Origin of the sequence: Pseudoalteromonas sp. NBT06-2 (assembly GCF_002276045.1) — a bacterium.
GTDB lineage: Bacteria > Pseudomonadota > Gammaproteobacteria > Enterobacterales > Alteromonadaceae > Pseudoalteromonas.
The window spans coordinates 1-43976 of the sequence record NZ_NQMR01000024.1; the positions used below are offsets into that span (position 1 = coordinate 1).

Genomic DNA, 43976 nt, shown 5'->3' on the forward strand with positions numbered 1-43976 from the left:
TCTTTTCTAAAAAGATAAGGCAACAGTATTTTACTGGTGATAGCCACTTTACCTGCCATAAGAAAGACGGTACTCAAAGCAATCAATTAGGTTTTATCCTTATCATTTTGTTTGAGTTACCGATTATGCATTTACTATTTCACTTTATCTTGTCACCTTTTGCTGCCAATCTTACAACAGGTTTAACACTTCTAGGTTTAGCGTTTTTTCTTGCAGAGTATAAAGCCATTTCGATTAGGCCAGTTTCCATTACACCAAATTCTCTCATTATCAGGTATGGGGTATTGAACCCTTTAGAAATTTCCTTAGCTAACATCGAAAGCATTCAATTAAGCTCAGGCTTCATTCGTAGATCGAGTAATGTTAAAAGGTTTAATTTGGCAGGTAATCCAAATGTAGAGATTCAGCTCAACTCGGGTAAGTTTATTTATTTAGGTGTAGATTCACCTAGCGATTTTATTTTAACATTAGAAAAGTACCGATTAAAATTGCTATAATCGGGCTGCCGGAGGTATCCAGCCCCCACATCACCAGCATGCACTCTTTTTTATAAACAGGGCAATAAGCAATTCACCTTCCGTAATGAATATGTATCCAAATATCTCGTAATACTATTAAACTTTATTCAGTCAAATATTCATTTCCTAAAGCAATATTAATTTCTTAGGTTTTTGAACTTCGACAAGGGCCTTCCCCTAAAACGCCTATTTTTGGTACTGGTGATACCACATGTAATAGCTGGCTATTAGGCTGAAAGCAACGATGTTATTGAAATATTTAGCTCATTTGAAGTAAGCGCTTACTTACTCGCGTTGGTATAATATATGCGCTGAAATAACAGGCAGATATTATTCTGATTTTACCTCAAGATCTAACTAGGTAAGCGTCTAAACAAATGATATGTTTTAAGGAAATTCAGTGGAAGTATCACTTCGTCAAGTAACAAAAGAAAATTATGAAAAAGTCTGTGAACTCGATGTCACAAAAGAACAAGAAGATTATGTCGCTTGTAATATGTGGTCATTAGTTGAAGCTAAGTACAATGAAGGCTATGAAACCAGAGCTATTTATGTGAAAGAAGAGCCAGTAGGTTTTTTTATGTGGGTACAAGAATCTAAAGTTAAAATTTCAATTTGGCGGTTTATGGTTGATAAACAGCATCAACAAAAATCAATAGGCCATGTTGCACTTAACCTTGCCTTGGTTGAAATAAAAAAATTCCGGGCTTACAAGAGATTGAAATTTGTTATAATCCTAAAAACCCTGTAGCTAAAGAGTTTTATTCTAGCTTTGGCTTTTCTGAAGTCGGTATGGATGAAGACGATGAAGATATGCTGGCGGTTATTAAGCTTTAAAACATAGTAGGGTAACCGAACAGCTATAACCTCCTGAACTACACTAGAGCACTCTTGTTAATCAGCAGATAATGGAGTAAACCAATAATTATCATTCCCCTATAATCGGAAGATTCGCTGTTAGTGAATATAACACTAACGGCTACAATTCGCACAGAAGATACCTTGCAAATAAAAAGTTTAATAATATGAAATAAACATATATTAATGTACCTAATCTCATTTATTATTTATTAAATAAACTCTTGAATGTGAGGAAATACATAGCTTATTCCAAATAGTTAAAATCCATTCGTTTCACTACCACAACTCAACAGTTTCTTAATGTCAGTTATATAATAGAGCGTATTGTACCTTTATAAATATTTGTATATTATCTCCTCACTCATCTGTAAAAAAACATGACACAGTGAGTTAAACTATAAAATCAAGGAAATTAGATGAACCAAGAAGAATCTCACAGCGCAACAGCTGCCGAGGGTGTACAAACACCGAAAAAAACCAGCATCTTAAATTTTGAATTCCGTGGCGATGGCATGGAATATTTTAAAATTTGGATTGTCAACATATTACTGACCATAGTGACTTTAGGTATTTATTCTGCTTGGGCTAAAGTGAGAAATAACCGCTACTTTTATTCTAACCTCTATTTAGATGACGCTAACTTTCGTTATTTAGCAGATCCGATCACCATATTAAAAGGTAGGATCATCGCAATATTAGCTTTTATTGCTTACTATGTTGCTACGATCTTTGCCCCCGTAATTGCAGTGATTATCGCCATAGCCCTATTATTTGCTATTCCTTATTTTATCAATCAGTCAGTGGCATTCACTAACAGAATGTCGGCGTATAAAAACATTCAGTTTCGTTTCAAAGGCGCTTATGGGGAAGCCTTCATGGTTATTTATATCTGGCCATTGTTAGGTATATTAACACTGGGCATTTTGTACCCTTTAGCTATCTTAAAAGCCAATGAGTACTTTGTACGAAATAGCTCATACGGTACTACAAAGTTTGACTTTAAAGCCACTTACAAAGACTACGGTATGATATTTTTAACGATGATCGGTATTGCATTAGTTGTTGGGGTTCCTGTCGGATTAGTTGCCTATTTCTTACCTGCTTTTGCGATGATTTCTCCACTTCTTTTATTTGTAATGTATTTTGGCTTATTTGTTTACTTTATGGTGTCTATGACAAATGTGTTTTATACCAGTCTAAGCCTAGTGGAACATAAATTTGATGCCAAACTCACTAGAACAGGGCAAACAAAAGTTATTTTAATTAATTTGTTTTTTACTTTAATCACTCTTGGTTTATATTTACCTGCTGCAAAAGTAAGAATGACTAAATATATCTGTTCATGTATTACAATGCATGCTCAAGGTAGTTTAGAAACCTTCACAGCAGCTGAAAAAGAAAATATCAGCGCATTAGGTGAAGAGTTTGGTCAAGTATTCGATTTTGCTTAAGTAAGGAACACCATGTTAATAGACGGTATCTATTTAGATGGTAAAACCTCTAAACGCCATAATGCGCGTTTAGAGGTGGTTAATGACCATAAACTCACACGTATTCATTTAACAGAGCAACAGCAATCACTGTCTTTTGAATTTAACCAATGCAATATTGAATCTCGCTTAGGTAATACACCTAGAGAAATTGCCTTTACCGATGCACAGTTGTTTATAACTAATAACAATGACGATATTGATACTTTTTCGCAATGGCAAAATAATGAAAACAAAAAATCGTTTTTATATCACCTAGAAAATAATATACCGCTGATATCGGTATTTACCATTGCCGCTATTCTTTTATTATATAGTACTATTGTTTATGGTATTCCGTCAGCTGCAAAAGTGATAGACCATAATGCACCTAGCTTCACCTCTGATAAGCTTTTTTCTAGCCTAGATATATTAGATGAAACAGTATTTGAACCATCTGAATTATCAACAAAAAAACAGCAAAGGATTAGAAAGTTAGTAGCGCCTTATTTAGCAAATCATCATGATTTACAGCCAAAACTTGAATTTAGATCTGGCATGCAAGCGAATGCACTCGCATTACCTAACGGCGTAATCGTTTTTACTGATGATTTTGTTGAATTGGCACAATCAGATAATCAATTACTGGCAGTTTTGTTTCACGAGTTAGGTCACTTGAAACATAAACACATGACACAAAGATTATTACAAGATGCTATGATCACGCTTTTGGTGGTATTTATCACTGGAGATGTTGAAACCTTTGATTTAATCACTGGCTTGCCCACTTTAATATTGGATATGGCTCATTCAAGAGGATTTGAACTTGAAGCTGATAACTATGCACTACAACAATTAAATCAACATAATATTCCACTACAAAGCTTTGTATTAATTATGCAAAACTTAGGAAGTTATTATCATGAAAAAAATGATGAAAAAAGTAATAAGTTAGCTGACTTTATTTCGACTCACCCAACGACTGAACAAAGAATTAAAATGGCTGAAAAATTTAACCAGCAACCTTAGTTTTAATATTTACTACATTTCAATAAATAAAACGACTAGCGCTAAACTCTGGTCGTTTTTTATTGACGAGTATTTATAAATCTCTCTCGAAGAAAATCCACTTTACGCTTTGAATCCGTAAGATATTGATTGCCGAGAAGAGTTGAAACCAAGAAAAAGTTGATGAACAGCGAGAACAACTGAAAATTGAGGTTTAATAGGCCTTGGGCGTTAACTTTAGCCCTTAGAGGGGGTAATCAAATAAGCCTCGGACTCTACCGGCGATAATTTAACTTGTGCACCATCAAAATAAACTGACTGACTTTGCTCGGTAATACGACCTTCAATACTACTATCAACCAATAGCGCGAAATACATACAATAATTGCATAACATAAGTTTGTGGTTTAAAGTGAACACATGAAATATCTTCTCTGTTTTATTTTTATTACGCTCTTTTCTTTTGGATTAAAATCAGAAGAAGTTTTAGTCGTTACTGAAAACTGGCCACCTTATAATTATTTAAATAAAGATGGAAAGCTAATAGGCAATTCAACAACTGTTATAAATCAAATTTTATCTGACGCCGATATTGCATATAAAATACGTGTTTACCCGTGGGCCAGAAGCTTTCGAATCGCATCTCAAAATAAAAACACCTTAATTTATTCCATTTATAAAACAGATAAAAGGGCAAATAAATTTCACTGGTTCTGCCCCATAATAAAACCAACTCCCATGCATTTTTATCAAATGACTAATAATTCATCTGTCCAATTTAAAAACATAGAACAAGCGAAACAATATACGATAGGTATAATTCGAGGGGATTGGAGTCATTCATATTTACTAGATTTAGGTTTTAAAGAAGGCGAACAGCTAGATTTAGCACCTGAAATGTCAGTTAATACAAGTAAATTAATCGCTGGGCGTATAAACCTACTTGTTAATTCAGAGCTAGGTATGAGACTAGAGCTAAAAAAACATAACCTCCCTTTTAGCTCAGTAACTAAATTATTCACTATTGATTTAACAGGAAGAAATGAAATTTGCATGGCTATTAATAAAAACTCATCAAAACAGTTAGTTCAAAGAATAAACGTGGCTTTTGAACATTTTAAAAAAAGCTCAAAACCACGTTAGCTGTTTAACTATCCTTTGCAAAATCTGCTAATTCTTTTCCTGTCATGCGGTAGCTGATCCATTCAGGTTGATCTTTTGCACCAATAGACGCATAAAAATCACGAGACGGTGTATTCCAGTCTAAACAACTCCATTCAAAGCGGGCACAGTCTTTTTCAATTGCGATTTTAGCTAAAGCTTTTAAAAGCTTTATACCTGCTCCTTTACCTCTATATTCAGGCGATACATATAAATCTTCTAAATATAATCCTGGTTTTGCAAGCCAAGTAGAATAGTTATAAAAGTAAATTGCCGATCCAATCGCCACACCATCTAACTCACAAATAAGCGCATGTACATTACTATTATCTGAGAAAATGCTACTTTTAATAGTCTCTTCAGTTGCTAATACTTCATGTTCAGCTTTTTCATAAATCGCCAATTCTTTAATAAATTTAAACAAAGTGCCTACATCTTTTTCTGTTGCGACTCTTATTGTTAATTCACTCATTACTTTCTCAATTAGTTAAGCTTTCAGTACTGATAGCTTATATTTTCGAGCTAGATGACACAAATGCATAGTTATCAGTAACCCATGATAAATATTCATAAAGATATGTTCATATACTGCAATAATTTACTAGCGCACAGGATAAACACAGCACTACAATGGAAAAAAGGCATACTGAAACGCAGTTTTAAAGTGATTAACTAAGTAGAATTAAAATATGTTTGAAGAAAAAATTGATTATTGGCATAACCCTATTCTGCCAGATATGGAACTTAGTCATGCCCGTTTTCAGCATTTTGAGTTCGAGCAGCATGTTCATTTAGATTACCACATAGGCGTAGTCACCCAAGGCGGTCAGAAATATAATCATAAAGGCGAGAAATACCTTTTAAATAAAGGTTTTATCTCAACTTTAAACCCAGATGAAAGCCATAATGGGCAAAGTATTAATGATGAAGCTTATCAAGCTTTTGTAATGTCTGTCCCTGTAGATTACGCCAAACAAATAGCTAATGAACTAAATATTAAAGAACACTTTTTTGCTAAGCCTCTAAATCATGATCCTGATATTTATAATCACTTTTTAAAACTGCATAGCATGTTAACTCAGCCGCAAACACTCCATAACCAATTACAAATAGAAACCACACTTATGGCATTTTGCACTGAACTATTTATGCGTTACGGCACTTCAAACGTAAACAATAAAAGCCTTAACCTCTCACAAGAAAGCTTATTTAATATAAAAGAGCGCTTTCACGATGAGATGGGAAATTCATTTCAATTAGAGCAATTAGCTGATTCCATTGGTTTAAGTAAGTTTCAGTTTTTAAGGCAATTTAAAGCCGCAACAGGTATGACACCTCACGCATATTTAAAACGCGTTAGATTGGAGTATGCTAAAAAAGCCTTAGCAAAAGGCTGTAATATGGTTGATATTGCCCACAAAGTAGGTTTTTTTGATCAAAGCCATTTTAATAAAGCTTTTAAAAATGCCTTTTTAATTACGCCATCTCATTTTCAAAAACAGATTAAATAATTATCAACTCAGCAGATTGCAATAATTTACAATCTTTATCATTGAGTAAAGTGCAAACTTATATCAAATAACTCTTTTAGGCTAAATCATGGAACTACAACTTCTTATTTCACTCGCAGTGATCCACAGCGTTGCACTTGCAAGCCCTGGTCCTGATTTTGCGCTTGTAGTAAAAATGGCAAGTCAAGAACGTTGCAGTACAGCCATTGCATCAGCGGTAGGGATATCGATTGCGATATTAGCGCATACATTATTAAGCTTAACCGGAGTCAGTTTACTTATCCAAAGCTCTCAGATCCTGTTTATTATGGTAAAACTCATTGGTGCTAGCTATTTAGGATGGATGGGGATCGGTGCTATTAAAGCAGCTATAACGCATTGGCGAGATAAACAAATCTCTATTTTTGAAACAGAACAAAAAAACAAACTATCAGTCAAAAAAGGGTTTTTATTGGGGTTTTATACCAATATGTTAAACCCCAAAGCTATGGTGTTTTTTATTACATTATTTTCGACTTTGATCACGCCTAATGTTGCCCTTGAAACAAAAATAGCAGCAAGCTGCCTTTTACTCGTTTTATCTTTAATTTGGTTTATTTTTATCGCTTTTGTTTTGTCTAAACCAATTATACAAAAAGCCATGCAAAAGGCGACACCAAGTATCAACTTAGTTACGGGTGTATTATTTTTAAGCGTATCAACAATGATAATTTTTGGCCTTATAAATTAATTTATCAAAATCACGCCTTTAAGTTTACAATTAAACCTGAAAAATTAATTAGGGCATAAAAATGGATTTACATCAGCTAGATTTAAACTTATTGGTTATGTTTGATGCCTTATATCGTCATCAATCGGTCTCTCAAGCAGCCAATGAAATTTGCATAAGTCAGTCAGCTTTTAGTCATGGTTTATCTCGGCTGAGAAAACGCTTAAATGATGAACTCTTTATCCGAACAAATAATGTAATGGTTCCAACTTCTCGCGCACAAGAAATGGCTCTGCACTTAACAAAGGCCTTGCCATTAATTTCATCAGCCATTAATGAAAGACAAGTTTTCAATCCAAAAACCGATACATCAGAATTTAAATTCTCAGCAACCGATTATACTGAATTTAGCCTTTTACCGCGATTAATAGGGAGGGTGAATCATCAAGCACCTAATATAAAACTTAATGCTATTGGCACTAAAGAACATCACCCTTTAGCTTTATTAGAGAATCATCAAGTAGATTTTGCTTTAGGTTATAGCCACCTTATTGAGAGCTCTTCAACCATAGAGTCTTTTACTTGGTTACAAGAAAGCTATTGCACAATAGCAAGAACCAATCATCCTGCATTAACAAACGGTCTTGATTTAGATACTTTTTTATCTTTATCTCATGTAAGAGTATCGCCTTGGGGAGAAAAATCAGGTGTCGTTGATGATGTACTCGCAAAACAAAAACTCAGCCGTAGTGTTGCACTTCAACTACCCAGTGTTTTAGTGGCACCTCATACGGTTTTACATTCAGATTTATTATTAACAATTCCAAGAACGATTGCTGAACAACTATCTAGCCAAATAAACATTCAAATATTTGAAATACCGATTGATATCCCTAACTACCATTTAAATATATATTGGCACAAAATTAACTCAGCTAAACCAAGCTTTAAATGGGTTAAACAACAAATTTTGAGCCTATAAACTTAGCTTTACGTATGAATGATGATTTTAAATTCACGATAAAGTCAAGGTGATTTAACTTGGCCTAAAAGTACAACATATCCTAATTATAATGATGTAAAAAAATTTGATTCATTTTTGATTAGCCACTAATTGTTATAATATGACTATTTCTACATTTCATTTATGTTTTGGAGCACCAGTGTTTAAAAAATTAGCTTTGTTATCATGTTTATTAACCCCTTTAATGAGTCAGGCACAAAAAGTCAGTCCTATTTCTCAAAGTACAGCTGATTATGCGGTAAAGACCTATCAACACGATATGGTACAAAGCTTAAGAAAATTGATTAAACACAATACGGTTGCTAAAGAGGGTACGCCATCTACAAAAAATCCAACACATATCGCATTTAAAAAAGAACTAAAAAAACAAGCTTTAGCCTTAGGATTAGATTTTGAAGATCATGGTTATGTTGCCATAGTTGGGCTAGGTAAAAGTACTGAACGTGTTGGTATTATTACTCACGGTGACGTGCAACCTGTTAATCCTGCTAAATGGGTAAAATCGCCATTTGAGTTAGACTCAACATCACAACCCGGAAAATTAATAGGTCGCGGTACAGAAGACGACAAAGGCCCTATCGCAACAGCTATGTATGCTATGAAGGCAATTAAAGACAACAACATAAAACTAAATAAACGTTTAGAACTTTATGTCTATATGGCTGAAGAAAGTGATTGGGAGCCATTAAAAGAATTTATAAAACAGAATAGTTTACCTCAAACCAATATTACTATTGATGCATCATACCCTGCTGTAATAGCAGAAAAAGGTTGGGGCATGTTAAAAATGACCTTTCCTAAAAATGACATTAACAGCACTAGGCCTTATTTAAGTGCTTTTACTGGCGGTTTGTTTGGTAGTCAAATTCCTGAAGATGCTCAAGTTGTAATAGAAAATGCAACCCCATTTATTGTTAAACACATTCAACAAATTGCAGCTAAACACCCTAAAATAAAATACAGCTATCAATGGCAGAACAAGCAATTAACCATCACCGCTTTAGGTAAATCTGCACATTCATCCCAACCAGATGAAGGCTTAAATGCCATTACACATCTAGCTGAACTTTTATCATTTAAACATTGGCCGAATAGTACAAGCGGCGCTTTAGTTAATTTTATCAATGACAATTTAGGTACTGATCTATACGGTGAAAAATTTGGTGAAATTAGCTATGAAGATACTTTTATGGGAAAAATGACTGTATCTCCTACGGTTTTAAAACAGCTAGATGACGGTATACAACTTAATATCAATATTCGTAGACCAAAAGGAAAAATGACTGGTGTACTTGAGCTAGAAATACAACAAGTATTAGCGCAATGGCAAGCTAAAAATAAAGTGACGTTATTAAATTTTGAAAGTGAAATAGAAGAACCCTTTGTACAAGAGAATGCACCACATATAGATACTTTATTAAATGTATTTTCACATTATACTGGCATTAAAAATCCAAAACCAATATCTATTGGCGGCGGCACTAACTCAAGATTATTTCCTAATGCAGTCAGTTTCGGCCCCTCAATGCCAAACGCTGAATACACTGGTCATTCTGAGCATGAATTTATAACCATGGAACAATTCATACTAAACCTAAGAATGTATACTGCAGTGATGATTGAGTTGGCAAAATAAAATATAACAAAAAAGAAAATAATCTTATCGCAAGAGAATTATCTTTAGGAAGGCTAGATACTGCAACTAACATAAATACCTTAGAGCAAGTTAAAAAAGGTTATTTATCACAACCCGTATTCAGATACTCTAATGTTGCAGTGTCACTTAAACGTAAAAACATCATACTTAAAAACATATCCCAACTCAGTAAGGTTTCCGTAGCCTCATTTCAAGATACTAAAGAGTTTTTTGGCGATAACTATAAAAACAGTTACTAAAAACCCTAATTATTATTAACACTTACATATGAATGCTTTATTAATGCAACTTGCGAAAAACAGAGTGGATGTAGTTATTATGGATAAAAATATTATTTAAAGCACTGTTAAAGATCAAAGGAAACGGTGAATACTAAGCTATTTATGACGCTTACTTATCAAAAAATCAACCTCTCTTTCATTTACAAACATTTGCAATTAAAATCCACACTTACCCAATACAAAAACACAGAGGCATTCTTATTTAGTTTCAAACACGATATAGTTAATTTACTTAACTTTTCTAAATCGTTTAGGTCAAACTTCAAAAGGAATATCATGGATATATCAAAAAGAACCAGACTAGCAGCGGCACTATCGCTGGCTTTTATGACTACAGCATGTGTTTCAACAAATGATACTGCAAATACAACAACTAAGTCAGAAAACTCAGTAGCTAAAGACATTGTTAATTTATCTTATAATGAATTCAAACTTAACAATGGCTTACGTGTTGTTGTGCATGAAGACCGTAAAGCACCAATTGTGACTTTAGGTGTTTGGTATCATGTTGGTTCTAAGAATGAACCACAAGGCCGCACAGGTTTTGCTCATTTGTTTGAACATTTGATGTTTAATGGCTCAGAAAATGCTAACGAAGATTATTTTAAACCTTTGCAAGAAATTGGTGCTACAGGCTTAAATGGTACAACTTGGTTTGACCGTACAAACTACTACCAAACAGTGCCTACTTCAGGATTAGATATTGCCCTTTGGATGGAATCAGACCGTATGGGTCATCTAGAAGGTGCGATTTCTCAAGATAAATTAGATGAGCAGCGTAAAGTTGTACAAAACGAAAAACGTCAGAGTGATAGCGCCCCTTATGGCATGTCTGAATATCGTATTCTAGAAGGTTTATTCCCTGCTGGCCACCCTTACAGACATTCAACTATTGGTTCAATGGCTGATTTAGATGCCGCTTCTCTTGATGATGTTAAGTCTTGGTTTGCTAAATATTATGGTGCCGCAAATACAGTTGTTGTTTTAGCGGGTGATATTGACGTTGAAACTGCAAAAACAAAAGTAGAAAAATACTTTGGTGATATCGCATCGGGTGATCCATTACACCATATGACATCTATGATCCCTGAACGCACAGTTAATATCTCAGAAGTCATGTACGATAATGTATCGCAAACCCGCATTACATGGAATTGGGCAGTACCTGGACGCACAACAAAACAAGCAACAGAGCTATCGCTAGCAGCTGCAATTTTAGGCCAAGGAAAAAGTTCACGCCTTTATAAAGAATTAATCCATAAAAACCAGTCAGCCACCGATGTTCACGCCTCTTTAGACAGACATGAACTGGCAAGTACTTTCTCTATTTCAGTTACCTTAAAGTCTGGCGGTAATGCTGAAGAAATGGAAAAAATGGTCAATAATATTTTAAATGAATATTTAAAAAAAGGCCCTACAGAAGCTGAACTGGCTCGAATTAAGACCGTTATCAATGGTGGCGTAATTCGCTCATTAGAATCGATTAGCGGTAAAGCGAGTACATTAGCACAAGGTGCACTGTATGCCGGCAACCCTAACTTTGTTAATACTAGACTAAAATGGATTGAAAACTCAAAACCAGCTGATATTCAAGCAACCACTAAAGAATGGCTTTCAGATGGACACTACAAACTAACAGTAAAACCATTTGGTAAACATACAGTCGCTAAAACGGGTGCTGATCGTAGCAAACGCCCTGAAATGACAAGTGCTAAAAAGCTTTCTTTACCCGATGTGCAAACAGCTAAGCTTTCTAACGGTATAGAAGTATTTTTATCAGAGCGACACAGCGTGCCAGTAGTTGAAATGAGCATAATTTTTGATGGTGGTGATGCTGCTAACGTAAAAAATAAAACGGGTTTAGCTTCTTTCACTTTAGGTATGATGAACGAAGGTACTAAGTCGCTTTCTTCATTAGAGCTAGCTGAAAAACAAGAACTATTAGGTGCAAAAATCGGCGCGAGTTCTTCTCGAGATATATTCAGAGTCAATGCTTCAGTACTTAAGTCTAACTTAGCTGCATCTGCTGACTTATGGGCCGATGTTGTGATAAACCCAGCATTTAATACTGAGGATTTAAAACGCGATCAACTCTTAACAATAGAAGATATCAAAAAAAGTCAAAACAATCCGCAATCAATCGCTTTTAATGTTTTACTACCAGCACTCTACGGCAGTGAGCATTCATACGGCTTCCCTAGCTCGGGCACTGAAGCGTCAGTAATGTCATTTACTACCAATGATATGGAACAATTCCATAGCGCGTGGATCAGACCTGACAACGCAAAAATATTCGTAGCTGGTGATACGACTTTAGCAGAAATAACTGAGCAACTTGAAGCCTCTTTTGGTACTTGGCAAGCACCACAAGCGGATAAAGGAAGTAAATCATTTAAGCCAGTAGCCTTAGCTAAAAAACCGAAAGTAATCTTAATCGATCGTCCTAACTCACCACAAAGCATGATAGTTTCAGGTCACTTAATACCCTCATCAGGTGAAGCTAATCATTTAGAACTAGAAACAATGAATGGTTTATTAGGTGGTACTTTCACAGCGCGTATGAATATGAATTTACGTGAAGATAAAGGCTGGACATACGGCGCTTATACTGGTATCTCTACTGCTCGCGGACAACGTATTTGGTATAATTACGCACCAGTACAAAGTGATAAAACAGCTGATGCGATAAATGAAATAATTGGTGAAATCACACGTTATAGAAGTACGAAACCAGCAACACAGGCCGAACTTGATTTATTTGTTAAAAGCAAAACATTAACATTACCCGGTAAATTTGAGCAAGCTAAAACAGTGTTAGGCCATATGGTTAGTAATAACAACCTACGACGTCCACAAAAGTCTGCTGAATCACTGCAACGTAAATACGACAACATGACGCCAAAAATGATGGCTGATCTGGCTAAATCAGCATTTGATCCAAATGCCATGGTTTGGGTTATAGTAGGTGATTTAAATAAAATTGAAGCCGATGTTAAAAAATTAAACTTAGGCGACGTAGAAATTTGGGATACTGAAGGTAATAAACTTCGTTAACCAAAAAACATAAAAAAAGGGGTCAGAGTACATTAATTTAATGTACTCTGACCCCTTTTTATTATGCGTTAGTTAAACTAATAAAAAATGCCATTTCTAACGCTTTTTCTTTTAGGCTTTTAAAACGACCTGATGCACCACCATGACCGGCATCCATATCTGTTTTGAATATTAAAACATTATCATCTGTTTTATATTCTCGCATTTTTGCTACCCATTTCATTGGCTCCCAGTATTGTACTTGTGAGTCGTGTAAGCCTGTAGTAACTAGAATATTGGGGTAAGCTTGTGGTTTGATATTATCCATAGGCGAATAGGCTAAAATCGTATCGTAATCCTCTTTTTCATTTGGATTACCCCATTCATCATATTCATTTGTTGTTAGTGGAATACTTTCATCTAACATAGTGGTTAATACATCTAAAAATGGCACATGGCAGCCAATGCCTTTATAAAGTTCAGGAGCTTGATTTACAACTGCTCCCATTAATAAACCGCCAGCACTACCGCCCGATGCAAAGACTTTATTTTCAGCGCCATAACCTTGTTCTACTAATGTTTTTGTAACATCAATAAAGTCATTAAAGGTATTTTGTTTAAACTGTTTTTTACCATTATCGTACCAATCACGACCTAACATTTCTGAACCTCGAATATGCGCTATAACATATACAAAACCGCGATCTAATAAGCTTAATGCACTACTTGAAAAGTTTGGATCGATTGTGAAGCCATACGCACCGTACCCGTATTGAAATAATGGATTTGTACCATCTTTTTTGAATTTTTCTTTATGATAAACGATAGATACAGGTACTTGAGCACCATCTCTCGACTCAATAAATAATCGCTCTGAACCATATTTATCGGCGTTAAAGTCACCTAATACTTTTTGTTGTTTAAGTAATTTCCGTTCACCAGTATTTAAATCAAATTCAAATAATGAACCTGGCGTAGTTAAGCTTGAATAATACAATCTTGCTGTTTCACTACCTGGTTCTGGATTATCGCCCACAGCAGCATAATAACAAGGATCGTTAAATTCTAAAGGGTATTTAGTACCATCTTTTTTATAAACGACAAAACGAATTTGGCCAAGCTCTCGCTCAGTCACTACCATAAAGTTATTGAATAACTCTACACCTTCAAATAATACGTTTTCTCTATGAGCTATACATTCCTGCCATTGATTTTTATCATAAATGGTATCTTTATTCGCAGTCATTAACCTGAAGTTTTTAGCCTGCCAATTGGTTGTGATATAAAAAGTATCATTTAATTTATTGATATCAAACTCATGCTTTTCTTCACGCTCAATGACTTGAGTAAAATCGCCATCAGGCGTATTTGCATCTAATATCCAAGTATCACTACTTTCGGTCGATTCAAGATCAATAAAAATTAAACTCTCATCACGACTTTTACCTAGACCCATATAATAACTACGGTCATCTTCTTGATAAACTAAAATATCATCGGTTTGCGCAGTACCTAATTTATGGCGATAAACTTCAAAACCTAATAAAGTTTTGAGGTCTTTTTTAACGTAATAAATGGTTTTATTATCATTAGCCCAAACAGTTTGGCCTTCGGTATTTTCTAATACATCAGTTAAATATTCGCCCGAGTTAATATCTTTAAAACGTATGGTATAAATACGACGCCCATCTGTATCTTCACTATATGCTAAAATTTCATCATTTTCGCTTATAGATATATCACCTAGCTCATAAAACTCATAATCACTGGCAAGCTGATTGACATCTAACAATAAAAGCTGGTTATCCCCCTCAAAACTTGTTGTTCTGTAATAGCATGCAAATTCATCATCACCACTTACCGTACTGTGATACCAAAAATCACCATCACGTACTGGCACTGTGCTGTCATCTTTTACAATGCGGCCTTTAAGTTCTTCAAAAATCTTATCTTCTAATGGTTTTTGGCCAGCTAAAACATAATCACAATAATCATTTTCAGCTTTTAAATGTGCAAGAACGTCTTCATTTTGACGCTCATCATCACGCATCCAATAATAGTTATCATCTCTTTGGTGATTATGGTGAGTCATTAAATATGGTGATTTTTTTGCGATCGGCGCTTTAGAAGTTTCAGATATTTTTTCAGACACTAAAAGCTAGTCCATTAATAAAATAAGTATGGCTTGAGTTTACCCCATTAAATATGTGACTGCACTACTAAGCGACAAGCACGAAAGACTAACTATTTAACCTTATTGAATAATCAGGTTAAAAAAATTTAATCATTTACGCGCATTTTTATTGAAAATTAGCGGCAAATTATGATATTAATCTACTTATTATATTAATTATACAATATACAAATTGGTAATCTTATGAAAGTTGCTTTCTCTACTTTAATTGTTTGTGCAGGTATAACAGCTAATGTTATGGCTGAACAAAAGCCTAATTGGCAAAACCATCAAGTTTTTGCCATAAATAAACAAGCACCCCATGCAACACTATTCCCATACTTATCAGAGCAAGCAGCATTAATAGATCAGCCAAACCAAAACAATAACTACATCTTATTAAATGGATTATGGCAGTTTAATTGGCAAAAAGGTCCTAAACAAGCACCAAAAGGGTTTGAGAAAAAAGGCTTTGATGATTCTAAATGGTCACAAATCCCCGTACCAGGAAACTGGGAGATCGAAGGATTTGGCTACCCAATTTATCTTGATGAACGTTTTCCATTTACTACAACTTGGCCTGACGCCCCTGAAGATTACAACCCTGTTGGTTCTTACCGAAAACCTTTTAAATTACCTCAAAGCTGGAAAAACAAACAAGTATTTTTACATGTAGGTGCTGCTAAATCCTCATTAGATGTATGGCTAAATGGTAAAAAAGTAGGTTATAGCCAAGGTTCAAAAACCCCCGCTGAATTTGATTTAACCGAATATGTAAAAGAAGATAATTTATTAGCCTTTCAAATTCGCCGTTGGACTGATGCAAGTTATCTAGAAAGCCAAGATATGCTAAGAATTTCAGGTATAGAAAGAGATGTTTATTTATATGCCACACCAAAACAACATGTTTTTGATTTTCATGCCAAGCCCAGCTTAAACAAAGATTTCACTCAAGGTCAATTCGAACTAGATTTAACAATCACAAACTATGCAGATAAACAAGCTAAAAACTTAACAGCAAGTTACCAATTATTAGACCCATCTCAAAATATGAAAGTGGTTTTAAATGACTCAAAAACTCTCAATTTAAATAAATCTGACCAAAATGAATTATCGCTAAACGGTAAGCTAAACAAACCAAGGTTATGGACTGCAGAAACGCCAAATTTATATACCTTATTGATTAGTTTAAAAAATGAAAATGGACAAATCATTGAAACCCTGACAGATCAAATTGGCTTTCGTCATATTGAGATTAAAGCAGGTCAATTAACGGTTAATGGCAAAGCAATTTATATTCGTGGCGTAGATCGTCATGAAACCTCTTCGCAATATGGCCATATCGTAACAAAAGAATTAATGGAGCAAGATATTCGCTTAATGAAGCAATTCAACATTAATGCGGTACGCTCTAGTCACTACCCTAACGACCCTTATTGGTATGAATTAACCGATAAATATGGCATGTATGTCATTGATGAAGCCAATATAGAATCGCACCCTTTAGCAATAGATAAAGATACGCAAATTGGTAATGAAATGAGTTGGCTACCAGCTCATTTGGATAGAACACAACGTATGTTTGAGCGTGATAAAAACCACCCATCTATCATTATTTGGTCTTTAGGCAACGAAGCCGGTGAAGGTAAAATATTTGAAGCCACTTATCAATGGTTAAAAGATAACGATGGTACCCGCCCAGTTCAGTATGAGCCTGCTGGTGAAGAACATTACACTGATATTTTTGCGCCCATGTACCCAAGCATAGAAAGGTTAGAAAAGTACGCTAAGAATAATAACGACCGCCCTGGGATCATGATTGAATATGCCCATGCTATGGGGAACTCTGTTGGTAATCTGCAAGATTACTGGGATGTAATTGAAAAATACGACGTACTGCAAGGTGGTTTTATTTGGGACTGGGTTGACCAGTCTTTAGAATATACCAATGCACAAGGTGTTAAATATTGGGCATATGGTAAAGATTTCCATCCTGATTTACCAAGCGATGGTAACTTTTTAAATAACGGTTTAGTAAATCCTGATCGTGAGCCTCATCCACATTTATTTGAAGTTAAAAAAGTATACCAACCAGTTGCCTTCAAGGCGGTAGATATAAAAAATGGACTGATTGATATTCACAATAAGTTTATTTTCACTAACTTAAATGAATACGATTTACACTGGCAATTAGAGGCTGATGGTGAGGTTGTTGCAACTGATCATCAAACTATGCCAAATATAAAACCTGAAACAACACAGCAAGTGAAATTAAACCTACCTAAGTTGCCCAATGTCAGTTATAAAGAATATTTTGTCACTGTTAAAGCAGTTGTAAATAAAACAAAACAGTTATTAAACAAAGGCCATGAAATAGCGTTCGAACAATTTAAAATCCCCGTAAAATATGCAAAAGCACCACAGAGTAAAAATCATATCGCATCTGTTCCAAGTGCTGAAAATTTAAAAATATCCAATAAAAATGGCTTCATGACAATTAGCAATAACTTAATATCAGCTTCTTTTGATCAAAAAACAGGTTGGTTATCTCAATACCAGTATTTAAATAATCAATTATTAACACAACCTTTAGTTGCTAACTTTTGGCGCCCACCCACAGATAACGACTTAGGTAATCAAATGCAACAATGGGCAAGCATTTGGCAAAGCGCTGGCGCACAACTTAAGCTCAGTAATATTAATAGCAAAGTGCTTAACCCAGGTATTGAAGTAAGCACTCAATACAGCAATAATGCCTTTAAAGGCAACTATCAAGTAACTTACAACATTGCGCACTCAGGTGACATTCACGTAAAAACTGAGTTAGATTTAGCTGATGGTCAAACCCTGCCTAATTTACCACGTTTTGGTATGCAGTTAGTCATGCCAGGTGATTACAAAAATATGAGTTGGTTTGGTCGTGGCCCACACGAGAGTTATGCCGATCGTAAAAATTCAGCCAAAATATCAATATACAAAGGCAAAGTGAAAGATCAAATCCATCACTATGCACGACCACAAGAAAACGGCAATAAAACAGATGTACGTTGGTTAACTTTAAAGAACAATAATGGAGCAGGACTATTAGCTATTGGTGATAAGCCTTTATCAGTAAGTGCATGGCCATATCTACAAGCTGATATTGATTTTATCGCAGGTAAAGATGGTGAAGCATCAGCTTCAGGGTTGGTGCCAGTAACATCTAAGCATGGTGCTGAAGTACCTATAAGAAATTTAGTGACAGTCAATATAGATCATAAACAAATGGGTGTGGGCGGTGATACATCATGGGGTCGCTTGGTTCATGCTCCTTATACAATAAAAGCGCAAGATCACAGTTATGGATTTACATTAGTGCCTTTTATAAAACCACAGAGCATTACTGAACTCGCGGCTGAAAAACACTAATGAACACAATACTTAAAACATTAACACCCGCTTTAAGCTTATTTATTTTATCAAGTGTAAGCAATTCCGTTAACGCAACAAGTACTGCATACTCAGATGTAATCAACCGTTTTGGCTCACCAGATAAAATGAAAGATTATGATAAATTTGGCAATCAAAAATTCAACCCATTACTTGATATGGGTAGCTGGCATGGTTTTTTATTACCTGATGAGAATAATTTATTAGGGTCTTTTACCGGCCCTATGATCATTGCTGAAGAATATAGTTTATTTTTAGCAAAATCATTAGAACAGCTCAGTGTAACAAATAAAACTACAGGGAATAAATACGATTTTTCTAAGGCTAAAAAGCAGCTTAATTCTCTGCCTGGAAGTTTAAAACAAATCTATATTTGGTCAGATTTAACACTTGAGTTATCACTTTCGTTTGCTACTGATCGCAGTGCAATTGTTAGCACTAAAATCTCAAATTTAAGTCATCAAGATTTGGAATTAGATTTAAGCTGGCAAGGTCAATTACTTAATAAATACAATGATACTAAAACCGTAAAACAAGCGCTGCTAAACTGGCAGCGCAACATCAGCACCAATGAGCAAGGCATTAATATTAGTTTCAGTGAAGTACAAAACACTTGGAACATTATGATGTCCAATCAAGCACAATATAGCATTAAACGTTCTATTAATACGCAAACTACAATCGATAAAACAAACTTAAGTTATCTCAGTAAAAGCCAAGTTGAAATCCTACCTAATAAAAGCCAAACACTATATACGGTGCAATCTTATGTCCATAGTCAAGATGAGTACATAGCAGAGCAAAGCAAAGTAGATAAAATACTGACCGAGCCGCAAAACTATATTTCGCAATCAAAACTAAGGTGGCAAAAATATCTATCTCAAGGGTTAAGTAATCCGAATAGTTTAATTGATAATAGACTAGCCGTTAAATCCATAGAGACCTTAAATGGCAATTGGCGCAGCGCTGCGGGTCAAATTAAACATGATATTGTTTCCCCTTCAGTTACTGCTCGTTGGTTTAATGGTGCTTGGGCTTGGGATACTTGGAAACACGCTTATGCGATGGCTAATTTTAATCCTGAAATTGCAAAAAGTAATATTCGTGCGATGTTTGATTATCAAATACAACCTAATGACACTCTGAGGCCACAAGACGCAGGCATGGTGATAGATGCCATTTTTTATAATAAAGATCAAGCTCGTGGTGGTAAAGGAGGAAACTGGAACGAACGCAATACCAAACCGCCTTTAGCTAGTTGGGCTGTATGGAAAATTTACCAAAAAACTAATGATATCAAGTTTATAGAAGAAATGTATCCTAAGCTCATCGCCTATCATGATTGGTGGTATAAAAACCGTGATCATAATCAAAATGGCTTAATTGAGTATGGCGCAACCAAGCATAGAGCGCATAACAACGCACAAGGCCACATTACCTTTAAAGTACAATATAACAAACAACCTAAAGATATAGATTTATCATTATGTGCTAAACAAAAAAAGAACTGGTATGCCTGTGCAGGCATGGCATTATATGAGAAAATTTTAGATACTGGCCTATATTTAGATTTAGACATTGGCGCACAACATGGCGCAGGTTGGGAGTCGGGTATGGATAACGCTGCACGTTTTGGTTTTATTAATGCAAAACAAATCAATAAGTACGCTAAAAAACATTATCAAGGAAACTTAAAACAAGCAAGAGCCGACTGGCAGGTACGTTTTTTTGAAAATAAAAATCAGCAAAGTGAATTAATTGGCTTTTCTATTAATCAGGAATCTGTTGAGCTAAATACCTATTTAGCGCAAGAAAAAAAATTGCTAGCCAAAATGGCAAACTTACTCAATCATAAAAAAGCTGAAAATGAATACAAACATCAAGCCAATGCATTAATAAAGCGCATAAATAGCTGTTTTTTTGATGATAAAACCGGATTTTATTACGATATGAAAATCAGGCATGATAAAAGCAGTAACACGCAATGTGATGGCGAGTTATTAGTTGCCAGAGGTCGAGGTCCTGAAGGCTGGAGCCCTTTATGGGCAGGTATTGCAGATAAAAATAAAGCATCACAAGTTGCTAAAGTAATGGCACAACCTACTGAGTTTAATAGCACAATTCCATTAGGAACAGCAGCATTAAGTAACCCTGCTTATCATGCTGATATTTATTGGCGCGGCAGAGTATGGCTTGATCAATACTACTTTGGCGTGATTGCTTTAGCTAATTATGGTTATACAGAGCAAGCTGAGTTGATGATCACTAAGTTACTAACAAGCGCTGAAGGCCTTGCTAGTGACGGCCCAATTAGAGAAAACTACAACCCAGAAACAGGTGTTGTACAAGGTGCAACTAACTTCAGTTGGAGTGCTGCTCATCTATATATGTTGTATCAATTTAAATCCCAAGCTCATCAGCTTCAATCTAAAAAATTCAACTTATATTCACCGGAAAATATATTTTAACTTCAAAGCCACTTTCAGGGCTCGAGAAGCACTTTATTTCCCCTTTTAATACTTGAGTTACTAAGTTATAAACGATATTCATGCCTAATCCACTACCACCTTGATTTCGTTTACTGGTAACAAAAGGATCAAATATATGTTTTAACATATAAAGCTCCATACCTTTGCCATTATCAAAATAATTCAAACATATACGACCTTCAAGTATACTTATTTCAATACGGATCTCACCTGTATTTTTATGTTCTAATCCATGTAATATTGAGTTATTTACTAGGTTAGTAATAACTTGATAAATTGGACCTGGATAAGTATTGATAATTAAAGCTTCTGGTCCATGAATTACAACATCAATTATTTTTTTATTAAATAATGGCTTCACAGAGTTCATAACTTCATGAATATATTCTGTTAAGTTTATTTCTGTTTTTATTTCTGAGTTTTGATTGACAGCCACTTGTTTAAAACTTGCTATTAACTTGTTCGCTCTATCTAGATTGTTTAAAATTAATCTATAACCCTCTTGTTGTTTTTTATTTGATTGCAATAAATCCTCTTGGGTCAGGATTTTATTATCGAGTTTTTTTTGTATTTCAATTAAACAACCTTGATTATGAGTAATCGCGGTCATCGCAATGCCTAAAGGCGTATTTATTTCATGAGATATGCCCACAACTAAATGACCTAAAGATGCCATTTTCTCACTCTCAATGAGCTCTTCTTGTGCGATTTTGAGTTGAGACATTGCACTTTCTAATGCATCGTTCTTTTTGGATATCTCAGCTGTTCTTGATATTACTTTTTGCTCTAGTTTTTCATTTAAATCTTTTAAAGAGTCTTCATGTCGCTTAAGCTCTGCAATATCTCTTAGAGAACCAGCAATACGTATTACTTTGCCATCTTCATCTCTACTAACCACTTTTCCTCTGTCTAATACCCAACTCCAATTACCAAAAAAATCTTTTACTCTCACTGCTTGTTCGTAGCTATCTACACCTTGCTTAAGGCAGGTGTTTATTTTTTCATTGAGACCTGCTTGGTCTTCTATATGAATAAAATCAATATTGTCTCTATTTTCTCCCTCACCATAATCAATTCTCGATTCAACGGTGTAACGATATACTTTGTTACTTATGACATCCCAATCCCAAAGTTCATCACCACTGGCCCATAATGATAGCTCTAACCTTTGTTTTAACTCAGTCATAACAGAATTGTCTCTTATTACTTGTTTGTAAACCCTGTATCGATATAAAAATATTAAAATAATAATACTAGAAACTAGAAGTACATAAATCACCTTACTAAAAGAGCTCCACCACCAAGGAGCCAGTAGCTTTATATTTAGTTGATGTATATTAGATTTATTACCATGTTGATCTATTGCATAAGCTTCTATCTGATATTTTCCCGGAGGTGGTTTAATTAAATTTAGTTGCCGACTATTGCCATCCATAGATACCCACTCATCTGACAATCCTATAATACGATAAAAATATGAGATTTTTTGGTGATTAGAAAAAGCTAAAACGACATAGTTAAAGGTCATAATATCTTGATCATAATTTAATGTGATTTCCTTCACTAATTGTGACTGATATTGAATAATATCAGGTGAGTTTTGAGGTGTAATAACCTCTCCTAAAATAGCAATTGAATTTAATAATAAGTTTGGCGTATTTTCAATTTCAACTATTTCACGAGGTAAAAACTGATTAAATCCATTTGTACCACCTAAAAATATACGTCCTTCTTCAGACTTCCAAGCAGCACCAAAATTAAACTCAGCACCTTGAGCGCCTTCCAAAGTCGTATAATTATCAATATCTAAGGTATTGACATTAATTCTTGCTAACCCAGCACTAGTGCCAACCCACATACTATCGATATCATCAAAAACAATACTCCATACAGATTCATTGATAAGCCCTTTGGTCTGATTCAAGGTTTCAACTATCGTTAAATCATCATTTAGAATATTAATACCCACATCACTAGTGCTCCAAATCTGACCTTTATCATCAAGTGCCAATGAAAATACAATATTTGAAAGTAAACCATCTGAGGTATTCAATTGCTCTAGTCCATCTTCACTATATTTAAATAACCCAGACTCAACAGAACCAAACCATAACGCATTATTTTTAACTAACAGGTCAGTGATATCCTTCGGAAAATTTTGATTTTCAGCCAAGAAACGTTCAAATTTATTGGTCTGCTCATCAAAACGCAATAAACCATGACCTCTAGAGCTTACTATTATATTTTTTTGAAATACCACGATATCATTAAAGGAAATTGCAGGTGAGTTATTAAATTTAGTTGAATATTGATTAATTTTTCGAGTGTTAATATTAAAGTTTGCAATACCATTAAATCGAGTCGTAAACCAAATTATATTTTTTTGCATCAAGAAGTTTGTAATAAAGGCGCTTTCTAAAGATTTTAGCTCCTCATATAATATTTCTGCTTTTATAAATTGCTCATCTATAAAAACGTAAGCTCCTTTGGTTGTCGCAAACCAAAGTCGATTTTTTTCATCTGATGAAAATGCACGCATATCAACATGAACCATTGGACTCTCTTTATAATTTTGTTGATTTACATGACCAAATTTACGTAACTCTTTTGAAAAATAATTTACACCACCAGAATTCGTTCCAATCCAAAGGTTAAACTTTTTATCAATAAATAATGACAACACAATGTCATCAGCCAAACTATCAGGAATTAAGTCATCATGTTGATAGGTATTTAAAATATGCCCATTAGAATCAAATACAGTGATGCCAAAATTTGTACCCGCATAGACCATATTGTTATGCTTCGTTAATACTTTAATTGTATTAGTATCACTTTGAGCTAAAGAGTATCGCCATTGAATATCCAAACCTGAATCATTGATTTTATAATATTCTAGCCAAGCATCATCTCGGCCTAATGCAATAAAATCTTCTAATATAACAATAGAATTTAGTGCTTTGTTAGTGTGTTGCTTTACAGCTAAAGACTGCTTGTTTATAGCAAATAACCCTTGTTCTGATGCTACAAATATATAATTTAAAGATAATTTTATATCCAACACCATTAAATGCTCTGTACCACCTAGTGCTGTCACGTCATCATTATCTAAATTAATTCGATATACACCATTTGCCTGTGTACCTACAAAAATATAGTTTTTTGAACATGCGATACTTTTGACATAATCAGCAGGGATAGCATCATTGAAGCGCTTTAAAAATGAACTGAACAAGCCCGTTTGTTGATCATATAAACTAAGTCCACTACTCGTTCCTACCCATAATTGATTGTTTTTACAGCTACGTAAAGCTGTAATAAAATTACCTGCTAGGTGATTTTTTGATGCTGGTTGTGCTCTATATTGAATAAAATCATAGCCATCAAAACGATTTAAGCCTGTTTGCGTACCAAACCACATAAACCCTGTTTTATCCTGTGTAATTGCATTTACTGTCACCTGACTTAGCCCAGACTCCGGAGTAAAATTCATCATAGGTACATTTATATCTGTAAAAAGCTCCTGTTGTACCGCAAAAATCGGTCTAGTAAAAAATACCGCGAATAAAATTAAACTAATGAATCGTATATCCATAAGCTTAATACACCTGACATTGTAATGATAAATTATGAGTTCTTTGTGTAATCATAAATAATACTAATATGTAAGTTAACAATCTTAATAATAATGTTTGTAATGACAGCATTAGTGACTACTCTTATTTATCTTGCTAAAGATATAAAGTTTGATTACAACTATAAGCACCATAGCGGCCCAAACAGTTAATGTAACAAGCCAAATATGAAATAAAGACAACGCATCAAAGAGAAGTATTGGAAACAAAAAAAGCAGAGCAGTACAAAGCCCTATCAACCACAGAGACTCAATTTTATTTTTCTCAGTCATATAGAGAAGCCTAAAGCAATAAGTTTTATCCCATCAATTATAGTTCAAATCATAAATATAACAGCTCGATTTAAGCTACTTCTGATCTAGATAAAAATAAAAGTTCGACCTTAAATCATCGATATACTATTTATTTTGCTTATTCATAGAGAAGTCTAAAACAAGTAAAAAATCCTTTCTTAAAGTTAACAACCAAGGAAATAAAGAACTTTATAAATCACTATTTAAAAGTACAAAATCAGAAAAACCATCAGCTTTGATTCTTTTGTCTCTTTCAACTTTTTTTAACATACCGGGGATACCGCCAATTACCTCGTACGTATGATCACCTGCGAGCCAAAATACTTGCATCGATAAGGGTTTCCAAAACTTTAATACTTATAAAATTTGTCAAAAAATATTTCAACCCGAACCCTTAAATAAATAAGGTGAAATGTGGCAGCCATTAAATATAATGGCTGCTTTAAAACTTAAAAATACAGCTGTATTTCAGAATAAATTTAATCCAAAAGCTGATTTAACACGCTGAGAAACAGTCTGTGTTTGTTGGTTTGCCAGCTCGGTTCCAGATTTAAGAATAGAAATTAGTTCAGCTTTATCAGCCAAGTAACTCTCTCTCTTAGCTCTGTTCGGTGTTATTAGATTAATTAAACAATCACTTAAAATACCTTTAAGTTTACTATCCCCTAATCCACCGGCTGCATAATGATTTTTGAGTTGTGTGATATAGGTTTTATCTTCATGAAAGGCATCTAAATATGTAAATACAACATTACCTTCAATTTGTCCTGAATCATCTACTCTTAAGTGATTTGGGTCGGTATACATAGCACGAACAGCTTTCACTATCATGTCATCACTACTGCCAAAGGTAATCACATTACCCAGTGATTTAGACATTTTAGCTTTACCATCAACACCCGGTAACCTAGGTGTATCACTCAACAAAGGCTTTGCTTCTACTAAAACAGGTTCCTTAGCAATATTATTTAATTTTCTCACTATTTCATTGGTAATTTCTATCATAGGTAACTGATCATCACCAACAGGCACTAAAGTAGCATCAAAAGCTGTAATATCGGCAGCTTGGCTGATTGGATAGCTAAAAAAGCCAGCAGGTATAGAGTTGCCAAATTGTTTACTTGCAATCTCAGCCTTAACCGTTGGATTTCGCTCTAAACGTGAAACAGATACTAAATTTGCGTAAAACATGGCAAGTTCAGATAAAGCAGGCAAAGCTGATTGCAAACAAATCGTGGTTTTTTTAGGGCAAATACCAACAGCAAGATAATCAGCCAAAACATTTAAAATATTACCCGACACTTTTTGTGGGTTATGACCGTTATCAGTAAGACCTTGTAAATCAGCGATTAAAATTGTTTGTGAATACTGGTTTTGTAATTCAACTCGATTTTTTAACGAACCAACATAATGACCTAAATGAAGTGGCCCTGTAGGTCTATCGCCAGTTAAAATTTTGTGATTCATGTGTAATTCCTTCAATTTAAAATAAGCGCCCAATGAGAAGGGGTTGGATGATAACCAAGCCAAAGATTTGCCTACATTCGTGATAACAAACCATGTAAAGCGATTGGCGATTTAGACAATAATGGCACACCCGATAATCATCAGGATGTTACAACGTTATCTGATAGCCACCCATGCCAAGCTATAAGTATAGAAGTGGTGAACACCGGAAATAAAGATCTTGAAGCTGAAAAGTCAGGTTCCTTTACCACAGGTTTTACTTATGAAGCCACAGATGATACCCGTTTTCATTTTAACCTTTATTATCAATATTTCGATAATGAAATTAGCTTGCTAGAGAATGATAAACTATTGGAGCGTGAAGGTTTATTTGGTGAAAATAAACGAGTGATCAGAGATCAGTACGGTAATTTAATTAGAATACTCAATAGTTACGGCAATTTTTCGGGGTCAAAAACAGCTGGAATCGATTTAGAATATGATTTGATTTGGCAAACAAAATTATATGGTTCATTTAAATGGTCTACTGAGATTACAGGTGTATTATTTCACAAAGCAGAAGTTATCCCAGGACAAGGATTTGATGATGTAAATGGCGATTTAGGTAATACTGATGGTCGATTAAATACCTCTTTACGCTGGCACTTAGGTGATTGGAATACTTTACTCAGTGCTGATTTTTTGCCATCAACTGATGAAAACGACATTAAATTAAAATCAACTATTGTCACTAATTTACAAACCAAATATCAACTCAGTAAACAGATGTATGCCTCTTTTGGTGCTTATAATTTATTTGATATAGAACCACCCAATAACAAGGCTTTAGGTTGGCCGTACTATATGGCTGGCTTTGAATTTGTACAAGGTAGAACCTTATACTTAGATGTGTCGTATACTTTTTAAAGCTCGCTATTGCAGGGTTACTTAATTGGTAAGCCTGCTACTTCCACATACTCAATTTCAAACACCTCAATACTCTATAAAAAGTCATCAATATAAAAACTCAAGTTTACCCATACATTAAAAATAAAATTAAACCACTAAATATCAAACCATTAGCCTAATACTAAATTTCATATTTTATAAAGGTTCGGATAAGCGTTTTAACCTTTATTCGAACGACACAAGTTAATAATACACATAACATTTATTCTGTCAGAGATATTTACCTAAGTATGCCTCTTGCTTAAAGGCCGTAAATATTAATATTTTTGCAATTAAAAAATAATAAAAATAGATGGGACATTTAATGAAAAAAATAAAACCAATATCGCAAATACATAGATTAAAAGTAATGCTTCCTTATTGCTTTCTTGTATTACCCACATTGTCGTTTGCAGATATTTATCAAGCAGAAGATTACACTTGGTCATTTGATACAACGACTGGTAATTCTGGTGGAGCGTATAAAACAGGAGATGTCGATATCCAAGCCACACAAGATGAAGGAGGTGGTTACAACGTTGGCTGGATAGAAAAAAATGAATGGTTAGCTTATCAAAATATAAAAATTGCACAATCCGGTAATTATATTGTAAATGCCAGAGTAGCCAGTCCATCTGGCGCTACATTTTCTATAGACTTAAATTCAGGAGAAACTCAGTTAGGCAGTTTTGAAATTCCAGCGACCGGAAGTTGGGATAAATGGATTACAGTAACAAAAACGATATATATTGAAGCAGGAATCCATAATTTAGGTGTGTTTGCCGTTACTAATGGTTGGAATTTTAACTGGATAGAAATCATACCAGAAGCAGATATATTAAATGGGGAAGTAGTCTGGGCGGTAAATGCTGGCGGCAACCAATATACCGCTGTAGATGGCACCGTTTATTTAGCTGATGAAGGCTTCACAGCAGGAACATCTGCTAAGACGACTCAAATAATTCATGCGACCCAAGATAGCATTCTATATCAGAGTGAACGATGGGGTAATGATTTTAGTTACGAAAAAATCTTGGAAAATGGCACTTACCAAATCAATTTACGCTTAGCTGAAACTTACTGGCAAAGCCCTAATGACAGAAAATTTTCATTTAGCGCAGAAGGCCGGGAACGACTTAGCAGTATTGATATTGTTGCTGAGAAAGGCGGCAGAGATCATGCTGCTTATGATTTGTCTATTCCTGATGTTGTCGTGAGTGATGGTAAGTTAAATCTTAATTTTAAAGGTATCGTAGATGCAGCCAAAATAAGTGCCTTTGCCGTGCGTAAATCCCATATGCCAGAAAATGAATGGCAACTTATATGGCAGGACGAATTTAATACCAATGGTGCTATTGATACAACCAAGTGGACTCATGAATTATGGGTGCCGGGACGAGTAAATAACGAATGGCAGCGCTATACCGACCGCCCTGAAAACTCACGAGTAGAAAATGGCAAGCTCGTGATCGAAGCGCGTAAAGATAACTATATGGGCGACGAATATTCATCAGCACGTATTCATAGTGCCAATAAAGCTGATTTTCTCTACGGACGAATAGAAGTGAGCGCCAAATTACCCAATGGTATCGGAACTTGGCCAGCTATATGGATGATGCCTACTGACGTATTTAGTTATGCAACAACCTGCGACGCACAAACGGGATGGGATGAAGATTGTGATGCATGGCCAAATTCAGGAGAAATCGACATTATGGAACATGTTGGTTATGACACAGGTAAAGTACATGCCACGGTACATAACTTAGATGGATACTGGGTAAATGGTGAGCAGATCCAAGGCACTGTTTACCAACCAGCAGTAGATGATGGCTTTCATACTTATGCTTTAGAATGGTCGCCTGACCGTATTGATATGTTTATTGATAACACCCTCTATTATACCTATGTTAATCCAAAAACGGGTTGGCAAGCCTGGCCTTACGATAAACCTTTTCATGTAATTCTAAATTTAGTGGTAGGTGGAGATTGGGGAGCGGTTGCCGGTGTTGACCCAGACATCTGGCCACAAAGAATGGAAGTTGATTACGTACGTATGTATCAAAAATAAAAAACAAGAACAGCCATTTATTTTAATTTGATAAATGGCTTTTTTAATCTGATTGTTTTTGAAACTACATGCTTGGTTTTAACTGCATTTAAATTGAGATGCATATGAACCTCCTCTATTTATAAAAATAAAAAGGATACAAATAAAAATGTCTGGGAAAAAACTTAAACTTAAATTTAAAAATAATAAATGTAGCCTTTCAGCTTTGCTTTTATTAGCTTCAGCTAGCACTTGTCTTGGGGCAAATGAAAGAATACAAGCCGAGAATTATAGCCACTTCATAGATACCACTCCTGGCAATCAAGGTGGCACATTACATAATGACGATGTAGATATTGAAGTAACGACTGACAATGATGGTGGTTTTAATGTCGGTTGGATCACTCAAGGAGAACGTTTAGATTATCAACTAGATTTATTATCAGGTAATTATAATTTAACAAGCAGAATTGCATCGGCTGTTAGTACTGGAAGTTATAGTGCATATATTGATGGTGAACTCATTGGAACTTATACAGTTGCAGATACTGGCGGCTGGCAGATATTTGATACTCACTTAATCGGTAATATCAATGTGAACACTGGGTCACACACTTTAGCAATAGAAGTGCATTCTGGTGATTTTAATCTTAACTGGTTTGAATTATCGGCTGTTAATTCAGATTTGGTAATACAAGCGGAAGATTATCAAAGGGCTTTTGATAGTACCGTTGGTAATACAGGCGGCGAATACCGTTTTGAGGATAATGTAGATATAGAAGTAAGTTCAGATATTGACGGTGGGTATAATCTTGGTTGGACAGACTCAGGTGAGTGGCTTGAGTTTGATATTTCCGTAGCTGATGGCAATTACAATTTAATTTCAAGAGTCGCGTCTAAACTTGATACAGGCCATTATTCAATATTAATTGATGATGTATTAGTTAGCACTCATAACGTAAATAATACTGGCGACTGGCAAGTTTTTGAAAGTCAAAATTTAGGCGAAGTAAGCTTAACTTCTGGATCTCATACTTTAAGAATTAATATAGAACAGGGTGACTTCAATTTAAACTGGCTTAAATTGCAATATATTACGCCTCCTGCTGATAGTGATAATGACGGTATAACTGATGAAATAGACATTTGCCCTGATACACCCGCTGAAACCAAAGTTGATGAAACAGGCTGTGAATTAATAATATTTCCTGCATATAAGAGTATAGAAGCCGAAAGCTATACTTTAATGAGCGGTATTAGTATTAAAAATAACGCCTATATTGGCTCATTTGATTCTGGAGATTATATTAACTTTAAAAATGTAGATTTTGGCGATATTTCTCAAAGTTTGACACTCAATGTTGCCGGTAAATCTGAAAATGGCATTGCTGAATTCAGAATAGACAGTCCTGAAGGTCCTTTAATTGCCAGCTACACTATGACCGCAACATCTGGTTGGCAGGTATTTGAACAAACGAGTATTAATATTACTGAAACCTCAGGGGTTCATGATCTTTATATATCAGGTAAAACTGGCCAAGGAATTTTTAATCTTGATAACTTTATATTCTCAGCTAAAAAACGAGTCTCAGCCTCTGATATTAAGGTCATGACGCTTAATGTTTATGGTTGGGCCACAATGCCACAACATGCATCAAGTTATGCTGAACTAGTACATTCACGAAATGTCGATATTTTAGGAATACAAGAAGGTGCTGAAGACTGGTTAATTTCAACTGATTTTCCGACAGATTATAGCAGAGCGGATGCTTTAGGCGTGGCGTTAGGTGAATGCTGGCAACAAAGATATCAAATTTATATTAACACTTGCAAAGGCAATAATTTTGTATCTAACGCTAGATTTGATTTAACTGACGGGCCAAATGCAGTTCGTACAGGTGAATCAGCACTCATTAACAAAAATGGTTTTGATTACAGGGCCATAAATGTGCACTGGGATCATCAGGATGATGCAGTAACACTTATAAATGCCAATGAAACTGCAACTCATATAAACCTTAATGCCTATATGCCTACTATTTTGGTGGGAGATTTTAATTCAAGCTGCACTGGTAACGAAGTGAGTACAACCATTCAACAAACTAATATGAGATTAATTGGCAGCGCAAGAATCGATTGTATTATCACAAAAGGGTTTACTGGCACTGCAAAAGTCTTTGATGCAACACCTTCAGATCATCCTAGTTTAGATGCGATATTAACTCCTGATTTATAAAATTGGAACTAATAACGGGGTCTTTTTAGACCCTTTTTAATTTGTAGTTTTATGCTATATTTTTAAACTGATTTGCTAATATACCCAAACCACTTCAAGATGCAGGTTTTAATAATGAGAGATATGAAGATCGAAAAATGAGTGACTGTGCATTGCGACAATACCTTAGCATGATATGATTTCTAAAAAATAATTAGAACTTGTTGTCTAAAAGAGAATTATGAAGCCTTTTGAGTTCCAAACTGTATTGTTCAATTTTCATGACGTTATGCTTTTAATGACAGTCATGCAATGCCTATTTTTTGGTACGCTACTTTATGTTACCAATACTAGCCGTATTAAAAGTACTTTGTTTCTTGCTGCCTTTTTGTTCGCCCATGCATTGATCCCTGCCAATGAATTAATGATGTGGGGCGCAGAGTTTAAGTCTCTAGTAAGAAATCAATGGCCTAGTGTGCATTTTATACCTGGGATTGCCTATTACATAGATGGACTTTTATTATTTTTTTGTATCAAGTCCTTAATATTTCGTAATTTTTCATTAAAAAAAATAGATCTACTTCATTTGTTACCTCTACTCGCATATATCATATTTATATCAACTGAATTCTATAGTCATTCTTTTGAGCAAAGACAAGAGATGCTCAATAGCGAATCTTTTGTATATAGTGCCGGTTATGTAACCATGGAATTCTTTAGTAAATGGGTGAGGTTTTTTTACGCAATTGCTTGCTTTGTATTAATATTTAAATACAAGAATCGGTTACAGGATACTCATTCAAACATAGAAAATGTGCATATAAATTGGCTAAATGGGCTTGTTGTTGGTTTTATGGTGGTAATGCTTTCGGAAGTAATATTAGTTGGCGCTAAGGTTTTTAATTTGTTTTACCCTTTAGGAACCGACATGTTCATGTACCTAGGACTGACCGGAAATTACACCTCCTTTGTTTTAGTTAACTTATTAATATTTACCGCTATTCGATATTTTTTGATATTTGAACAAGTAACTGATGATGAAACTATTAAAAAATCAGTAGATGATAAGTTTGTTAATCCTGATATGGCCGCTGAAGTTGACTGTGCAATACTCAAAAGCAAAGCCTATATGGAACCTGATATTACGCTAGATAAACTCGCTGAGTCTTTGTCCATTATACCGCGAGATCTATCTATGTTGATAAATCGCCATTTTGGTATTAATTTTTATGAGTTTATTAACAAATATCGTATTGAAGAAGCAAAAAAAATGCTCGTTGATCCAGAGCACAAAAACACCACAATAACCGATATTTACCTAGCTGTAGGCTTTAACAGCAAATCAGTGTTTTACACTTTTTTTAAAAAGTTTGAAAGTGTCACGCCTTCTCAGTTTCGCCAATCAGCTCTCTGTAAATAATTAATGTAGTAAAATAATACCAGTGACTTAGTATAAAGCTTAGCCACTGGTATAACTACAAAGTTAATAAACTAACGTTTGCATAGCTCTGGCAGGGATAGTCAAAATTGATTGTTTACCTTCAACAATAAAATTGTAGTTAACTTTTTCATCTGTTTGGTTCATGACAATCGTAGCCATTATATTATCTTCATTAACAAATGATGTCGCTAACAAGACACTGCGACTACTACTGGTACTCATACGTTGTGCATTAGGGCGAACAAATTTTGAAAAATGACCGATATAATAATAAGTTGGCGTATAAATTAACTCTCCAGTCGACGTATTAGCATGGATAGGCGCAAAACAAAAATTACTCACATGATTTGGACCTCCATTTTGATCTAATAATATATTCCAATCAGTCCAGCCAACCGTACCTTTGTTAAAATCATTAATCATCGAATGGCCGTATCGCTCTGCATTTGGCCAATACTGATAACGATCGGCTCTAAAATTTTCATTTGTTCCTTCTGTGAACATAAGCTTCATATCAGGATATGACTCTGTCACTAAAGCGAGGTTGTCATGCATGGTTTTTCCACCAGCCCAAGTTTCATACCAGTGAAAGCCAATGCCCCATGCATATTTTGCCGCTTCAGGATCATCAAATATAGTGTTAGCACGATTAGTGATTAAATCACGATTATGATCCCAAACAACAATATTTTTATCACCATAACCTGACTTCTCCATAATCGGCCCTAAATGATTTTTTAAGAAATCACGCTCTTCCTCTGCCGTATAAATCATTGATTCCCAGCGCTGCACTGCCATAGGTTCATTCTGAATTGTCACTCCCCAAATAGGCATACCCTCAGCTTCATAAGCTTTTATAAACTTAGTAAAATAAGTTGCCCAAGTATCATAATACTCTGGCAGCAACTTTCCACCTTGCAGCATGTTATTATTAGTTTTCATAAAAGCAGGCGCACTCCAAGGACTGGCATAAAGCATTAAATTGCCTCCAGCTGTGTCGATTGCTTGTTTGATTAACGGAATACGAAACTCACGATCATGGTCAATGCTAAAACTAGATAATGACTTATCCCCCTCATCTATATATGTATGGCTACCGCTGCCAAAATCAGAACTGTGGATAGGAGTACGAGCCAAAGAATAACCAATGCCAGCCTTAGGATCATAATAAGCTTTTAGCATTTCATTTTGTTTATCTTTTGGCAACTTAGCAAATACTTCAGCACTAGCATCAGTAATTGCACCACCTATGCCTAGTATTTTTTGAAAACGCTTATTTGGGTTTACAAAAACCGAAACCTCTCCTTCCGTAGGCTGTACACTTGGTTTTAACGTCTTTTGTTGCGTTAAAGTCAAGCGCATATCGGTATCTTTAGCAGTAGTATAAACCGCTATTTTATTTGCATAAAATGAAGCTGCATGAAGATAAGTTGATGTTATGCCTGCCATTAACGGAGCTAACAGCACAGGTACTATGAACTTTTTTTTATTCATGGGTAAAATTCACTCTTTTAGTTATTTTTATAAGATTTAAGGTAAAACGGAAAATTGCATCCAGTTAAAATTCCAGCCGCCACCAAGAGACTCTATTCGTAAGGTATGTTCGCCTGCAGGTAGGTTTAACGTACTAGTTTGAGTAGACCATGACTGCCAACCTCCAGTGGAGTTCACTGTGACTGTATCTATTAACTCTCCATCTAGTGTTAAATTAAAACCGTCACTACCACTTTCACTCGCCAATCGGTATTCGACCTGATAGCTGCCCGCTTCATTAATATTAACGTTGTACTCTAGCCAATCATCTGTATCAGCAAAACCAGTATTGTTACCACCACCAATGTCTGATGTTACTTCAACTTCAAATCCAGCCATATCAGTCCAATTTTCTGCTTGAATTACACCTGGTAACGTATTAACTAGCACACCCGATACAACTTCTTCACTATCAAAACTAATATCCTGGGCATCAATAGCCGTTATTTTGAAATAATAAATATTAGAGTCAGTAATGGTTGTATCTGAAAAAGTTTCGGCTGCTGCATTTTCAGCAATTAATTGGTAATTTGAATTATTATTAGTGCTGCGGTAAATATTGTAGCCAGTAACATCTTCTTCTTGATTAGCGTTCCAACTTAAATGTGCGCCAACATCATCAAGCATAATGCTTAAACCTGTTGGTTTTGCAGGTAATGTATATAATGTTGAAGCTTGTGTTGCAGTCATCGCAGTTAAAAGCGGTTGGTGAATGTCATATTCAACCGTACCGTACAGTTGAAATATTGATTCTATTTCGGCTATTGGTGCATTGGCAAAATCAACACTGGGTAATGCTTGTTCAGAAACAACATCTTTTCCCTCAACTGGTTCATCTGTCACAATATATATTTCAGCCCATGCATTTACACTGGTGTTATCTTTAAAAACACCTGAAAGCGTATAATTTTTACCACCTTCCAAAGTGATTGCTTGATAGATGCCACCATTAAACTCTGTGATATTTGTATCAGTCAAACCACTCATTCTTAACACAGTACCTTCAGAGCCTGTAGGAAAACTATCAGCATCAGTCACATTATAATCTATTGTTGGTGCACCGCTAGCAACCCAAGTTGTCCAACTATTTTGTGAGCCAAAATTTCCATTTAATATAACTTCATTACCTAAGTCATCCAGTAAGCTAATTTTATCAAGTGTTATATCAAGCTTACCTCCACAGCAAGTACCCGATTTAATAACTAGGTAATACGTTTGCTTACCTGCGACAGTAGGAGAAATTGCATCGCTAGCAGCAGCACATGCATTACTAAAACTACTATCCCAGCCTGCACAATTCCATGTTGAAGCCTTGGTTACTAACCCTAAGCTGTTTTTTTTATTTGTGACCATGCCCCATGTTCCAGCACCTTGACCACCATCACCCGTTAACACTTTATATGACCAGTTAGTTGCAGCCCAATTTAGCTCAGCAAATTTATCGTAAGTTGCACGTGCATTTTCACCACCAAACTCATAACCTAAACTTTGCCATGGTTGAAACTCACCAATTAACAATGGCGATGCTAAATCTTGCATTTTTGCATCCCATGCACACACTCCACCCGCACCATCTTCGCCACAAGTTAACCAATCTCGATGTGTTTCATAATTTGGCTCTGCCCAACCGAAAATACCGGGATAAAAATGCATTTCAAACGCAACATTTGTACCATCAAACGAATCAGGATGGCCATATTCATCAATACCAGAATGATGCCCAGGAAGCACAATTATTTTTTTTGCATCAGTTTCACGAACCGCTTTATATAAATCAATCATGACATTAGCTAGATTATCCGCTTCGGTTCCCCAAGGTTCATTGAGTAAACCATATGCTGCAACAGTGCCGTTATCCTTATAACGTTCGGCGATTTGTTGCCATAGCCAGATTGTACGTTCTTGATATTCAGGTGTACTCCAGTATTGATTTTGTCCAGCACAACCAGAATGATCAGCCCAACCTTGAGCGCCAACAGCACCATGTAAATCTAAAATGACATACATACCGCGTGCTTGTGCTTGTTCAATTGCATAATCAATATATTGCCAAGCATCGGCACGCAAAGTCATAGGATTTTTTTCGTTTTCAATCACATTCCAAACAAAGGGTAATCTAATGGTATTTAAGCCATAACTTTCTAATATGTCCCAATCCCGTTCAGCTATCCAGTTATCACGAAACATATCTAATAAACGTTCACGCTCTTCAAAACCAAATCGTTCATCAAAAGTCGCCTCCAAAGTACATTGATCTGTTGCAACAGTATTTGATGATTGATTCATCATCCAAAACTCGTGTAATAACCAATTACCTAAATTAGTGCCTTTTAAAGTTACAGTTTTATTTTCTGCATTAACCCATTTAACACCCTCAGTATGAAGTGCCGATAACCCAACTAACTTTGGCTGAGGATCTACTGATGGAATGGTAGTTGAAGTTGAATCTAGATCTGGTGAGTCACTATTAACTCCACATGCAGTCATGACCACAGTTAAGAGTCCATAGAGTAAAAATTTTGCTAGAGATATTATTTTCATTTTTTACCTGCTTATTTAGTTACCATATTGTTATGCTGTGTAAGTTTCAATAGAGCACGATGCCAACACGCAGTAATAACCAAGTGCTATTACTGTTTATATTAAAAATGTAAAAAGTGAGAGATGAAAAAGTCACTAGAAAAATGACTTTCATCATCAGTTTTTAGCTTATATATTCATAGACAAAGCTAGAATACATAACGGGCACCGAGGTTATATCGAGTGTGTCCAACAGAGTACTCTCGTACTTGATAGCTAGAGCGACCATGTATCCGTTGATCTTCTTCAGTCAGATTTATGCCCTCAAGAAACACTGACAATTTATCATTCACTTCATAACTGATGTTGGCATCCCACTGGAAGTATTCCTCAACAAATCTTGGGTCTCTACTTGTAGACTGTAAGTATTTATCACGCCAGTTATAAGCAAGCCTTACCTGCAAGCCATCCTTTTCATAAAAAGCAACAAGGTTAGCGGTATCACTCATACCAGGCACAACCCATTGCGCTTCATTTTTATTGATATCGTAATTTAAATCGCCCTCTACAATAGTGAAGTTAGCTTGAAGCCCAAAACCTGTTTCACCGAAGGTATGTTGCATCGCAACTTCCCAACCTTTAACCGTGGTTTTATTTTGGTTAATTGGAATATTGACATCAAATTTAGCAACCGGATCTGAACCTAATCCTGTGACAACAACTTCAATATCCTCGCCTTCACCAGTAACCACTATGTTTGCCTCATCACCATAATGCTCCGCAAAATAGGCGTTAAGATCGGCATTGTCGTATTCAAACTGAGGATCGCCGCCAGTAATAGCTTCAACTGCTTGCTCATAAAGCGCACCTTCGATTGGTGTTGTTAGATCACTAAAAAGAGGTTGGTCTTTAAACTTTTTATTAACGATAAAGTTGTCTACTTCCTTATTCCAATAACCTATTGAAGCATAACTGGCATCATCAAAATACCACTCAAGAGATAAGTCGAAATTTTTAGATTCCATAGGTAATAGCTGTGGGTTACCTCTGCGACCACCACCACCATCAGAGCCTAAATAATCTATTATTAATGCACCTTTAAGATCGTTATATACAGGTCGGGTAACAGTCAAACTATGTGAAGCACGGAAAATAACATCATCAATTATCTCAATATCAAAATCGATACTCGGTAATAACATGTCATAATTACCCTCTATTTCAGAAAATCCCTGAATAGTTTCACCGTTCTCATCTAGCTCTTTATAAAGGTCAAAGTTATTATTTACAATTGACCATTCAACGCGATCATACAGTGGCACCAAAGCAGCTGAGTGAACCGTGGTTTCTTCATATCTTAAACCAACATATAGATTCATTGGCCTATCAAATGGGTCTGCAATATAATGACCTTGAACATAAACAGACTTTGATTTTTCTGTTGTTACTTCATCAGAATCAAAGTCATAAGTCGGACAATAACCCGTTAAACAAGGCCCATCACCTGCGACATTGCCGTGACTACCCGTTTTTAATAACGCTTCACCACGTTCAATTAAATCATTAAAATCCCATGAGAAAAATTCGGTCGCTTGACGTGGATCGCCACTGCCCTTAATACCATCAAAAACACCTTCAATTGACTCAATGCGTAATAGATCAGCTATATCTCCAGGCGCACCAACTCCGCTCCAAGCATTTCGAGATACCCATGCCGATTGACCTCGATTAGTTACTTCAACATTACCAAAGCCAAACTCAATTTCATGACCTTCATCAAAAGCATATCCAGTACTAAACTGAAGCTGTTCAACATCCATTTGGTTATGAAAAGAGCCAAAACCACTACCATTAAGCTGCATATCATTTACATCAAGTTGATCTATTCGTGTGATTTGATTGTAAGAATTTCGCTCCCCGAGCTCTATGTCCAAAACGGGCATACCATCTGCAGTAAAGTAACCATCTGTCGTAATACGATTCAACGATGCTACGGCAACAAAACCACTAGAACCATGCTTACTGTTTGGCTTTGAAACACCACTAGAATCATGATAATCCATATTCATAGAAAGGTTTTCAGTTGGTAACCATTCTAAATTAAAGCCAAGCGACTTATTTTCATCTACTGCAGCAAATTGACCTACACCTTGATTACGCTCAGGTGAACAACCTATTAATGAGTATTTTGTCGGAGAATATATATTGCCTTCTTTAACCCATTCACTTTCTCGCGTTTTACAACCAGGATCAAACCAAGCTGAAATGTCTTTATTCACTGTTTCAGTTTGATTTTCAGCATAAGTGTAATCAAGCGATGCAGTTAAAGTTTCCATAGGACGCCATTGCAGCGTCAATTGTGCATTTACTCTTTCACGATGAAAATCAGCTAAATTATATTGGATATTAGTTGGGATCGCGTAAATACCATCAACAACTTCTGTTGGAAACCCTTTTGCTGAAGGATCACCAACGACAATTGTGCCCCACTCATCATCAGGGTGACTTTCATCTGGGTTAGCAAGTTCAAAAGCATCTATATCTGCTTGGCTAACAAAGTTACGGCTCATAAAGTCTTGAGTTGTCGCCGACTGATGACCACCATCTCGTTCTTGATAACTAAAGGTCAAACCAATGCCAAAAGTATCATCAGCAAAAGTATTACTATATAAACCCGCAAATTCAGGGGTTAATTTATTGCCTTCACGGGTGCCTGTATCATAAACGCCCTTCATACTAAACGCGGTTTGCTGCCCAGGTTTTGTTAAAGGTTTACGTGTGGCAACATTAACAACTGCACCAATACCACCAGTAGCAACATTTGCTCGCCCTGATTTATAAACTTCAACCGCAGAAATCCCTTCTGATGCAATATTACCAAAATCAAATGAGCGTCCGCCGGTTGTAGGCATTTGTCTGCCATTAAAAGTCACGATATTAAAATCAGGACCAAAGCCACGTACGGTAATTTTTGACCCTTCTCCACGATCACGTTCAATCGCAATACCAGTTATTCTTTGTAATGATTCCGCTAAGTTAGTATCAGGAAACTTACCGATATCTTCTGCAGAGATGCCATCAACTACGCCTTTTGCTTCACGCTTTAAGTCCATAGAACGTAATAGAGTACCTTTAATACCTTTTACTTCTATGACTTCAATTTTACCTTCTTCTTTTTCCGTTGGTTTTTCTTGGGCATAAACGCTTGTAACAAATACTGCGGCGATACTTATTGCTAATATGTTCTTTTTAAATTTTACTTTATACATAATAACCTACCTCTAAATAGCGCTGATGTGAGCTGCTATTTTATAAACTTCAATGTAATGGTTTTAATGACTTCTCAACTTTGATGACAGCTCACTCAGATATATTTTTGAGTATACTGGCAAAGTGATGCAGCGATTTAATTGGTAATTTTTATCCAGTTGATATTGATTGCACCACCAAGGAAATCTAGGCGCAGAGTTTGTTCTCCTGCAATCAAATCAATGCTCGCTGTTTGAGAAGTCCACTCCTGCCAACCACCCGTATCAGCAATTGTTTGTGTATCAACGACAACTCCACCAATTGAGGTTTCAAAGCCATTACTGCCGCCAGAACTGGCCACACGATAAGTAATGTTATAAGTACCATCAGCGGGAATATTGACTGTATATTGCAAGAAATCACCTGCATCGATCCAACCAACATTTTGTCCACCATTTTCATCTGCAGTATCTTCTACCTGCACATTTCCAGCTTCTTCAAATGACTCAGCTTCAATAACAATTTCAAACACAGGCTCAATTACTTTAAACCAGTTGAAATTGATAGCACCACCGATAAAGTCAAAGCGCACAGTATGTTCGCCAGCAGCTAATGAAAACTCACTTGACGATTGTGTGGTCCACTCTTGCCAACCACCTGTATCATTAACAGCTTGTGCATCAACCTCGATACCATCTATTGAAACCGTAAAACCATCACTGCCACCAGAACTCGCTAAACGATAATCAATGCTATAAGTACCATCTGATGGTGCTGTAATTGTGTATTGTAAAAAGTCACCTGCATCTATCCAGCCTACGTTTTGACCGCCATCTTCATCGGCAGTATCTTCAACTTGTACATCACCGGCATCGTCCCAATTTTCTGCTTGATAAATAGTGCTAGGCGCTTCAGGTCCTGATGCAACTTGCTCTGCCATCGGTCCTTGAATACAACTTTCATTTGAAATACAACTCAACTGAATGTTATCTAATTGAAAATGCACGCCACCATAGAATTCCACTACAAGCAGGGCATTTACATTGCTGGTATCTAACGGTAAAGCATCTCCAGCTCCAACTCCTGGGATCCAATTGAGCCAATCAGGGGCAAGAAATGGGTTATTAACAAATTCACTAACTGGAATGTTATAGGTAACCCAAGAATCAAGTTCAAGCTCCGCCACATTCCAAGTCAACATGCCCATATATGGCCAACCCGTTTCCATTCGGATGTCGAGTGTTTCAGTCAATGTATTAGCGCTATCAATGTACATATCGAAGCTCAATACTGCATCGCGGCCAATAAATTCAATTCCTGGTACTGCAATACCCACATTGGCATCACCTTCAGGGTGACTTACATCAATCACTAACGCATGCTCACCATCAATTGTTAATGTTTCAATTTTAGGAGAGTTAAAGCTTGTAATTGAGAGCTCTTTAATTTCATCGGTGTAATGCCAAATTAATGGATTTAGATCTGTTACTTTAACGTCATTTTTATCAAAATAACCATTTGTGAAAACCTCAGTGGTAACAGGACCAACTGATTCAATTCTATCTGAAGCGGCTTTATTTATTGTTGAATTAACATAAGAAGCACAGTTTTCAACACCAATTTCGATTGTAGGATCACATGACCAAACTTTGACATAATCAACCAACATTTCAGCACCTGACTCACCACTACCATTTAATAACTCTAATGTGATCTGCATGTTTTGATTAAAAGGTCCCGTATTATCAACAACAATTTCTTCACCAGATAAGGTGTAAGCCCAAGTATTGAGCGGGTCAACGGTATGCACATGAATACCATCGATATACCAGCGGATCTGATCAGCTCCCCATTCTATTGCGTAGTTATGAAACTCTGTTTTTGCAGCTGCGATACTCTCACTGTTGAAGTTAACACCGTTTGTGAGGCCTAGCCCATAGTGGGCGCCTGCGATAATACTGTCAGCATCAGTTTCTAAAGCAGTAAGGGAGTTTTTACCTGCGTATATATCAGACATAGGTAACAAGCCGAATACAGAAGATAAATCAGACCCTTCAGGGAGTTTAATACTGGCCTCTAAACGACTAGAACTAATTTCATTGACAGATTTTAACGATGAAGTAGTGCCATCCTGTGCTGTAATAACCAGATGCCCATTAGTGATATTGGCATTGACACCTGTCCATATATTTTCATCTAGTTTAGTCTGGTCAAATTCATCACTCCACACTAAACCCCAACCGTACTCTTCTATAGATTCAAAATCATTTTCTATATCGAAGGTCAATAATGCGGTATCCGTTTCACCAGTAGACGATTGAGTCGCGACATAAGTGACGCTATCTGTACCAAAAAAATCAGGATTAGGAGTGTAAATGAAGGTACCATCGTCATTAAATTCCAAACTACCATTTTGTGTAATACTTCCTTGTTTAAGTGCAAAAATTAGACCTTCCCCAAGGTCATTAGTGCTAACATCACCCTCAACAGGATCGCCATCTTCAACACCCTCAACAATATCCCCAACTGCAAATAGGTTACGGACTTCATTTTGATCGGCATCCCCACCGCCGCCGCAAGCAGTTAGAGATGTTGCAACTGCCAATGACAGTGCTAGAAGTCGTTTATTTTCAATCATCGTAAACCCCATGTCTCATTCTTTATATTTATTATTTGTTGTTAGGAACCCAATCTTTATTTTTTTGGTATCCGCATTAATACCTGCTTATAGCTCTGTAATTTTCCTAAATACACATTTTTAATTGACGGATAAGTTCACCATAAATTGTGTACGGTATCATTTATAGGTTAATTCCCAACTTAAGTCGTCCGGATGCACAACTCGAACAAAGAAAAGAGAAAACGAAGTGGTTTGAGTAAGTTTAACTAGATAGGACAGTAGACAGTTAAAGGCTTGAAGAGGATATTACTAATTTATAACTTTAAAAGAAATAACAAACTATTTTTTAATGATTCATAAATATTGATACTGTAAATGAGGGGGTTTTTACCTCATTTAAACGTGAGCTTGCGGCGAGATAGCGTGACTTTATCAATCAACCAATTCATACAGAGCAAACGTTTATACACAACTACAAATATTGAATTGAAAAATTTTTCATTTGTCAAAGAACAAAAAAGCGACCACTCAATAGAGTAAGTCGCTTTAATTCACGCAGGGGTGGTTCTAACTTTATTCGTATGTTGCCATCTTTATTTAGAACCCACATTTGTCGGAAAGTAATAAAGTATCATACTGATAGACTCAAACGTGCCATAAGCAGACTTTCAGGCTCTTACTTCAGCACATCTCGGTGAATAAA

The 43976-nt window shown here is 35.7% G+C and carries 25 protein-coding genes and 1 pseudogene; 16 read left to right on the forward strand and 10 right to left on the reverse strand.

All coding sequences use genetic code 11. From position 1 onward, the window contains the following. The 4 genes and pseudogenes from CJF42_RS07075 to CJF42_RS07090 form a co-directional block, all read left to right on the forward strand. On the forward strand, positions 1-497 hold a 497-nt coding region (locus tag CJF42_RS07075), incomplete at its 5' end, for a PH domain-containing protein (RefSeq protein WP_141235503.1). Between the two features lie 421 nt (positions 498-918). Further along, a pseudogene (locus CJF42_RS07080) lies at positions 919-1355 on the forward strand (GNAT family N-acetyltransferase). 440 nt (positions 1356-1795) lie between these two features. After that, positions 1796-2830, forward strand: a complete 1035-nt coding sequence (locus tag CJF42_RS07085; protein WP_095366006.1) for a YjgN family protein — start codon at positions 1796-1798, stop codon at positions 2828-2830. 12 nt (positions 2831-2842) lie between these two features. After that, complete coding sequence (locus CJF42_RS07090) at positions 2843-3877, forward strand: M48 family metallopeptidase (protein ID WP_095366007.1); 1035 nt, start codon at positions 2843-2845, stop codon at positions 3875-3877. Positions 3878-4093: 216 nt separating this feature from the next. Here the strand turns inward: CJF42_RS07090 and CJF42_RS27305 are convergent, their stop codons facing one another. After that, entirely contained in the window at positions 4094-4234 is a 141-nt protein-coding gene (locus CJF42_RS27305) for a hypothetical protein (protein ID WP_170940512.1), read from the reverse strand. Between the two features lie 42 nt (positions 4235-4276). Between CJF42_RS27305 and CJF42_RS07095 the strand changes: the two genes are divergently transcribed. Further along, the gene (locus CJF42_RS07095) at positions 4277-4999 is read left to right on the forward strand and encodes a substrate-binding periplasmic protein (RefSeq protein ID WP_095366008.1); all 723 of its coding nucleotides are present in this window, start codon (positions 4277-4279) and stop codon (positions 4997-4999) included. A gap of 4 nt (positions 5000-5003) precedes the next feature. Here CJF42_RS07095 and CJF42_RS07100 read toward each other — a convergent pair whose 3' ends face one another. Beyond that, positions 5004-5489, reverse strand: a complete 486-nt coding sequence (locus CJF42_RS07100) for a GNAT family N-acetyltransferase (RefSeq protein ID WP_095366009.1) — start codon at positions 5487-5489, stop codon at positions 5004-5006. A 217-nt stretch (positions 5490-5706) separates the two neighbouring features. Between CJF42_RS07100 and CJF42_RS07105 the strand changes: the two genes are divergently transcribed. The 5 genes from CJF42_RS07105 (at position 5707) to CJF42_RS07125 (ending at position 13253) form a co-directional block, all read left to right on the forward strand. After that, positions 5707-6528: an AraC family transcriptional regulator gene (locus CJF42_RS07105; protein WP_095366010.1), complete on the forward strand. Its 822-nt coding sequence runs from the start codon at positions 5707-5709 to the stop codon at positions 6526-6528. A gap of 88 nt (positions 6529-6616) precedes the next feature. After that, on the forward strand, positions 6617-7258 hold the full coding sequence (locus CJF42_RS07110; RefSeq protein ID WP_095366011.1) for a LysE family transporter: 642 nt from the start codon (positions 6617-6619) through the stop codon (positions 7256-7258). 61 nt (positions 7259-7319) lie between these two features. Next, complete coding sequence (locus tag CJF42_RS07115; RefSeq protein WP_095366012.1) at positions 7320-8219, forward strand: LysR family transcriptional regulator; 900 nt, start codon at positions 7320-7322, stop codon at positions 8217-8219. A gap of 181 nt (positions 8220-8400) precedes the next feature. Beyond that, positions 8401-9897: a dipeptidase gene (locus tag CJF42_RS07120; RefSeq protein WP_252097547.1), complete on the forward strand. Its 1497-nt coding sequence runs from the start codon at positions 8401-8403 to the stop codon at positions 9895-9897. A gap of 578 nt (positions 9898-10475) precedes the next feature. Further along, a complete protein-coding gene (locus tag CJF42_RS07125; protein WP_170940513.1) occupies positions 10476-13253 on the forward strand; it encodes a M16 family metallopeptidase in 2778 nt (925 codons plus the stop codon). A gap of 61 nt (positions 13254-13314) precedes the next feature. On the opposite strand, the gene CJF42_RS07130 is transcribed toward CJF42_RS07125, so the two are convergent. Further along, complete coding sequence (locus tag CJF42_RS07130; RefSeq protein ID WP_095366026.1) at positions 13315-15324, reverse strand: S9 family peptidase; 2010 nt, start codon at positions 15322-15324, stop codon at positions 13315-13317. A gap of 285 nt (positions 15325-15609) precedes the next feature. Here CJF42_RS07130 and lacZ point away from each other — a divergent pair, with 285 nt between their 5' ends. After that, entirely contained in the window at positions 15610-18813 is a 3204-nt protein-coding gene (lacZ, locus tag CJF42_RS07135) for a beta-galactosidase, LacZ type (RefSeq protein WP_252097548.1), read from the forward strand. After that, positions 18813-21302, forward strand: a complete 2490-nt coding sequence (gene ygjK, locus CJF42_RS07140; protein WP_095366015.1) for an alpha-glucosidase — start codon at positions 18813-18815, stop codon at positions 21300-21302. Before lacZ ends, ygjK begins: the two co-directional genes overlap by 1 nt. Here ygjK and CJF42_RS07145 read toward each other — a convergent pair. From CJF42_RS07145 to trpS, 3 genes are all read right to left on the reverse strand, one after another. Further along, positions 21271-24918 carry a sensor histidine kinase gene (locus CJF42_RS07145; protein ID WP_095366016.1) on the reverse strand — a complete coding sequence of 1216 codons (3648 nt, stop codon included), beginning with the start codon at positions 24916-24918 and terminating at the stop codon, positions 21271-21273. The two genes, ygjK and CJF42_RS07145, sit on opposite strands and share 32 nt — an antisense overlap. A 522-nt stretch (positions 24919-25440) precedes the next feature. After that, positions 25441-25581 (reverse strand): hypothetical protein, encoded by a 141-nt coding sequence (locus CJF42_RS27310; RefSeq protein ID WP_170940514.1) that lies wholly within the window; start codon positions 25579-25581, stop codon positions 25441-25443. A 138-nt stretch (positions 25582-25719) separates the two neighbouring features. Beyond that, positions 25720-26718, reverse strand: coding sequence for a tryptophan--tRNA ligase (gene trpS, locus CJF42_RS07155; RefSeq protein WP_095366018.1), 999 nt, complete (start codon positions 26716-26718; stop codon positions 25720-25722). 195 nt (positions 26719-26913) lie between these two features. On the opposite strand from trpS, the gene CJF42_RS07160 reads away from it, so the two are divergent. The 4 genes from CJF42_RS07160 to CJF42_RS07175 all read left to right on the forward strand — a co-directional run bounded on the left by CJF42_RS07160 (position 26914) and on the right by CJF42_RS07175 (position 33330). After that, positions 26914-27624, forward strand: a complete 711-nt coding sequence (locus tag CJF42_RS07160) for a TonB-dependent receptor domain-containing protein (RefSeq protein WP_095366019.1) — start codon at positions 26914-26916, stop codon at positions 27622-27624. A 346-nt stretch (positions 27625-27970) separates the two neighbouring features. Further along, positions 27971-29716 carry a malectin domain-containing carbohydrate-binding protein gene (locus CJF42_RS07165; protein ID WP_170940515.1) on the forward strand — a complete coding sequence of 582 codons (1746 nt, stop codon included), beginning with the start codon at positions 27971-27973 and terminating at the stop codon, positions 29714-29716. A 148-nt stretch (positions 29717-29864) separates the two neighbouring features. Next, positions 29865-31931: a carbohydrate-binding protein gene (locus CJF42_RS07170; protein ID WP_095366021.1), complete on the forward strand. Its 2067-nt coding sequence runs from the start codon at positions 29865-29867 to the stop codon at positions 31929-31931. A gap of 220 nt (positions 31932-32151) precedes the next feature. Further along, the gene (locus tag CJF42_RS07175) at positions 32152-33330 is read left to right on the forward strand and encodes a helix-turn-helix domain-containing protein (RefSeq protein WP_095366022.1); all 1179 of its coding nucleotides are present in this window, start codon (positions 32152-32154) and stop codon (positions 33328-33330) included. A gap of 63 nt (positions 33331-33393) precedes the next feature. On the opposite strand, the gene CJF42_RS07180 is transcribed toward CJF42_RS07175, so the two are convergent. The 4 genes from CJF42_RS07180 to CJF42_RS07195 all read right to left on the reverse strand — a co-directional run bounded on the left by CJF42_RS07180 (position 33394) and on the right by CJF42_RS07195 (position 43291). After that, positions 33394-34845, reverse strand: a complete 1452-nt coding sequence (locus CJF42_RS07180; protein WP_095366023.1) for a glycoside hydrolase family 30 protein — start codon at positions 34843-34845, stop codon at positions 33394-33396. 36 nt (positions 34846-34881) lie between these two features. Further along, positions 34882-37425 (reverse strand): carbohydrate-binding protein, encoded by a 2544-nt coding sequence (locus tag CJF42_RS07185; RefSeq protein WP_212668784.1) that lies wholly within the window; start codon positions 37423-37425, stop codon positions 34882-34884. 188 nt (positions 37426-37613) lie between these two features. Next, entirely contained in the window at positions 37614-40673 is a 3060-nt protein-coding gene (locus tag CJF42_RS07190) for a TonB-dependent receptor (RefSeq protein WP_095366024.1), read from the reverse strand. Positions 40674-40810: 137 nt separating this feature from the next. Beyond that, positions 40811-43291 carry a carbohydrate-binding protein gene (locus CJF42_RS07195; protein ID WP_170940516.1) on the reverse strand — a complete coding sequence of 827 codons (2481 nt, stop codon included), beginning with the start codon at positions 43289-43291 and terminating at the stop codon, positions 40811-40813. Positions 43292-43976: the final 685 nt, after the last annotated feature.

What these genes read in the sequence shown, in the direction of transcription:
- CJF42_RS07085 (WP_095366006.1), top strand. Translation starts at nt 1,796, where the DNA reads ATGAACCAAGAAGAATCTCACAGCGCAACAGCTGCCGAGGGTGTACAA.
- CJF42_RS07090 (WP_095366007.1), top strand. Translation starts at nt 2,843, where the DNA reads ATGTTAATAGACGGTATCTATTTAGATGGTAAAACCTCTAAACGCCAT.
- CJF42_RS27305 (WP_170940512.1), bottom strand. Translation starts at nt 4,234, where the DNA reads ATGTATTTCGCGCTATTGGTTGATAGTAGTATTGAAGGTCGTATTACC.
- CJF42_RS07095 (WP_095366008.1), top strand. Translation starts at nt 4,277, where the DNA reads ATGAAATATCTTCTCTGTTTTATTTTTATTACGCTCTTTTCTTTTGGA.
- CJF42_RS07100 (WP_095366009.1), bottom strand. Translation starts at nt 5,489, where the DNA reads ATGAGTGAATTAACAATAAGAGTCGCAACAGAAAAAGATGTAGGCACT.
- CJF42_RS07105 (WP_095366010.1), top strand. Translation starts at nt 5,707, where the DNA reads ATGTTTGAAGAAAAAATTGATTATTGGCATAACCCTATTCTGCCAGAT.
- CJF42_RS07110 (WP_095366011.1), top strand. Translation starts at nt 6,617, where the DNA reads ATGGAACTACAACTTCTTATTTCACTCGCAGTGATCCACAGCGTTGCA.
- CJF42_RS07115 (WP_095366012.1), top strand. Translation starts at nt 7,320, where the DNA reads ATGGATTTACATCAGCTAGATTTAAACTTATTGGTTATGTTTGATGCC.
- CJF42_RS07125 (WP_170940513.1), top strand. Translation starts at nt 10,476, where the DNA reads ATGGATATATCAAAAAGAACCAGACTAGCAGCGGCACTATCGCTGGCT.
- CJF42_RS07130 (WP_095366026.1), bottom strand. Translation starts at nt 15,324, where the DNA reads ATGACTCACCATAATCACCAAAGAGATGATAACTATTATTGGATGCGT.
- lacZ (WP_252097548.1), top strand. Translation starts at nt 15,610, where the DNA reads ATGAAAGTTGCTTTCTCTACTTTAATTGTTTGTGCAGGTATAACAGCT.
- ygjK (WP_095366015.1), top strand. Translation starts at nt 18,813, where the DNA reads ATGAACACAATACTTAAAACATTAACACCCGCTTTAAGCTTATTTATT.
- CJF42_RS07145 (WP_095366016.1), bottom strand. Translation starts at nt 24,918, where the DNA reads ATGGATATACGATTCATTAGTTTAATTTTATTCGCGGTATTTTTTACT.
- CJF42_RS27310 (WP_170940514.1), bottom strand. Translation starts at nt 25,581, where the DNA reads ATGCAAGTATTTTGGCTCGCAGGTGATCATACGTACGAGGTAATTGGC.
- trpS (WP_095366018.1), bottom strand. Translation starts at nt 26,718, where the DNA reads ATGAATCACAAAATTTTAACTGGCGATAGACCTACAGGGCCACTTCAT.
- CJF42_RS07165 (WP_170940515.1), top strand. Translation starts at nt 27,971, where the DNA reads ATGAAAAAAATAAAACCAATATCGCAAATACATAGATTAAAAGTAATG.
- CJF42_RS07170 (WP_095366021.1), top strand. Translation starts at nt 29,865, where the DNA reads ATGTCTGGGAAAAAACTTAAACTTAAATTTAAAAATAATAAATGTAGC.
- CJF42_RS07175 (WP_095366022.1), top strand. Translation starts at nt 32,152, where the DNA reads ATGAAGCCTTTTGAGTTCCAAACTGTATTGTTCAATTTTCATGACGTT.
- CJF42_RS07180 (WP_095366023.1), bottom strand. Translation starts at nt 34,845, where the DNA reads ATGAATAAAAAAAAGTTCATAGTACCTGTGCTGTTAGCTCCGTTAATG.
- CJF42_RS07185 (WP_212668784.1), bottom strand. Translation starts at nt 37,425, where the DNA reads ATGAAAATAATATCTCTAGCAAAATTTTTACTCTATGGACTCTTAACT.
- CJF42_RS07190 (WP_095366024.1), bottom strand. Translation starts at nt 40,673, where the DNA reads ATGTATAAAGTAAAATTTAAAAAGAACATATTAGCAATAAGTATCGCC.
- CJF42_RS07195 (WP_170940516.1), bottom strand. Translation starts at nt 43,291, where the DNA reads ATGATTGAAAATAAACGACTTCTAGCACTGTCATTGGCAGTTGCAACA.